Here is a 56,336-nt window from a genome sequence, read left to right as displayed (position 1 = left end):
CCCGGCGAGAAGTACTTCTTGGTACGGATGTTCTCCGCCCCGAGCATGTCCGCCAGCCGGTCGCGGTCCAGGCCGGCCGCCTCGGGGTCCACCTGCACGACGACGTACTGGTGGTTGTGGGTCTGGCCGTCCGGCGCCGCCATCAGCGTGACGCCGGGCACCGCCGCCAGGCCTTCCCGGTAGCGCAGGTAGTGCGCCCGGTAGATCTTCAGCATGTCGTCCAGGTGCTCGATGGACGCGATGCCCATCGCCGCCGACGACTCGTTCATCTTCGCGTTCGTGCCCGGGCCGACGACGTTCATCGCCTCGTCGAAGCCGAAGTTGTGCATCGACCGCACCCGGGCGTGGACGTCCGCGGAGTCCGTGGCGACGAGCCCGCCCTCGAAGCAGTTCAGGATCTTCGTGGCGTGGAAGCTGAACACCTCCGCCGTCCCGCTCGGACCCGGCAGCAGGGGCCGGCACCCGAACGACTGGGCCGAGTCGAAGACCAGCGGCACGCCCGCCTCCCGGGCGACGTCGTCGAGTCCGGCCGTGTCGCAGAGGTTGCCCCAGATGTGGACGCCCAGGATGCCGCCGGTGCGCGGCGACACCGCCTTGGCGACCGAACGGGGGTCCAGCGTGCCCGTTTCGGGGTCGACGTCGGCGAACACCGGGGTGAGACCGATCCAGTTCATCGCGTGGGCGGTCGCCACGAAGGTGAACGACGGCATGATCACCTCGCCGGTGACACCGCACGCCTTCACGGCGACCTGCAACGCGGTGGTGGCGTTGTTCGTCGCGGTGTTGTGCGCGCGCAGCGTCCGCTGTGCCGCGAGCCCCTCGAACTGCCGGACCAGCGGGCCGAGGTTGCTCAGCCACCGGCGGTCGATGGCCTCGTTCACCAGTTCCAGATAGCGCTCCTTGGCGGGGACGTTCGGCGTCCCCACCCTGATGTCCTCGGCGAAACCCGGCGTACCCCCGTAGTACGCCAGGTCGCTCCGAGACCGCTTGGCCCTCATGTCGTCGGCCAGACGGCATAGCTGCGCAACCCGTAGATCAGCGGTTGCGGGGCCGGCGTCCAGGTCACCGACCGCTCGACCTCGCCGAAGACGACCGTGTGGTCGCCGACCGGCTCGGTCCTCAGCACCCGGCAGTCGGCCACCGCGTGCGCCACGTCCGGCAGATGCGGGCCGCCGCAGCCGGGCGCGTCCTCCCACTGCACCTGGTCGAACCGGTCGGACGCCCCGGACGCGAACAGCTCGGCGACCGGGCGCCCGGCATCGCTCAGCAGGTTGACCGAGAAGCGGCCTCCGTCGAGCACGGCGGCGAGGGTCGGGCTGCCGTTCCTGATGCACACCAGGAGGGTCGGCGGCCGCAGCGTGACACTGCACAGGGACGAGCACGTCATCCCCCAGGGCCGCCGCGCCCCGTCGAAGGCCGTGACCACCGTGACGCCGGTGGGAAATCCGGCCATCAGCTCGCGAAACTCACCGGGTGCGAGAGTGGCCGCCGAAGGGGTGTTGGGTGCGATCATCCCCGCATCACCAGGTTTCCTTCCGTAGCAGGCATGGCCGTGTCCCGCGTCAGTGCATCTGGGCGAGGTACTCGTACTGACTGGGCAGGGTGCGGACCAGCTCACTGCTGGTGGACCGGACCCGCGCGAACTCCTCGGCGGCGGCGCTGCCGTCCATCAGGTCCAGCGCGCCGGGCGCGCGCAGCGGGATGCCCTTCAGGCCCATCAGCATCGCCACGTAGGAGTACGCCTCGAAGCCGTGGTAGTGCGGGAAGATGTTCTCCGCGTCCGGCAGCTTGGTCTGCCACTGCTCCAGCCGCCCCTGCAGGGCGTCGGGCACCTTGCGAGTCTTGGCGTCCTTCCAGTACGCGTTGTCGCTGCGCGCCGCGCCCCGGTAGTGCAGCACCAGGAACTCCCGTACGCCGTCCATGCAGTTGTTGACCGCGCGGTTGTAGGAGTCGCGCAGCTGCTCCGACCAGTCGGCCTGCGGGAAGTGCTTGACCAGCTGCTCGATGCCGTGCTGGATGAAGAAGATGCCGGTCGACTCCAGCGGCTCGACGAATCCGCTGGACAGGCCGATGGCGATGCAGTTCTTCGCCCAGGAGTTGCGGCTGCGGCCGATCCGCATCCGGATGTGGTTGGCCTCCAGGCCCTCCGCTTCCGGACCCACGAACTCGCGCAGCGTGCGCTCGGCCTCCTCGGGCGTGGTGTATTCACTGGCGTACACGTAGCCGGTGCCGATCCGGTCGAAGAGCGGAATCGTCCAGATCCAGCCGGCCTCCATGGCGGAGGCCTTGGTGTACGGGGCGATGCCCTTCTCGGCCGTGTCCACCGGGACGCGCAGCGCCACGGCACGGTCGTTGGGCAGCGTGTCCTGGTAGGAGACGAACGGCTCCTCCAGGGCGCCGTTCAGCAGCATGCCCTTGAACCCGGTGCAGTCGATGTAGAGGTCGCCCTCCAGGTCACCGTGGCCACGGGTGGCGACCGCGGAGATCCAGCCGCGGTCGTCGAGCTTGACGTCCACCACGTCGTCGGTCACATGCCGGACCCCGCGGCTGACGCCGTACTCGGTGAGGAACTTCGCGAGCAGGGCCGCGTCGAAGTGGTAGGCGTACGGGAACTGCGTGTCCTGTTCGGTCAGGGTGGACCGGAAGGCGGCTCCCCCGGGGCCGAGTTCGCTGCTGCCGCGTTCGAAGAGCGTGCCGTCCAGGAAGCGCGGGGAGCGCAGGGTGTCGCCCAGCTGCGCCATCACGAAGTTGTCCACGTCGAACCGGTCCGAGGGCCGCTGCTTGAGCCACCAGTCCGTCAGCGGGAAGCCGTCGACCACCCGCAGCCGCTCGAAGGGGTGGTAGAAGTGCTTCCCGACCTCCGACCAGTTCTCGAACCGGATGCCCAGCTTGTACGTGGCGTTGCAGGCCGGCATCCAGTCGGTCTCCTTGAGACCCAGGTACTCGAAGAAGTGCCGCACGGTGCTGAACGTGGCCTCGCCCACGCCGATCGTCGGAACCCGGTCGGATTCCACGACGGTCACCGATATCCGGTCCCCGAAGGCGGCCTTGAGGTAACTGGCGCTCATCCAGCCGGACGTGCCGCCGCCCACGATCACTACCTTGTCGACCATTTTCTCTCCATCACCTTCCGGTTGTTTTTTCCTGACGGGTTTCAAGAACGGGGCAGGCCGCGCAGTGAATCGGGCAGACGGTCGAGATTCACCATGTTGCACCAGGTGCTGGCGGGCTCTTCCATGCCGTGCAGGACGCCGTACTCCTCGCCGGCCTTGGTCAGCATGAAATGCAGATCGCTGGCCAGTCCGAGGAAGGTGAAACCGTCGTCGATACGGTCCCGTACGGAAGCGGCGTCCCGGCACAGGGTGCCGAAGGGAATGCCGTTCTCGCGGCAGGCGTCGGTGACCGTGCGCACGGCGTCCTGGAACGCCGGCTCCTGGCTCCAGAACTTGGCCGGCAGGCCCAGCGAGAGGTGCAGGTCGTTGGGGCCGATGAAGACCAGGTCGATGCCCTCGACGGCGAGGATCTCCTTGATGTTCGCCACGCCCTGGGCGGTCTCGATCTGGACGCCGACGAGAATCTCGTCGTTGGCCTCGGCAAGGTAGGTCGGGGTGTTCACACCGAAGCCCACCTGTGGCGTCATGCCACCGCCGCCGCGCTCGCCGCGCGGGGGGAACCGGGCGAAGCGGACCGCGTCCGCGGCCTCCTCGGCCGTGTTCACCATGGGCACGATGACGCCCTGGGCGCCCGCGTCCAGGGCGTGCTTGATGTGGTCGATGGTGCCCGCGGCGACCCGGGCGACCGGGGTGGTCTCACCGCCGCTGAGGTCGGAGATCGTGCCGAAGATGTGGCTGGCCGTGGTGTGGTCGACGGGCGTGTGCTCGAAGTCCACCAGCATCCAGCGGAACGCGCCCTGCGCGACCAGGAGCCTGGTCGCCGGAACGCTGTGCAGCTGGAGCCAGGTGCCGACCGCCGGGCTCTCCTGACGGATCAGTTCAAGCGTTTTGTTGCTGCGCAGCATGAGCCTGTGTCCTCTTCCGGTTGTCCACGTGCAGTCCGTGGGCGAGCAGGAATTCTTCGATTCGTTCGGTGATCGCCGCGAAGATCGACTGGATGGTCTCCCGATCGGACCGTTCCGTCTTCAGCAGTTCGGCGAACAGAATGGCCGCGCCCGAATTGGAGACCCATTCGGGAATGATGGTCACGCCCTGCTCGGTCCAGTGCGCCTTCACCTCCGGGCCGGAAAAGGCGTTGTTGGCACCGCAGACCACCACCCGGCCGGAGCCGCGCACGAACTCCCGCATGACCCCGTCCGTCACCGCGTAGCGGGTCGCGCAGGGCGTGAGCACGTCCGGTCCGGTCACGGCGACGAACTCGGTGAGGAGTTCCTCGTCCGCCTGGCCGGCGCTGCGCGGCACCCATTTCCAGCCCCGGTGCGGGTTGTCCCGTACGAGCTCGCCGAAGGCCGGCCTGTCCTGACGGGCGGCCCGGCGGCGCAGCAGCTCCGCGATGTCGATGCCGTCGGGGTCGACCAGGTAGCCGTCCTTCTCGCAGATGCCGGTGACGACGCCGATGCCGCGGGAGGTGAGCGAGTCGGCCGCGTTGGAGCCGACGCTGCCGAAGCCCTGGATCCCGACGCGGGGCGTGCCGCCGGCGGACAGGCGGATCGCCTCGGCGACCGAGTGGCCGGTGGCCGCGTCGTCGACGGTGGCGTGGTCGTTCCAGGGCTGCGCCAGCCGCTGCGGCATGGCGGGGGCCTGGGAGGGGATGCCGGCATGCCGGGCCAGGGTCGCGGCCATCGCGACGAAGGCGGTGGGCAGGGCGAGATCCTCCCGCGCGATGCGCTCGATGACCTCCCTGCTGGTGTAGAGGTCGGCGCCGGTGCTCCACTCCCGCGCGATGACCTCCCGGTGCGCGATCATGAACCGGCGCAGGACGCCCTCGGCCTCCGGGGAGGTGGGGTCGAACCGGATGCCTCCCTTGCCGCCGCCGAACTGCGGGCGCTGCAGGGTGTTCTTCAGCGACATGGTGGCGGCGAGGTCGGCCACCTCGGACAGCGTGACCCGCGGATGCATGAAGAGGCCGCCGCCCGAGACGCCGCCGGTCAGGCTGTGGATGACCAGCCAGCCCTCGGCCTCGGTCCGGTCGTCCCGCCAGTGGAACACCTTGGCGAGTTGAGTCGTGCTCACGTGGTGGTCACCCTCCGATCGGCCGCTGCGCCGTCAGCCGCCGCGGGGGTGCGGCGGTCGCGTGAGTAGATGTCGAGTGCTTCCCGGTAGCTGGAGCTGACGAAGTTGACCAGGGTGGGAAGCGGGGCGGTGCCGGAAGCGGCCGGGCGCGGCCCGGTTCCGTTCAGCTCGTCGTAGTTCGCGAGGGACAGGGCCGCGGCGGCCTCGTGTTCGGGGACGCGTTCACGCTGGAACTCGGCGAGGGCGGTGCCCTGTTCGTCCGGCCACTTCTCCAGCAGCCGCCCCAGCGCGGCGCAGTCCTCCAGGCCGAGGTTGACCCCCTGCCCCAGAAACGGCGCCACGGTGTGCGCCGCGTCGCCGAGCAGCACGACCGAGTCGCCGTGCACCACCGGCGCGCAGGTCACGACGGAGATCGGACTCACCGTCGCCCTGGAGGGGTCCCGGTCGACCGGCCGGTAACTGTCCGCCGCGTCGGGGAAGTTGCGCCGCAGGAACGCTCTCAGCTCCTCCTCCGTGGCGAGGTCGGCGAAGGTCGGACCGCCCTCCCGCGGCAGTACGAGCGTGCAGCGCAGGGAGCCGTCGCGGTTGGGCAGGCCGACCATGAAGAAGCCGTCCCGGGGCCAGACGTGGATCGCCGTCGGGGTCATGCGCTCGTTCCCGGGCTCGGGGCGGAGCGTGACCTCGCGGTACTCGACGCCGGTCTGCCGCTGCCGGGACTGCGTCAGGCCCTGCTCGGCGAGCCGGCCGCGGACCGCCGAGTGGGTTCCGTCGGCGCCGACGAGCAGGTCGTAGGCGACCTCGGACTCCTGCCCCTGCCCGTCGGCGAACGTCACCCGCCGGGCGGCGAAGTCCACGCCGGTGCACTCGGTGTCGAAGGTGAAGCGCACGTCCGGGCCGGCACTTCGCATCAGCAGCAGGTTCAGGTCGTTGCGGTCGATGGACAGGTTCTGCCAGTCGGCGCGCCCGTATCCGGCGGCGGCGATGCGACCGTCCGGCTCGTGGCGCACCCGGCTGCCGATCGGCACCACCAGGTCGTCCAGCGCGGCACGGTCGCAGTGACCGTCCAGCGCCTCGACGCCCCTGGGCGACAGGGACAGGTTGATCGTGCGGCCGTCGTACCGCAGGCCCTGCTCGACGTAGTGCGGGCGCTTCTCGTAGACCTGGACCGTGTAGCCGCGCCGGGTCAGGACCTGGGCGGCCAGACAGCCGACCGGTCCCGCTCCGACCACCACCGCCCTGGGCGCGGACATGCGGGTACTCACTTCTGAAGACATGTGGAATCAACCCAAGCCTCTGGCCGAGATCCGCCGGGTTCTCAGGCGCCGTCGATGGCGGCCAGGACCGTGCGCAGGCACTCGATCACGCGGTCCTGCCGTTCCGGGGTCAGGGAGGGGTACATGGGGAGCGAGAAGATCTCCCCGGCCAGTCGTTCGGTGACCGGCAGAGCGGTCTTGGCCGCCTCCAGGTGCGCGAATCCGGCCATGGTGTGCACGGGCCACGGGTAGCTCACGTTGAGGCGGATGTCGTGCTCGCGCAGGCGCTCGATGATGGTGTCGCGGGCCGGGTGCCGGACGACGTAGACGTAGTAGACGTGGTCGTTGCCGGGCGCGGTCTGCGGAAGGACGAGGCTGGTGTCGCTCAGGGCCTCGCGATAGCGGTCGGCCACCGCGCGGCGCGCCGCGATGTAGTCGTCCAGACGGCGCAGCTTGCGCCGCAGGATCTCCGCCTGCACCTCGTCGAGGCGGCTGTTGTGGCCCGGGAGGGCCTCGACGTAGTAGCGCTCCTCCATTCCGTAGTAGCGCAGGCGGCGCAGGTTCTTGTCGACCTCGGGGCGATGGGTGATCGTCGCGCCGCCGTCGCCGTACGCGCCCAGCACCTTCGTCGGGTAGAAGGAGAACGCGGCGGCGGCGCCCGTCGTGCCGGCCATCCGGCCGTGCTGCCGGGCGCCGTGCGCCTGGGCGCAGTCCTCCACGATGTGCAGGCCGTGCCGGTCGGCCAGTTCGACGACCGGGTCCATCGGCACGCACTGGCCGTACAGGTGCACCGGCAGGACACAGCGGGTCCGCTCGGTGACGGCGTCGGCCAGCTGTTCGGTGTCCATCAGGTACGTCACCGGGTCGATGTCCACGAACTTCGGGGTCGCCCCGGTGCCGGTGATCGCCACCACGGTCGGCGCCGCGGTGTTGGAGACGGTGATGACCTCGTCACCCGGGCCTATGCCCAGCGCCTCCAGCGCCAGCTTGACCGCGTTGGTGCCGTTGTCGACCCCGACACAGTGCTCGACACCGTGGTACGCGGCGAATTCCTTTTCAAATGCGGAAACGCTCGGACCGAGAATGAGCTGCCCCGAAGAGAACACCGAGTCGACCGCGTCCAGAATGTCATCACGCTCGGCGGCGTACTCATCCTGATAGGACCACACCAAGGTCGTCATCCGATTCTCCAACCTCGTCTTCGCCAACGGCCCGACCATATCCCGGGACCAACTTCCGCCGACATGTTCAGAATTCACGGACGGGCCGCGGACGTATCGGCGAGGGTGCCTACGAAAACCCCCGGTCCGCCGTTGCCCAGATCGACGAGTTCGGCGTCCAGGCCGGCCTCACGGAACGCCGCGAGATATTCGTCCCGGGGGAACAGCGCCATCACGTGTTCGTCGGTGAAGTGCCAGATTCCCTCCCCCGGTCTGGCCACGACGTAGTGCACCGTCATATGGCTGCTGGCGCCCTTTCTGACCGAGTGCGAGACCCTGGCGAGCGTCATTCCCTCGAACTCGACCACATCGCCGCCGACATGGCCGCTCACAAAGTTCTCGGAGAACCACCAGGGCTCCACCAGCAGCACTCCGCCGGGCCGCAGATGGCCGCGCAGACAGCGCACGGCGGCCCGCAGTTCGGAGCCGTCGCGGATATTGCCGATCGCGCTGAACAGGCTGGTCACCGCGTCGAACCGGCGGCCCAGGTCGAAGTCGCGCATGTCCGCGCGGTGGAACGGAACGCCGGGCAGCCGCTCCCGCGCGTGACGGAGCATCGGCTCGGCCAGGTCGGCGCCCTCCACCCGGTCGAAGACCGTGGCGAGGTGGTGCAGATGTGTGCCGGGCCCGCAGCCCACGTCCAGCAGGTCGCGGGCGCCCGGGTTCCGTTCCCTGATCAGCGCGGCCACCTTCGCCGCCTCGGTCGCGTAGTCCTTGCCGCGGCCGAGGTAGATCGCCTCGTAGAGCGGTGCGACGTCGTAGACGGTGCGTGCCGCGGCCAGCGCACGACCCCACTCGGTCGGCGTGGCGGTGGTCATCCGGCCCTGCCTCCGGAGCGCTCCACCAGGTCGGCGAGCCGGCCGGCGATGTCGAGCGGGGTCGGCAGGCCGCGGATCTCCTCGCGCACCTCCTGCGCCGCCGTCCTCATCTTGTCGTCCGCCAGCACCGATTCGAGCAGCTCGCGCCCGACCTCCTCGGGCGGCGCGGTCACGCCGACCCCGCGGCCCACGACGGCGTCCATGATGAGCGGCCGGCCGAGGCCACCGAACTCGGGGATGATCTGCGGCAGTCCGCTCATGATCGCACCGAACGCCGAGCCGGGGCCGCCGTGGTGGATCACCAGCGAGCTGCACGACATCAGCGAGACCAGCGGAGCCCAGCCGAGCGACGTCACGTTGTCCGGCAGCGTGCCGAGGGACTCCAGGTCCACATTGGGTGCCGCCAGGACGAACTCGGCGTCCATGTGGGGGGCCGCGGCCACGACGTTCTGCACGACGCGGGCGGTCTCCACCGGGGGCGGGCCGCTGCCGAACGTCACGGCGATCCGCGGTGTGTCCCGCCTGGCGCCGGTCAGGTAGTCGTAGGTCTCGCGCGGCAGGACGCCGCCGCCGTTGAAGGGGACGGTGCCCATCAGCCAGGAGTCCGGCTCGATGGCGCCCATGCTGGGCGGCGTGATGTCGATGGTGGCCAGCACCTCGGGCAACTCCACGCCGTGCGCCTCGAAGAGGTCGCTGTGCATCTCGCGCATGAGCTGCGGGGAGTCGTCGGTGCGGACCAGGCCGAACTCGTTGCGCACCGCGGGCACACCGAGCTTGGCGGCGGCGACGAGGGCGGGGGTGAGCAGCGGGGAGTAGACGATGACGTCCGGGCGCCACTCCTCGGCGGTGCGGATCATCGCCTCGACCATGTCGGGCTGGAGGCGCAGGGCTCCGGCGACGGCCATGCCGATGGTCTCGTGGTAGTCGGGGTCCAGGGCGTCGTTGTTCAGCCTGGCGATCACATCGGGGCGCTGCTGGGCGAGCTTGCCCTGCATCTGGGTCAGGGAGAGGCCGGGGGCCACGTCCACGCAGCGCACGCCCGCCTCGCCCATCATCAGGCCGGGGCCGCACGAGGCGACGAGCACGTCGTGGCCGGCCATCTGCAGGGCCCAGCCGAGCGGCACCATGGGGTAGGTGTGACCGGCACCGGGACTGATCATCATGAGCACGCGCAAGGCGCATCATCTCCATTCGGGCACGCGGGGGGGGTGGGGTGTTGGGGTGGGTCAACAGGTGTTGGGGCCAACAGGCGTTGGCTCAACAGGCGTTGGCTCAACGGGCATTGGCTCAACGGGCATTGGCTCAACGGGCGTTGGGGCAACGCCTGTAGGTCAACGCGCGTGGGTCAACAGCCGTGGGCCTACGGCGGCCCGTACGGCTCAGCGAAGTTCCGGAATCGGGCTCTCCGGTCGCAGTCCGATGCCGATCGTGCGGGCCGGGCCGGCCTGGAGCAGGGGAAGCCGCTTGAGGATCCGCAGTACCACCGGCGTCGCGGACTTGCCCTCGCCCCGCACCCACGGCTCCAGGAACCGCGTCTGCAGAAACCGCTGGAGCCGCTGCGTCGCCACCGTCGGCGGCGTGCGCCGCTTCTGGACGCGCGCCAGGTGCTCCTCGGTGACCGTGCCGGACGCCAGCGGCCCGGCCAGGATGTTGGCGGCGGCCACGGCGTCCTGGACCGCGAGATTGATCCCCACGCCCATGATCGGCGACATGGTGTGGGCCGCGTCCCCGATGCACAGCAGCCCGGGGCGCCACCAGCGCGGGAGCCGGTCGATCTGGATGTCCAGCACCTTGACGTCGTCCCAGCTGCGCACCTCGTGGACCCGGTCGGCGAGGAAGGGGGTGAGTTCGCTCAGGGTCTGCCGGAACCAGTCCAGGCCACGCTCCTTGACCTCCTCGTATCCGCCCTTGCGGACGGTGTAGGCGGTCTGCCAGTGGGTCTGCCGCTCGATCCGGACGAGCAGCTTGCCGTCGGAGAGCCGGCCCACCATCCCGCCCGGGTCGCCCTCCTTCTTGGAGAGCTGGAACCAGAGGATGTCCATGCCCGAGCCGAGGACCTGCGGCCGCAGCCCCGCGGACCGGCGCAGCGCCGAGCGGCGGCCGTCGGCGGCCACGGTGAGGTCGGCCCGCAGCTCGTGCTCACCGCTCGCGTCGCGGTAGCGCAGCCCGGTGATCCGGCCGTTCTCGGCGACGGCCTCGGTGACCTCGCAGTTGCGCCGGAGCTGGAAATTGGGGAAGCGGTTCGCCTCCTCCACCAGGAAGTTGAGGAAATCCCACTGCGGCAGGAACGTGATGTGCTTGAACTTCCCCGGCAGCCGCCGGAAATCAGCGAGCGTGAAGGTTCCTTCGTCGGTGACCACCTGCAGTTGGTGAATGTGCTGGTGGGCCAGTTTCAGGAATTTCTCCTGCAGGCCCAGTTCTCCCATGAGCCGGAGTGTCGAGGCGTGTACGGTGTCGCCGCGGAAGTCGCGCAAGAAGTCGTCGTGTTTCTCCAGGACCACGGTATTGACCCCGGCCCTGGCCAACAGCATGCCGAGCATGAGTCCGGCGGGCCCCGCCCCGGCAATGGCACACGTCGTGCTACTCGTTCCCACGTTCCCCCACATTCTGTGTTCATCTCTCGCCGAACACCGTCGTCCCAACGAAACACACGACCGGAAGACGGGTGAGAATCTACCTCCGCGGAATGGACACCGGAATGTTCAAGCTCGCACAAAATCATTCGTCGGTTCCGGTCCGGCTCACCGCCTCCTGTTCCAGTTGTTCGGCGAACTGCGTCCACTTGAGCGCGCTTTGCCGGGCCAGCATCGCGACGACGTCCGTGCAGTGCGTGGGCAGGTTCATCACGATGCTCGTCCATGCCGAGGTGTCGAGGTCGTGCATCGCGAGCAGTCGCAGCACCACCCGCCCGGAATCCGTGGAGCGCAGTGCCGGATCCCTGCGCAGCCGCTTGAGGAGTTCCGCGGTGGGCTGCGGAAGGGCTTCGCGCGCGACCCGCGGGGCGTTCTGCCGGGGCCGCTGCTCCGCGGCCACCGGCCGGCTGCCGCTGGGGATGGGATCCTCCCCGCGCAGCAGCCGCATCTTGACGTCGTGGGCCGTGCCCAGCGAGATGCCCGCGGCCCTCGCGACCTCGCGCAGGCTCGCGTCCGGCCGTTCGGTGAGCAGCCGGCCGGCCTCTTCCCGCCCCTGTGCCACACCCCGGGGACGGACCTTGCCGTCCATGCCGATCCGGGCGTTCAGGTGCGGATCCTCCGCGGTTGAACGCCGGATCCGGGCGACCGTCCGGGCGGACAGACCGGCCACCAACGCCGCATAACGGTCCGACATCTCGGGGTTCTCGCGCAGTAATCGCCCCGCAGCGGCCACTCGCTCGGCATACGACAGCGGCATGCCGTGCGCCGTGTTCAACCGCACCGAGATCGCGAACAGCTCCCGCTCCGGTACGTCGAGCAGGTAGGCGTCGATGGTGGTGTCACCGCGGCGCCGGGCGGCGTCCAGCCGGTGCATCCCGTCCACGACGCGCCACGTGGGCCGGTGGACGACTATGGGCGGAAGCCGCGCCTCGACCTCGTTGAGGACATCGACATGGTTCTGGTCGATCCCTTTCATCCGCGGCGAGTCCGCAGGGATCAGAGAATCTATCGCAACCGATCGGCGTTCAAGGGCGGCAAACCCCAGCCGCGCACCATCGGTGGTCAGCTCAGGAAGTATCTCGGACAGATTTGGCCGAAAACGCTCAACTGTTTGTGTATTCATCAACCTTCAGCTCTCAAGGCGCTGGTCAGCGCTTGTTCGTCGGGTTGTGCAGCGGTTGGTCGAATCAGGTACCGCAGTGCGCACACGGAAGTGCTCCGATCCGGGAACCGGGCGCGGGCATGACGGAGCAACGCTCACCACTGACGCGCACCGCCGATACGACGGGAAGCCGGATACGGAGTCTCAGATGCCGGTCATCGCACACGATGCCGGGAGGAACATTCCGACGAGCAGAACAAGCAGGACAGGGAGCCGGAGTACGGCTCTGCCGACGACGACGCAGAAAAATGCCGGAAGCCGAAGACCCGCGGCCCTGCGTCATGCACCGGTTCAGCGCCCTGAGACACCCCGTGCCCGACGGGCAGGCGGAGTGCGGGCGGGAAGATCCCTTTACGCCCCGTTGGTTGCCACTTTTCGACGACTTGACCGTCGTCCATCTCAGGCTCGGTGGTCAGGTGACTCATCGCACCTCGAGCACAATCGCGTCCATCTTGCGTCAGACAGCACATGGCTCCCCCTGTCTGCAATTCCCCGTAACGCAGCTCGAAATCTAACCGACACACCGAGCGTGGGCAGCGTCGTTCAGCGGTTCCGGTTCGCTTTCCGGCCAGCCCCGGGGGCGGGGGCGGCGCAACCGTGCGCAGCAGAAGGTCGTGTTTCTCAGTACCACCCCGTCCTGCGTGCGAGGCCCGGAAAACGGGTTCCGCACCGGCCGTTGAACGGCACGCTCCGGATGGCGGGGCGCACGTCAACTCCCCGGCGTCCGCGGGTGGATGGCACCATGGCCACCATGGCCTCCCTGGCAACGGCACCCGCCGTCCGTCTCACGCGCTCCGCGGTCTTCGCGGCGGTCTGTGTGACGACGACGGCGGCCGGGCACGCCCTGACGACCGGGCACACGCTTGCCGTCCGGGTCGTGGCGGGGGCCTTCGCCGCGGTGCTCGCCCTCGCCTGGTGGCTGTCGGACCGCGCACGCGGATCCGCCGTGGTGGTCGGCGCGACGGTGGTCACCCAGTTCGCCCTGCACGCGGCCTTCACCGCCTCCCGACTGCCCGCCGGCCACCGGCATGCGCACGGCACACCGCACCCTCCGGCCCACGCGGCGCACTCCGACGAGGCGATGGACCGGCGCCACCACGCCATGGAGGCCGCCTCCCTGCTGGGCGACCGGACGGTCACGGCAGCCACCCACGGCGCCTCCACCGCGGCGTTGCTGGCGCATGTCGCGGCCGGGCTGCTGTGCGGGCTGTGGATGTGGCGGGGAGACGCCACCGTGGTCCGTCTCGGGCGTCTGCTGCTGCTCGTCCTCTGCGCTCCGCTGGAGCTGGCCGGGCGCCTCACCGCGGCCGCCGTCCCGAAGCGGCGCCCGGCCGCCGCGCCACCGGCGCACGACGAGGTTCCGGCACTGGGCCGGATGCTCCTCCATCACGTCGTCTCCCGCAGAGGCCCGCCGGCCGGGCTCCGCCTCCTCTGACACCGTCCGTCACGGCCAAGCCGCTCCACAGGTGCGGGCCTTGGTGACGGGCGCGGAAACGGCACGCCTCACCAGCTGCGGGACCACCTGTCTCCTTCCTTCTCCCGTCCTGTCGACGGCATCACCGCCTTCCCTGGTCCGCGTCATGAACCGGGCTCCTCACATGGCGAGTTCCGGCTTGTGGTGGTCCAGCCACAGCGCCAGGTCGACGACCCGCTCGAGGCGCAGCCGGTGGCCCCACTCCAGCCGGTCCGCCGGGGTGTCCAGACAGGGCTTGATCCGGGTCTCGTCGGCGATGGCGCGGACCTGGTCGTCGGCGAGCGCGTCGCGGGCCATCATCTGCAGTCCGCGGTTGTAGTCGGGGTGGTGCGTGGCCGGATAGTGGTTCTTGGGCCGGTACAGCACCGAGTCCGGCGCGAGGCCCGCACCCGCCGCGCGCAGCAGGCTCTTCTCCCGGCCGTCGAAGCTCTTCAGGTCCCAGGGGGTGGTGAAGGCGTACTCGACCAGGCGGTGGTCGCAGTACGGGACGCGCACCTCCAGCCCCTGCGCCATGCTCAGCCGGTCCTTGCGGTGCAGCAGTTGGCGCAGCCAGCGGGTCAGGGACAGGTACTGCATCTCGCGCTGCCGGTGCTCGGCCGGTGACTCGTCGTCGAGGTGGGGGACCTCGGCCAGGGCGCTGCGGTAGGTGTCGGCGCAGAACTCCCCGATCCGCAGACCGAGTTCCGGGTTGAGCGGCATGGCGGCCTCGTCCCCGGTGACCAGCAGCCAGGGGAAGGTACCGGCGTTCAGCGCCTTGGGGTTGTGGAACCACGGGTAGCCGCCGAACACCTCGTCGGCGGCCTCGCCGGACAGGGCGACGGTGGAGTGCCGGCGGATCTCGCCGAAGAGCAGGTACAGCGAGGTGTCCATGTCGCCGACGCCGATCGGCGAGTCCCGGGCCACGACGACCGCCCGCCGGTGCTCGAGGTCGAGCAGGGAGCGCGGGTCGAGGACGACCGTGGAGTGGTCGGTGCCGATGAAGGCGCCCGCTTCCGTGGCGTACGGGGTGTCGTGACCGGTGCGCAGCACGTCGCCGGTGAACTGCTCGGCCTGGTCGCTGTAGTCGACGGCGTACGACCGGATACGGGCGTCCGGGCCCTCGCGCAGCCGGAGCTCGTCGGCGAGCAGCGCGGTCAGCACGGTGGAGTCGATCCCGCCGGACATCAGGCTGCACAGCGGGACGTCGGCCTCCAGCTGGCTGCGTGCGGCGGCGCCGACCAGCTGCCCGACGCGTTCGACGGTGGCCTCCCGGTCGTCGGCGTGACGGCCGATCTCCAGCTGCCAGTAGCGGCGTTCACGGATGCCGTCCCGGTCCAGCACGAGCAGGCCGCCCGGCTCGACCTCGCGGACGCCCGACCACACCGTGGGGCCGGTGTTGAACAGCAGGCTGTACGCCTCCCGGAGTCCGTCCGCGTCCACCCGGGGCCGTAACTCCGGATGGGCGAACAGCGCCTTGGGCTCGGAGGCGAAGGCCAGTCCGCCGTCGACCGCGGCCCAGAACAGCGGCTTGACGCCGAGCCGGTCGCGCACCAGCAGCAGCCGCTGCGCCCGTTCGTCCCAGACGGCGAAGGCGAACATGCCGTCCAGGTGCTCGGCGAGGTCCTCGCCCCATTCGGCGTACGCGCGCAGCACCACCTCGGTGTCGCTGCGGGTACGGAACTCATGGCCGCGCCCGCGGAGTTCGGCCCGCAGTTCGTGGTGGTTGTACACCTCGCCGCTGTAACTGAGCACGGCGGTCGGCGCGCCGGGCCGGTCGGGCATCGGCTGGGCGCCGCCCTCGAGGTCGATGACGGCCAGCCGCCGGTGGCCGATCGCGGCGTGCTCGCCGAGCCAGACGCCGCCCGCGTCGGGGCCGCGCGGGGCGAGGGTGGCGGTCATGGCTTCGATGACCCGTGTCTGCGGGCGGGCGTCGTGGTGGAAGGACGCCCAGCCGGTGATTCCACACATGGGGCTACTCCTGGGTGAGGGGTACGTCGACGGACTTCTCGGGCACCCGGACGGCCGGGGCGCGGGCGGGCAGGGCGAGCAGGGGTACGGCGAGACAGGCGGCGCCCGCGGCCAGCGCCAGCCCGGCCCGCGCCCCGCCCGCCGCTCCGGCCAGGCCCCAGGCCGCCGTCGCCAAAGCCGGTCCGAGGGTGAAACCGAGGCTGCGGGCGAGCTGCAGGGCCGACCCGACCGTGGCGGCCCGGCCGGGCGGGGCGGCACCCATGACGAGGGCCTGGGTGGGGCCGCCGTTCAGTCCCATGCCGACGCCCGCCAGCGCCAGCCGCCAGGCCACGTCGGGCGGGGACCAGCCGTCGCCCAGCGGAACGAGCAGGAGCAGGCCGAGGGCGGTGAGGCAGGCGCCGAGGACGGCGACGCGCCGGGGGCTGTACCGGTCGGCGAGCCGTCCGCCCAGTGGCCCGGCCAGGCCCATGCCGAGGGGGAAGGCCAGCACGGTCAGCCCGGTGGCGGTGGCGCTGACCCCGTCCTCCCGCTGAAGGTGCAGGGCGACGACGTAGTGCATGGCGGCGAACCCGGCGGCCAGCGACAGCACCGCGCCGTGCGCCCGCAGCAGCCCCGACGCCCGCAGGGCCCCGGTCACCGGGCGGCCGCCGGGTCCGCGCAGCCACCACCACAGCGGCGGTACGGCGGCGACGGCGAGCGCCAGCCAGGCGGGGCCGTCGGAGGCGAGGGTCAGGGCGAGGAGCAGGGCCGTCACCCCGGCGGCCACGAGGGAGGAGTCGGCCAGCGACCGCCGGTCGGGGGCGTGCAGCCGGCCGTCCCGCGGCATCGCCCGCCGGACCACGAGCAGCGCCAGCAGGCAGAACGGGATCTTGACCAGGAACACCCAGCGCCAGCCCAGCTGGTCGAGGAGCAGCCCGCCCACCGCCGGCCCGGTCACCGCGCCGAGCGGGCCGAGGGTCGCGGGTACGCTCATCGCCCGCCCGCGCACCTCGGGCCGTACCGACCGCATCGCCAGCACCGGCATCAGCACGAACAGCACCGCCGCGCACGCGCCCTGCCCGACCCGGGCCGCGATCAGCCAGGCCGCCCACGGCGCCAGGGCGGCCGCGGCGCTGCACAGGGCGAAGCCGGCGGTGGCGGACAGCAGCGCGGCCCGCAGGCCCACCCCGTCCAGCCACCGGCCGACGGGCAGCAGCAGGGCGACGACGGGCAGTTGGTAGCCCAGCACCGCCCACTGCGCGGTCGCGGCGGAGACGTTCAGGCCGTCGGCGATGTCCGCGAGTGCCACATTGACGATGTTCATGTCCAGCATCGCGACGAACGAGAGGACGCCCGCTACGGCCACCAGGGACCAGCGGTCCTCGTTCCCGGAGTTCCCGGGCATGTGCCCCTCCCCACAGGTGGGCTGCCGAGCAGCAGCCTCCGTTTCAGAAGTCGGGGGAGGGTGGGGGTGAGTTCCCGGGGCCGGCCAAAGATGCCGTAGCTGCGGGCAGTCGTGCCGCTGGGGCGATGGGGGTCCCCCCGCTCGAGCGAAGCCGAGAGTGGGGGAGGCACCCCGCCAGCGCTGGGCTGCGCGCCCACCCCGCACCAGCCCGGCAGCCACTCAGCTACGGCGCTAGACGGCGCCGGCGTCAACCGCTTCGGCCGGCGTCGCGTCCGCCGGGGACCGGTGGTCGAAGGCGATCAGCGGATCGCCGGTCAGCGGATGCTCCACGACGGCCGCCCGTACGCCGAACACCTCGGCCAGCAGCGCGGGCCGCAGGACCTCGCGGGGCGGGCCCGAGGCCACCACGCCGCCGTCGTGCAGCACGTGCAGCCGGTCGCAGACGGAGGCGGCGGCGTTCAGGTCGTGCAGCGACACCAGGGTCGTACGGCGCTGGGCGCGCAGCAGGGCGAGGAGTTCCACCTGGTGGCGGATGTCCAGGTGGTTGGTGGGCTCGTCCAGGACGAGGATCTCCGTCTGCTGCGCGAAGGCGCGGGCCAGCAGGACGCGTTGGCGCTCGCCGCCGGACAGTTCGGTGAAGCGGCGCCCGTCGTGCTCCGCCATGCCGGCGTCCGCGAGGGCGCGGGCGACGATGTCCCGGTCGGCGGTGTCCTCCCCGGCGAACGCCCGCTTGTAGGGCGTACGGCCCATGGCGACGACCTCGCGCACGGTCAGCTCGAAGTCGCCGCCCCGCTCCTGCGGGAGCGCCGCGACGCGCCGGGCGGTCTGGACGGGGCTCAGCTCGCGCAGGTCGGTGCCGGCCAGCAGCACCCGGCCCGCGGCGGGCTTCAGATGCCGGTAGACCGTGCGCAGGAGCGTGGACTTGCCGCTGCCGTTCGGGCCGACGAGGCCGGTGATCTCGCCCTCGTCCGCGATCAGATGGGCTCCGGCGACGACCGTACGGCCCGCGTACGCGACGTGCAGGTCCTCGACGTCGATCCTCACAGTGGGCAACCCCGATCTCTCAACTTCCGCTCCCCAGCCGCCGGTCCAGCAGATACAGCAGCGCCGGCGCGCCGATCAGCGAGGTGACGACCCCGACCGGCAGCTCCTGCGTGTCCATGGCCGTACGGCACACGATGTCGACCACGACCAGCAGCAGCGCCCCGAACAGCGCCGAGACCGGCAGCAGCCGGCGGTGGTCGCCGCCGACGACCAGCCGGCAGACGTGCGGGACCATCAGGGCGACGAAGGCGATCGCGCCGGACACCGCGACCAGGACGCCGGTCAGCAGGCTGGTCACGGTGAACAGCTCCCGGCGCAGCCGGACGACGTCGATACCGAGGCCGGCCGCGGTCTCGTCGCCCATCAGCAGGGCGTTCAGGCCGCGGGCGCGGGCCTGGAGCAGCAGCAGGACCGCCGGCACCGCGACGGCGGGCACGGCGAGCAGCTGCCAGTTGGCGCCGCCCAGGCTGCCCATGAGCCAGAACAGCACGCTGTGGGTCTGTTGCTCGTCCCCGGCCTGGAGGACGAGGTAGCTGGTGAACCCGGACAGGAACTGGCCGATCGCCACCCCGGCCAGCACCAGCCGCAGCGGTGCGAAGCCGCCGCCGCGCCGGGCCACCGCCCACACCAGGGCGAAGGTGGCCAGCGCGCCCGCGAAGGCCGCGGCGGACAGCCCGAGACCGAGCGCGCCGCCCGCACCGGCCCCGAGGACGATCGCGCCGACCGCGCCGAGCGAGGCCCCGTTGGAGATGCCCAGCAGATAGGGGTCGGCCAGCGGGTTGCGCACCAGTGCCTGCACGGCCGTACCGACGAGACCGAGCCCGGCGCCGACGAGGGCCGCCAGTACCGCGCGCGGGACGCGCAGCTGCCAGACGATGAGGTCGTTGGTGCCCGGCCGCGGCGGCTCGCCGGACAGCCGCCGCCACACCACGCCCCACACCTCGCCGGGCGGGATGGACGTGGAGCCCCAGGACACCGCCGCGGTGAGCGCGAGCAGCAGTGCCACGGCCAGGACCGCGGCGAGCGGCCCGGCGGGCACGGCGCGTGGCCGGGTGCGGGTTTCCGGGCTCTTCCGGCTCAGCAGGGCATCGGCCACGGTCAGCCGACCTTGCCCGGGTAGAGCTTACGGGCGATCTCCTGCACGGTGTCGGCGTTGGTGACGCCCGCGATGGTCGTCTGCTCGGAGCCGATGCGCAGGAAGTTGCCGTCCTCGACGGCCTTGAGGCCCTTGGTGGCCGGGTTGGTCTCCAGCCACTTCTGCGCCTCGTCGAACGCCTTGTCGTTGGCGGCCTCGCTGCCCCGGTTGCGCACTCCGAGCTGGATCCAGTCCGGGTTCTTGGCGATCACGTCCTCCCAGCCGACCTGCTGGAAGTCGCCGTCGCAGTCGGCGAAGGCGTTGCGGGCGCCGGCCAGGGTGATGACCGCGTGGGCGACCTGGCGGTTGCAGACGACGACGGGCTGCTTGGTGCCGGCGTCGAAGTCGAAGAAGAAGTACGTGGGCCGCTCGCCCTCGGGCGTGGAGCCGACCGCCTGCTGGACGGCGTCCACCTTCTGCTTCATGCCGTCGACGAGTTCCTTGGCCCTGTCGGCGGTGCCGGTGACCGCGCCGAGGGAGGTGATGTCGTCCTGAACGGCGGACAGGTCGGTCACCGGGGTCTTGTCCGTGGCCGCGCAGGCGGTGGACTTCAGGTAGACGCGTTTGATGCCGGCCGCCTTGAACTCCTCGTCGGTGGGCACGTCCGCCATCCCGCCCATGTCCATCGCCCCGAAGGTGTCGACGAAGACGTCGGCGCCGGAGCCGAGGAGCTTCTCCTTCGGGATCACGTACTCGCTCATCACCTCGATCTTCTGGGCCTGCGCGTCCAGTTCGGCGGGCAGGGTGCCCTTGCCGGGCGGGAAGCCGGTACCGATCACCTGGTCGCCGGCGCCCAGGCGGAGCAGCAGCTCCAGGCTGGAGGCGTTGCTGGTGACGATCTGCTTCGGGGCCTCGTCGAAGGTGGTCTCGGCGCCGGAGCAGTCGGTGACGGTCACCGGGTAGCCGTCGGAGACGGAGTTCCCGGCGGGAGCGTCGCCGGCCGAGTCGTCACTCCCGCCGCCGCACCCCGCCGCCAGTAAGCCGCCGAGCACCACGGCCGTCGTTCCCCACCACGCGCGTGATCGCATCACACCACTCCAGGATCCATCGGTACACGGGAGGACGAGTGCCACCCGCACACCAGTAGTCGGACCGGGCTCGGCTCAAGTTCCCGTCCGGATCCGGCCACTTGGGACGGGGCGGGTGGTCACCACCCGTCCGAGGTGGGAAGGACCACCACCGCCTGGGTCTCGATCCGTCCGCTGTCCTCGAAGTGCAGCGTGAACCGTACGAGGTCGCCCGTACGCCAGTCCGCCTTCGCCCGCACGGTGATGTCGAGGCCGTAGGGGGACATGTCGAGGCGTTCACCGGCCGGAACGATCACGGAGTCCACCGCCTTCCCGGTCGCCGCCGCGTCGCCGGTCATGTCGTGCCGGCTGAGGGTGCCCTCGCCGCCCAGGGTGTCCGAGGACGTCACCTTCGTCAGCCGGTCGCCCATGCCTCCGGAGTTGGTGATCCGGAAGAACGCCGCGGTGTCCCCGCTCTCGCTGTTCGGCAGGAAGACCCGCCCCCCGCCGACCTCGATCCGGGGTCCACTGCCCGCGTTGCCGGCAGCGGTCCACGCGGTCAGCGCCCCGAGGGCGATGCCGCAGGCGGCGACGGGGGCGACGGCGGCCCGCAGGGTGTCGGCGAGCCGCCGCCGGGTGGGCCGCCAGGTCGCTCCGCTCATGCGTCACCCCTCCCGGCCGGTATCAGGCCCTCGGCGGGCGACGGCCCGCCGTCCCCGGCAGCCGCCCCGCGGCTCTCCCCGTCGGCCCGGTCACGCTCCCGGCCGGGTGACGGCTGCCAGGCGCGCAGCCGGAGGCTGTTGGTGACCACCAGGACCGAGCTGACCGACATGGCTGCGGCGGCCAGCATCGGGTTGAGCAGGCCCACCATGGCGAGCGGCACGGTGACGACGTTGTAGCCGAAGGCCCACAGGAGGTTGGTGTGGATGGTGGACAGGGTGCGCCGGGCGAGCCGTACCGCGTCCACGAGCGCCTCGATGTCACCGCGCACGAGCGTCACGTCGGCCGCACCGATCGCCGCGTCCGTGCCGCCGCCCATGGCGATGCCGAGGTCCGCCCCGGCGAGCGCGGCCGCGTCGTTGACGCCGTCGCCGACGACCGCGACCCGGCGGCCGCTCTCGCGCAGCTCCCGTACGAGGTCGGCCTTGTCCTCCGGGGTGCAGCGGGCGTGCACCTCCTCGATGCCGAGCGCGGCGGCGACGGCGCGGGCCGGGGCCTCACGGTCGCCGGTGGCGAGCACCGGCTCGACGCCGAGCCGGCGCAGCCGGTCCACCGTCCGGTAGCTGCCGGGCCGTACGACGTCACCGATCTCGATCAGCGCCTGGGTCTGCCCGTCCACGCGGACCAGGACGGGCGTGTGCGCGGCGGCCTCCGCGGCGGGGAGGGCGTCCGTCAGCGCCTCGGGCAGTTCGTCGTCCGGTGCGACGACCTCGACCAGCCGGCCCTCGACCCGGCCGCGTACGCCCCGCCCGGCCGTGGCGGTGAAGTCGGCCACCTCCGGCAGCCGGGCCCCGGACAGGGTGCGGGTCGCATACGCGACGATCGCCCGGCCCAGCGGATGCTCGGAGCCCTGCTCCACTGCCGCGGCCAGCCGCAGCACCTCGTCCCGGCCGGGGCCGTCCGGTACGGCCGTGACGCGGGCGACGGTCATGTGCCCGGAGGTGAGGGTGCCGGTCTTGTCGAGGACGACGGTGTCGATGTGTTCGAGGCCCTCCAGGGACTGCGGGCCCCTGACCAGGACGCCGAGTTGGGCGCCCCGGCCGGTGGCGGCCATCAGCGCGGTCGGGGTCGCCAGACCCAGCGCGCACGGGCAGGCCACGACCAGGACGGCCACGCATGCGGTGATCGCCGCCTGCGGGTCGGCGCCGGCCCCGAGCCAGAAGCCGAGCACGGTCACGGCCAGCGCGAGCACCACCGGCACGAACACCCCGGCCACCGAGTCGGCCAGCCGCTGTGCCTTCGCCTTGCCGGCCTGGGCCTCGGTCACCAGCCGGGTGATCCGGGCGAGCTGGGTGTCGGCGCCGACGGCGGTGGCCCGCACCAGCAGCAGCCCGCCCGCGTTGACGGCCCCGCCGACCACGGCGGATCCGGGCGCGACCTCGACCGGCTCGCTCTCCCCGGTGACCAGTGACAGATCCACGGCGGAACTGCCCTTGGTCACCTCGCCGTCGGTGGCGACCCGCTCACCGGGCCGTACGACGAAGACCTGCCCGACCGTCAGCTCCTCGATGGGAACCAGGCGTTCGGATCCGTCGTCGCCGCGTACGGAGACCTCCTTGGCGGCGAGCTCCGCCAGCGACCGCAGGGCGGCCCCGGTGCCGTGCCGGGCCCGCGCCTCCAGGAAGCGTCCGGCCAGCACGAACAGCGGTACGGCGACCGCGGCCTCCAGGTAGACGTGGGCCATGCCGTCGTCCGAGGCGTCCGGCAGCAGACTGAACGCCATCCGCATCCCGGGATCGCCCGCGCCGCCGAGGAACAGCGCGTACGCCGACCAGGAGAAGGACGCCACGACGCCGAGCGAGACCAGGGTGTCCATGGTCGCCGTCGAGTGCCGCAGCCCGCGCAGCGCCCGCAGATGGAACGGCCATGCGCTCCACACGGCGACCGGCGCGGCCAGCGCGAAGCACAGCCACTGCCAGTTGCGGAACTGCCAGGCGGGCACCATGGACAGCACCAGCACGGGCACCGCGAGCAGCGCGGTGATCAGCAGCCGGCCCCGCTCCTGCCGCACGGCATCGGCCTCGGGGTCGGACCCGGACTCGGCTTGTGCACGCCTGCGCTCCCGGGGCGGCGCGGGCAGTGCGGCCGTGTACCCGGCCTGTTCGACCGTCGTGACGAGTTCCTCGGGGCGGATGTCCGGCGGATGACTGACCCGGGCGCTGCCGGTGGCCAGGTTGACCGTCGCGGTCACGCCCTCCAGCTTGGCCAGCTTCTTCTCGACTCGCCGCACACAGGCCGCGCAGGTCATTCCGCCCACGGTCAGGTCCGTGGTGAGCAGCGGGGGTGCCGGTTCCGTGGCCATCAGTGGCCACCCATTCCCGGCATCTCGTCGGTCTCCGGGTCCGTGCCCGTGCCCGGGGCGTCCTCGACGCCGTTGCCCGTGCCGGAGGGGCGCATGCCGGGCGCGACCGGTCCGGCTGCGGATCCGACGGCGTACGACACCGTGAAGACCAGGGTGAGGAGCAGGAGGAAACCGCACAGGGCGGGCGGTGGCGCCAGTCTTCGCAGCGCCTGGACGCCCGTTCCCGGGGAGGTTTGCTGTGCTTGTTCCATCACCGGCCTCCTGACCTGTACCGGTTACAGAGGTCGGGCCTGATGAGGGGCGGGTTCCCGGACGGTTCTGTGGCCTGCGTCACACACGAGTCCCGGGTGGTCACGGTCACATCCGGACGTAATACGGAGTCCGCCCGGGCTTCAAGGGTGAACGGGCGAGGACAAGGTCACAGCCCGGCCCTCTGCTGCTCAGGTGTCCACCTGGCCTACCATCCGAGCCATGACGGTCCTGCCCGACGACGGGCTCACCCTGGCCGCCGAGTTCTCCGACGCGACCCGTGAACAGTGGCAACGCCTCGTGGCGGGCGTCCTGCTCAAGTCGGGCAAGGAAGTCGAGGGCGCTGCGGCCGAGGACGCCCTGTCCACCACGCTCGAGGACGGACTGCGCGTCCGCCCCCTGTACACCGGCCACGACACCGCGCCCGAGCCCGGCCTGCCCGGCTTCGCGCCCTTCGTCCGCGGCAGCCGCGCCGAGGGCAACACGGTCGGCGGCTGGGACGTACGACAGCGGCACACGGCGCCCGACCCCGACGCGGTCCTCGCGGACCTGGAGAACGGCGTCACCTCGCTGTGGCTGGCCGTCGGCGAGGGCGGCATCCCGGTGGCGTCGCTCGGCCGGGTCCTCGAGGGCGTGTATCTCGACCTGGCGCCCGTCGCCCTGGACGCCGGGGCCGAGGTCGAATCCGCCGCGCGGGAGTTGCTGCGGCTGTACGAGGAGCGGGGCGTCGGCAGGGATGCGGCGCGCGGCTCCCTGGGCGCCGACCCGCTGGGGTTCGAGGCCCGGACCGGGCAGCCGTTCGACTTCGCGCCGGTGGCCGGACTTGCCCGGCGGTGCGCCGAGGAGTATCCGGGGCTGCGGACGCTGACCGTGGACGCGCTGCCGTACCACGAGGCCGGCGGCTCCGCCGCGCAGGAGCTGGGCGCTTCACTGGCGACCGGTGTCGCCTGTCTGCGGGAGCTGACCGAGGCGGGGCTGAGCGTCGGACAGGCCTGCGCGCAGCTGGAGTTCCGGTACGCGGCCACCGCCGACCAGTTCCTGACGATCGCCAAACTGCGGGCGGCGCGCCGGCTGTGGGCACGGGTGGCCGAGGTCTGCGGAGCCCCCGGGGCGCAGGTCCAGCACGTCGTGACCTCGCCGGTGATGATGACGCGCCGCGACCCGTGGGTGAACATGCTGCGCACCACCGTCGCCGCGCTGGCCGCCGGGGCGGGCGGCGCCGACGCCGTCACCGTGCTGCCCTTCGACCACGCGCTCGGTCTGCCGGACGCGTTCGCTCGGCGCATCGCCCGCAACACCTCCACGATCCTCATCGAGGAGTCGCACCTGTCCCGGGTGATCGACCCGGCGGGCGGCTCCTGGTACGTGGAACGGCTCACCGACGAACTCGCCCATGCGGGCTGGGAGTTCTTCCAGGGCATCGAGCGCAGCGGCGGGCTCGCGGCCGCCCTGCGCTCGGGTCGTCTCCGGCAGGACCTGGCCAGCACCTGGGAGGCGCGCACCGGCAAGCTCGCCGAGCGACGCGAACCCATCACCGGGGTCAGCGAGTTCCCGCACCTCGCCGAACGGCCGGTGGAGCGCACGCCCGCTCCCGCGGCTCCCTCCGGCGGGCTGCCGCGGGTGCGGCGCGACGAGGCGTACGAGGCACTGCGCGCCCGCTCCGACGCCCACCTGGCGGCGACCGGCAGCCGGCCGCGGATCTACCTCGCCGCCCTGGGCCCCGCCGCCGCCCACACCGCACGCCTCACCTTCGCCTCCAACCTGTTCCAGGCCGGCGGTATCGAGCCGGTCACCGAGGGCACGTTCGAGGACAGCGGCGCCACCGAGGCCTGCCTGTGCTCCAGCGACGCGCTGTACGAGGAGCAGGCCGCGCAGGCCGCCGAGGACCTGCGGAAGGCGGGCGCCCGCCAGGTGTTCCTGGCCGGGCGTCCCGGCCGGTACAGCGGTGTCGACGCCTACGTCTTCGCCGGCTGCGACGCCGTCGCCGTGCTCTCCGCCACCCTCGATCGCATGGGAGTGTCCTGATGGGAGGAATCCCCGACTTCGCCGGAGTCGAGCTGGGGACCCCGGCCGCCGACGGGGGCGCCGACGAGTGGCGCACGGCCGTGAAGAAGGCCACCGGCGGCGACGACCTGCTCTGGGAGACCCCGGAGGGCATCACCGTCAAGCCGCTGTACACCGGGCAGGACCTGGAGGGCCTGGACTTCCTGGACACCTACCCGGGTATCGCCCCGTACCTGCGCGGCCCGTACCCGACGATGTACGTCAACCAGCCCTGGACGATCCGCCAGTACGCGGGCTTCTCCACGGCGGAGGAGTCCAACGCCTTCTACCGGCGCAACCTGGCGGCCGGTCAGAAGGGTCTGTCGGTCGCCTTCGACCTGCCGACGCACCGCGGCTACGACAGCGACCACCCGCGGGTGACCGGTGACGTCGGCATGGCGGGCGTGGCGATCGACTCGATCTACGACATGCGGCAGCTCTTCGACGGCATCCCGCTGGACAGGATGACCGTGTCGATGACGATGAACGGCGCCGTGCTGCCGGTGCTCGCGCTGTACATCGTGGCGGCGGAGGAACAGGGCGTACCGCCCGAGAAGCTGGCCGGGACCATCCAGAACGACATCCTCAAGGAGTTCATGGTCCGCAACACGTACATCTATCCGCCGAAGCCGTCGATGCGGATCATCTCCGACATCTTCGCCTTCACCTCGCAGCGGATGCCCCGCTACAACTCCATCTCCATCTCCGGCTACCACATCCAGGAGGCCGGCGCGACGGCCGACCTGGAGCTGGCGTACACCCTCGCCGACGGCGTGGAGTACCTCCGGGCCGGGCGGGAGGCCGGGCTGGACGTGGACGCGTTCGCGCCGCGGCTGTCCTTCTTCTGGGCGATCGGCATGAACTTCTTCATGGAGATCGCCAAGCTGCGGGCGGCCCGCCTGCTGTGGGCGAAGCTGGTGAAGCAGTTCGACCCGAAGAACGCCAAGTCCCTGTCCCTGCGCACCCATTCGCAGACCTCCGGCTGGTCGCTGACCGCACAGGACGTGTTCAACAACGTGACCCGCACGTGCGTGGAGGCGATGGCCGCCACCCAGGGCCACACCCAGTCGCTGCACACCAACGCCCTCGACGAGGCCCTCGCCCTGCCCACCGACTTCTCCGCGCGGATCGCCCGCAACACCCAGCTGCTGATCCAGCAGGAGTCGGGCACGACCCGGGTGATCGACCCCTGGGGCGGCAGCGCCTACGTCGAGAAGCTGACGTACGACCTGGCCCGCCGCGCCTGGCAGCACATCCAGGAGGTCGAGCAGGCGGGCGGCATGGCGCAGGCCATCGACGCGGGCATTCCGAAGCTGCGCGTGGAGGAGGCGGCGGCGCGCACCCAGGCCCGGATCGACTCCGGGCGGCAGCCGGTGATCGGCGTGAACAAGTACCGGGTGGACACCGACGAGCAGATCGAGGTCCTCAAGGTCGACAACTCCTCCGTGCGCGCCCAGCAGATCGAGAAGCTGCGGCGGCTGCGCGAGGAGCGCGACGAGACCGCCTGCCGGGACGCGCTGGACGCGCTGACCCGGGCCGCGGGCGGTGACGGCAACCTGCTGGAACTGGCGGTGCACGCGGCCCGCGCCAAGGCGACCGTCGGGGAGATCTCCGACGCCCTGGAGAAGGTGTACGGACGGCACGCGAGCCAGATCCGTACGATCTCCGGCGTGTACCGCAACGAAACCGGCGAGTCCCCGTCCGTCGACCGCACCCGCGCGCTCGTGGACTCCTTCGAGGAGGCCGAGGGCCGTCGTCCGCGCATCCTGGTCGCCAAGATGGGCCAGGACGGCCACGACCGCGGCCAGAAGGTGATCGCCACCGGGTTCGCCGACCTCGGTTTCGACGTGGACGTCGGCCCGCTGTTCCAGACGCCCGCCGAGGTCGCCCGGCAGGCGGTGGAGGCGGACGTGCACATCGTGGGCGTCTCCTCGCTGGCCGCCGGCCACCTCACGCTCGTACCGGCGCTGCGCGAGGAGCTGGCGGCTGAGGGGCGCGAGGACATCATGATCGTGGTGGGCGGAGTGATCCCGCCGCAGGACGTGCCGACCCTGCTGGAGATGGGCGCGGCGGCCGTGTTCCCGCCGGGGACGGTGATCCCGGACGCGGCATACGACCTTCTGCAGCGGCTGGCAGCCGGCCTCGGACACGAGCTGTGATCGATCTCGACGCATATGTGAAGGGTGTGCTCGACGGGAAGCGGGCGATGGTGGCCCGGGCCATCACCCTCGTCGAGTCCACCCGTCCCCAGCACCGGGCACTGGCGCAGGAGTTGCTGACCGAGCTGCTGCCGCACAGCGGGAAGGCACGGCGGATCGGGGTCAGCGGGGTGCCCGGCGTGGGCAAGTCGACGTTCATCGACGCGTTCGGCACGCTGCTCACCTCGCTCGGCCACCGGGTCGCCGTGCTCGCCGTCGACCCGTCGTCGACCCGTACGGGCGGCTCGATCCTGGGCGACAAGACGCGGATGGAGCGCCTGGCGGTCGACCCGGCGGCGTTCGTCCGGCCCTCCCCCACCGCCGGCACGCTCGGCGGCGTCGCCAAGGCGACCCGTGAGTCGATCGTGGTGATGGAGGCCGCGGGCTACGACGTGGTGCTGGTGGAGACGGTCGGCGTCGGCCAGTCGGAGACCGCGGTGGCCGACATGGTCGACTCCTTCCTGCTGCTGACCCTGGCCCGCACCGGCGACCAGCTGCAGGGCATCAAGAAGGGCGTCCTGGAGCTGGCGGACGTGATCGCCGTGAACAAGGCGGACGGCCCGCACGAGCGCGACGCCCGCGCCGCGGCACGGGAGTTGTCGGGCGCCCTGCGTCTCATGCACGGCAAGGACGCCGCCTGGACCCCGCCCGTCCTGCACTGCAGTGCCCGTGAGTCGACCGGCCTGGACACCGTGTGGGAGCGCCTGGAGCAGCACCGCACCCTCCTGGACTCCACCGGCCGGCTCGCCGCCAAGCGCCGCGACCAGCAGGTCGACTGGACCTGGAGCATGGTCCGCGACGAACTGCTGGGCCGCCTGCACGCGGACCCGGCGGTACGGGCCCTCGCACCGGAACTCGAACAGCAGGTCAGGGACGGGCAGTTGACGGCCACGCTCGCGGCGGAACGGCTGCTCGACGCCTTCGGGGGAGCCGGCGACGGCGCGTCCCGCGGGGCGTGAGCGGGCGTCCGCCGCCCGCACGCCTCCCGGGGTGCGCTTGTCTCCACCCCTGACCGGGCACTACTGTCACCACGCCTTGGTGCACGGGAAATCCGGTGAAACACCGGTGCGGCCCTCGCCACTGTGATCGGGAAGTCCGGCTCCGGCCCTCACGGGCAGCCACTGGGTCCTTGTGACCCGGGAAGGCGGAGCACGGGCGGTGGTACCCGTCAGCCAGGAGACCGGCCAAGGCACGTCAACCATCCACGAGGTGCTGGAGAGGGTCTGCTGAGCCATGCACATAGCCGAGGGTTTTCTGCCTCCTGCGCACGCGGTCGCCTGGGGCGCCGCGTCCGCGCCGTTCGTCGTCCACGGAGTCCGGTCACTCACCCGTGAGGTCAGGGAGCACCCCGAGAGCACACTGCTCCTCGGCGCCTCCGGAGCCTTCACCTTCGTCCTGTCGGCCCTGAAACTGCCCTCGGTGACCGGGAGTTGCTCCCATCCCACCGGCACCGGGCTGGGCGCGATCCTGTTCCGGCCGCCGGTCATGGCGGTACTGGGCACCATCACCCTGCTCTTCCAGGCGCTGCTGCTCGCGCACGGCGGCCTGACCACGCTGGGCGCCAACGTCTTCTCCATGGCGATCGTCGGGCCGTGGGCCGGGTACGGGGTGTACCGGCTGCTGCGCCGGTACGACGTGCCGCTGATGGTCGCCGTCTTCTGCGGCGCGTTCGTCGCCGACCTGTCCACCTACTGCGTCACCAGCGTGCAGCTGGCGCTCGCCTTCCCCGACCCGGGCAGCGGATTCCTGGGCGCGCTCGGCAAGTTCGGCTCCATCTTCGCCGTCACCCAGATCCCGCTCGCGGTGAGCGAGGGGCTGCTCACGGTGCTGGTGATGCGTCTGCTGGTGCAGTCGAGCCGGGGTGAGCTGACCCGGCTCGGGGTGCTCCTGGCCGGCAACAAGACGGAGGCGGTGGCCCGATGAGCCGGAACGCGAAGATCAACTCCCTGCTGCTGCTCCTCGTGGCCGCGCTCGCGGTGCTGCCGCTGGCCCTCGGGCTCGGCGACGACGAGGAGGAGCCGTTCACGGGCGCCGACGGGCAGGCGGAGAAGGCCATCACCGAGATCGAGCCGGACTACGAGCCCTGGTTCTCGCCCCTGTACGAGCCGCCTTCCGGCGAGATCGAGTCGGCGTTGTTCTCGCTGCAGGCGGCCATCGGCGCGGGTGTCCTCGCCTACTACTTCGGGCTGCGGCGCGGGCGTCGGCAGGGCGAGAAGCGGGCGCTGGAGCGGCAGGGCGCCGACGGCGCCGACGAGCGGGTCTGAGTGCTGCCGATCGACGCGGCGGCGCACAGCAGTCGCTGGCGCCGCCGCCACCCCGTGGACAAGGCCGTGCTCGGGCTTGGACTCACCCTGCTCTCGATCTCGCTGCCGCCCTGGCCGGGTGCCGCCCTGGTCCTGGTGACGGCGCTCGTGGCGCTGCTCGGTCCGGCGGGCGTGCCCCGGCGCCGCCTGTGGCGGGCGTACCGGGTGCCGCTGGGCTTCTGCGTGACCGGAGCGGCCACCCTGCTCGTGCAGGTCGGCGGCCCGGGCGGGTTCGTGTCCCTGGCCGACGAGGGCCCGGTGCGCGCCGGGGAACTGCTGCTGCGCACCTCGGCCGCCTCGCTCGGCGTGCTGCTGTTCGCGTTCACCACCCCGATGTCCGATCTGCTGCCGCGGCTGGTGAAGGCCGGGGTGCCGGCGCCGGTCGTCGACGTGGCGCTGGTGACGTACCGCATGAGCTTCCTGCTGCTCGACTCCGTGCGCCGGATCCGGGACGCGCAGGCCGCCCGGCTCGGCCACACCACGCGGGCCGCGACCTGGCGTTCCCTGGCCGGGCTCGGCGCGACCGCCTTCGTCCGGGCCTTCGACCGGGCGGCGCGGCTGCAGACCGGGCTGGCCGGACGCGGCTACGACGGCACCCTGCGCGTCCTGGTGCCCGAGGCCCGCATCTCCGTCCGCTTCACGGCCGCGAGCACCGCCCTGCTGGCGGCGCTGGCCGCCCTCACCTTCGTACTGGAAAGGCCGCTGTCATGAGCGAGCCCGCGCTCGTCGCCCTGCGGGGCGCCTCCTTCGCCTACGAGGAGGGCCCCGTCGTGCTCGACGGCCTCGACTTCGCGATCCCCGAGGGGCGGGCGCTGGCCCTGCTCGGGCGCAACGGCAGCGGCAAGACCACGCTGATGCGGCTGCTCAGCGGCGGACTGCGGCCGCACACCGGGCAGTTGACGGTTCAGGGCCGGCCGGTGTCGTACGACCGGAAGGGCCTGACCCGGTTGCGGACCACCGTCCAGCTGGTGGTGCAGGACCCGGACGACCAGCTGTTCGCCGCGTCCGTCGCGCAGGACGTGTCCTTCGGGCCGCTGAACCTGGGGCTGCCCGACGCCGAGGTGCGCTCCCGCGTCGCCGAGGCGCTCGACGCCCTGGACATCGCCGGGCTGGCCGACCGGCCCACGCACCTGCTCTCGTACGGGCAGCGCAAACGGACCGCGATCGCCGGTGCCGTCGCCATGCGCCCGCGGGTGCTGATCCTCGACGAGCCGACCGCCGGGCTCGACCCGGACGGCCAGGAACGGCTGCTCGCCACCCTCGACGCCCTCCGCGAGAGCGGCACGACCGTGGTGATGGCGACCCATGACGTGGACCTGGCCCTGCGCTGGGCGGACGACGCGGCCCTGCTCACCCCGTCCGGCGTCCGCACCGGACCCGCGCCCGCGACCCTGGCCCGCACGGACCTCCTCCGGCAGGCCGGGCTGCGGCTGCCGTGGGGCGTCGCGGCAGCGGAACTGCTGCGGGCGCAGGGGCTGTTGGGCGAGAGTGCGGCCGGTCCGCGGACGGCGGAGGAGCTGGCCGCCGTGACGGCGACCGCCTTGTGATGCATGCCATACCGCGCACAGCAGTTTTTTACCCGGCTCGATGATTGCCGGGCGCCTGAGATCCGTACCTCTTGGCGTCCGGAGCCGTTCGCACCAGGAGGCAGAATGCGCCTGACGCGCAGCATGGTCGGAACCGTCTTCGTGGGCGGCGCGCTGACCCTGACCATCGCCGCCCTCGCCTACCCCGCCATGCTCGGGATCGAGAACACGTCGAGTGCCCAGGACCGCATCATCGCCAACACCCCGTACGGGCCGCTCACCGAGGCCGACCGCGACTTCGTCGTCAAGGTGCGGGCGGCCGGGCTGTGGGAGTACCCGCTCGGGATGATGGCGATGGAGCGCGGCACCACGCCGGAGATGAAGGAGGCCGGCGAGCACCTGGTCGCCGGGCACGCCCGGCTCGACGCGACCTGCCGCAAGATCGCTCCCGAACTCGGCATCACGCTGCCCAACCAGCCCTCCCCGCAGCAGGAACAGTTCGTGGCGACCGCGGACGCGGAGCGCGGCAAGCAGTTCGACACCACCGCGGTGAACATCATGCGCACCGCGCACGGGGGGATCTTCCCGGTCGTCGCCAAGATCCGCGCCAGCACCAAGAACACGCTGGTCCGGGCGCTCGCCGACCAAACCAACGACACCGTGCTCGACCACATCACGGTTCTGGAGAAGACCGAGATGGTCAACTTCGACCAGGTGAACTTCCAGCAGACCAACCCGCCGAAGATGCCCAGGGAACAGGTCACCCCGCCCCCGCCACAGCCCGGCGCCCCCGTCGTGGCCCTCACCGAACCCCCCGGCCTGGACGTGAACACCAGTTCCCCGACGCCCACGCCCACGGCCAACTCGACGGCCCGCTGACGGGGCGTCCGCTCAGGCCGAGCGCTTGCGGGACGTGGTCTTCTTCGCGGCGGTCTTCTTCGTCGTGCTTTTCGCGGTGCTCTTCGTGGACGCCGTCTTCTTTCCCGTCTGCGCCGACCTGGCGGTCGGCTTCTTCGCCGTGGACTTCCTGCCCGCGGGCTCCTTGGGCGCGCTGCGGCTCGTCCTGCGCCGGGGGAGCTCGCGGACCTCGGCCGGCTGTTCGCCGCGGGACTCCTTCGCCGCCCTGACGCTGCTCTCCAGGGCGGCCATCAGGTCGATGACCTTGCCGCCCTTCGCCGGCTCGGGCGCCTCGGGGGGTGCCTCGCCGGCGGCCTTCGCGGCGATGACCTCCTCGACGGCCTCGCGGTACTCGTCGTGCAGATCCTCGAGGTCGACCTCGCCGAGGGTGTCCATCAGGGCGTCCGCGAGATCGAGTTCCTTGTCGCGGACGGTGACGTCGGTCTCGGGGGCGACGCCCTCGGGGGCGCGGACCTCGTCCGGCCACAGCAGCCCGTGCATGACGATGGCGTCGCCGACCACCCGCAGCATGCCCAGCCGCTCCCGGCCGCGCAGCGCGAACTTGGCGATGGCGACCTTGTTGCTGCGTTTCAGTGCCTCCCGCAGCAGCGCGTACGGCTTGGCGGCCGGGGCGCCGCTCGCCGCGAGGTAGTACGCCGCGTCCATCTGGAGCGGATCGATCCGTTCGCCCGGCACGAAGGCCACGATCTCGATCGTCTTCGCGGTCGGGAGGGGCAGATGAGCCAGATCCTCGTCCGTGACCGGAATGATCGACCCGTCCTCGTCCTCGTAGCCCTTGCCGATCTCCGACCCGCTGACCTCGCGGTCCTCCAGTTCGCAGAACTTGCGGTACCGGATCCGCCCGCCGTCCTCCGTGTGGATCTGGCGGAACGAGATCGAGTGGCTCTCCGTGGCGTTCACCAGCTTGACCGGGATGCTGACGAGGCCGAACGAGATGGCGCCGTTCCATATGGATCGCACATCCAGCACCTTTCGTGACGGCATCAAGAGGTATCAAGCGGCATCAAGCCATATCAGCCGGTTTCGTGTGATTCTCATCGTATGACGCCGATCACAGAGGTGGAGGGGCGGCGGGTCGCGCTGAGCAACCTCGAGAAGGTGCTGCACCCGGCGACCGGGTTCACCAAGGGCGAGTTGCTGCACTACTACGCGACGACCGCCGACGTGCTGCTGCCGCATCTGCGGGATCGGCCGGTGTCCTTCCTGCGCTACCCGGACGGGCCCGACGGACAGGTCTTCTTCACCAAGAACGTGCCGCCGGGCACGCCCGAGTGGGTCACCATCGCCGAGGTGCCCCGTTCGGAGGGTCCGGCCCGGATGGTGCTCGTGCAGGACCTGCCGAGCCTGATGTGGGCCGCGAACCTGGTGACCGAGTTCCACACGCACCAGTGGGTGGTCCAGGAGCCGGCGATGGCCGACCGGCTGGTCTTCGACCTGGACCCCGGGGCACCGGCGACCGTCGTCCAGGCCTGCGAGGTCGCGCTGTGGCTGCGGGAGCGGCTGGCGGCGGACGGTATCGACGCGTACGCGAAGACATCCGGGTCGAAGGGGCTTCATCTGCTGGCCGGCATCCGGCCGGCCCCCTCCGACCAGGTGGCGGAGTACGCCAAGGAGCTCGCCATGGAGGCGGAGAAGGCGATGCCCCGGCTGGTCCTGCACCAGATGACGCGCAGCCTCAGACCGGGCAAGGTGTTCGTCGACTGGAGCCAGAACGCCGCCCGGAAGACGACGGCGACGCCGTACACCCTGCGGGCACGGGCCACGCCGACGGTGTCGGCGCCGGTGACCTGGGAGGAGGTCGAGGCGTGCGGGGACGTCGGCCAGCTGACCTTCCAGGCCGGCGACATCGCCCCGCGCGTGCAGGACTACGGCGATGTACTGGCCCCGCTGCTCGACCCGGAACAGGCCGGCCCACTGCCCTGACCGGCACCGCGGTCCCGGGGGTGCGCCGCACGCACCGATCTCACACCCGGGCCCATGTGTTCCGGTCCCGGGCCATGGCGTGCAGGGCCTCCACGTCCGCCGGTTTCAGGACTCCGCCGAGCCGCGCCAGCCCGGCGAGGTCGGTGTCCTGCAGGACGCGGACCTCGCGCACCGGCCCGTCGAGGGACACGCGGCCCGGGCCGACCAGGGCCAGCACGGGGTGGACCTCGGCCGTCAGGGCGTACGAGGCACGGTCGGCGTCCGCACGCACCCGGCGCAGCAGCGGCCGCGGCTCCCGCCGCCCCGGCGTGACCATGGGGTCGGCGACCAGGATCCGCTGCTTGCGGGCGTACAGCGTGTGGATCGCGAAGAGTCCGCCGGGGCCGATCAGCAGGTGGTGGATGCAGTCGCCGCCGGGCAGCGGAACGGAGTGCAGGGTGTGCCAGCCCGCGCCGTCCAGCCGGTCCAGCGCCTCCCCCACCGTCTGCTCGGCCTCCAGCGCCCGGCGCCGGGGATCGGTGCGCAACCGGGGCACCGGGCCGCCCGGATTCCGGTCCAGGGCGATCAGGAGGGCCTCGCCGGGGCGGTTGGGCGCCAGGTCGTCGTCCGGGTGCAGGGAGAGACGGGCCAGCTCGGCCGGGGTGGGCACCGGTGGCGGGCCCACCGTGACCGGGCCGGCCAGGAAGGGGCGCAGGGCCTGAAGGACGTCCTCTCTGCGGTCCTCGCCGATCAGGTTGACCCGGGCCGCCTCACGGTCGTACCAGGCGATGTTCCTGCCGTCCGTGAGGCAGACGTACAGCCGTTCCCGACCGTGTTGCCAGGTCGGTACGACGCGCAGTCCGCTCATGCACATCACCCCATGACCATGGGAACAGGCGGGGTGCTGCCGGGGCAAGAACCCGGTTACCTTTGAGAGGAGTTGGGCAGGCCCTCGGGAGGAGCCGTTGCGTACCCGCAGGAAGCAACCCGACGTACCGGCTCCGGACAGCCCGTGGGACGAGATCGTGCCCGGTCTGTGGATGGGCGGGCACGAGTTCACGGGCCGTTCGGGCGAGGTGGAGTTCGCCGTCGTGCGGGACGAGTTCGATCTCGTCCAGACTCTTCTGCGGCTGCCCGGCCACGGCCCCGACCCGGGCGTCGAGCACCAGGTGTGGCCCATCCCGGACGGGCCCCTGGACGGCACTCAGCTCGCGGGCGTGATCCGGCTGGCCGAGGCCGTCTGCGACGCGCTGGACCAGGGCCGCCGGGTCCTCGTCCGCTGCTACCACGGCTACAACCGCTCCGGCCTGGTCATCGCCCACGCCCTGGTGCACGGCGGCAGCTCCGCGGAGGCCGCGATCCGGCTGATCCGCACCCGCCGCTCGCCCTGGGCGCTGCACAACGACCTGTTCGTGGAGTATCTGCGGGCGGGGCTGCCGACGGTGCGGTTACTGGAGGAGCTCGCCGAGTAGCCGTGGGCCGTCCGTACACCGAACGGATACGCAAAAAGGAATTCCCCACGAATAAGGTGTACGCGGCCCGACCACCGTGAACCATGAGCCACAGGAGCGCAGTGCCCCTCCGTCTTCCCCCGCGCACCACCCCTGTGCACGTCCTCGCCGTCCTCACGGCCGTCCTCCTGGCGGCGACCGCCACGGCCTGCGGTGACGCGGGCGGGCTGCGTGGCGCGGGGGCGACACCGACCGCGGTCGGCCCGGCCCGGCTGTGGCCCGAGCTGCCGCCGGCGTCCAGCCCCGCCTTCGAGATCGGCGAGGTGGACCGGAAGGTCATGAAGGGTGTCGACGTCCCCGGCGACGACATCCGCACGGTGGACCCGGTCGCGGTGGTCCGCACCGAGATCGCCGCGAACCCGGGCGACTACCGGGGAAGCAAGGCCCGGTACCGGGAGACGGCCCGCCGGATGGAGGAGTGCGGCAGGGCCGGGGACCGGACCCGGTGCCCCGTCCTCGAGCCGTACTACCGGGACTTGACCGGCGACGGGCGCCACGAGCTGACGCTGGGCTTCCGGCTGCTGCCCGGCGAGCTGACCGCCGTCCGCGTCTACACCGTCGACAGGCACCGGCTGATGCAGGTCATGGCGTACGACGACGCCCTGAGCGGGGTGGAGATCGCCGGGCGGTCGGTGATCCTGCGCGCGCCGTCCGAGGTCACGGGCTACGAGTACCGCCTGCAGTGGACCTGGGACCCGGAGCAGCGCGCGATGCTGCTCACGCATGACGAGATGCTGCGCACCGGCAAGCGGGAGGACTCCCCCCGCCCGTCCGCGACGCCCTCGGCGAGCCCTCGATGAGGCTCACGCTGCCCCGCTGGGCCGGCCCCCTGGCCGTGAAGTCCGCCCTCTTCATCACGGCGATGTGCTGCGCCCTCGCCGCGCTGCTCGGCGTCCTGGTGCATGTCTCGGTGACGCACCGGACGGTCGGCGAGGCCCGCGACCTCGCACTGTCCCGGCTGGCGGACGCCACGGCGGCGTACGAGGCCGGGGACCCGCTGTTGCCGGGCGCCGGCCTCGACCCCGACGGGCTGCCCGCGCCGCTGCGTGAGCTCGCGGCGGCCGGGAACCGCGGCACGATGGTCGCCGACCGGCAGGGCCGCCCCACGATGTGGGCGGCGGGCCCCGCCGACCGCGGCCGGGTCCTCGCGGTGGCCGTCGACTACGCGCAGCAGGCACGCACCATCGACGGACTGGACCAGGCGATCGTCTGGTCGTCGGCGCTCGCGACCGGGGCGACGGTGCTGGTGGGGGCGTTCGCGGTGACCCGGGTGACCCGGCGGCTGCACGCCACGGCGCAGGTCGCGCGGCGGATCAGCGCGGGCGACCTGGACGCCCGCGTGCACGACGCCCGTACCCGCGATCCGAGCCGGCCGCAGGACGAGGTGGCCGCGGTGGCCGCCGCGCTGGACTCCATGGCCGCCTCGCTCCAGGGCAAGCTGCAGGCCGAGCAGCGGTTCACCGCGGACGTGGCGCACGAGCTGCGCACCCCGCTGACCGGCCTGCACGCGGCGGCGGAGCTGCTGCCGCCGGGCCGCCCGACCGAGCTGGTGCGGGACCGGGTGGCGGCGCTGCGCACCCTCACCGAGGACCTGCTGGAGATCTCCCGGCTGGACACCGGGCGGGAGCGGCTGGACCTGGCCGTCGAGGAACTGGGCGTGCTGGCCGGCCGGGTCGTGCGGGCCTCCGGGACCGAGACCCGGGTGCAGGTCGTGCGGGACGCACGCGTGGAGACCGACCGGCGGCGGCTGGAACGCGTGCTGGGCAACCTGGTCGCGAACGCGCACAAGCACGGGCGGCCGCCGGTGGTGCTGACGGTGGACGGGCCCGTGGTGACCGTGCGGGACCACGGGGACGGCTATCCGGAGTACCTCCTGGCGCACGGGCCGCAGCGGTTCCGCACGGAGGGCGGCTCGAAAGGGCACGGACTCGGCCTGACGATCGCTCTCGGGCAGGCGGAGGTGCTGGGCGCGCGCCTGGAGTTCGGCAACGCACCGGACGGCGGGGCGGTGGCGCGGCTGACGCTTCCGCTGACTCCGCCGAACGGGGGCCCCGCGGTCCCCGATGGCGCAGTATGACGGGAGAACAACTCTCCTCATTTGGGTAAGTTCCGGGCATGACGAAGGCCGGAACCGGAACCACCGTGGCAGCGGACACACCCGCTCCCGCACTCCGCATCCCCCGGCGCCGTGGCATCGAACTCGCCCTCATCGTCCTGGCGGTGCTCCTCTCGGTGTACGGCTACTGCGCTGTCGGCCTCGCCCGGCACGACGCCGTTCCGCCCGGCGCCATGGGCTACGGTGCCGGGCTCGGCGTCCTCGCGCTGCTCACCCACCTGACGGTCCGTCTGCGCGCCCCGTACGCCGATCCGCTGCTCCTGCCCATCGGTGTCCTGCTCAACGGCCTCGGCCTGGTGCTGATCTACCGGCTGGACCTGCAGACGCCGGGTGACCGGGCGGCCCCGGCCCAGCTCGTCTGGTCGACCCTCGGGGTGGCCCTGTTCATCGTGGTCGTCGCCGCGCTGCGCGACCACCGGGTCCTGCAGCGCTACGCGTACGTCTGTGTCGCCGCCGCCCTGGTCCTGCTCACCCTGCCGATCCTGTTCCCGGCCGTGAACGGCGCCCGGATCTGGATCCGGATCGCCGGATTCTCCATCCAGCCGGGCGAGTTCGCGAAGGTGCTGCTGGCGGTGTTCTTCGCCGCGTACCTGGCCGCGAACCGCAGCGCGCTGGCGTACGCGGGCCGCCGCATCTGGCGGTTGCAGTTTCCCACCGGCCGGGTCCTCGGGCCGGTCGTCGCCATCTGGCTGCTGAGCGTCTGCGTCCTGATCCTCGAACGCGACCTGGGCACCTCGCTGCTCTTCTTCGGCCTGTTCGTGGTCATGCTGTACGTCGCGACCGGCCGCACCGGCTGGATCGCGGTCGGTCTGCTGCTCGCGACGCTGGGCGCGGTCGCCGTCGGCCGGATGGAACCCCATGTGGCCGCCCGGATCCACGACTGGCTGCACCCGTTCGCCTCGATCGACGCCGGCCAGGGCCCGGGCCAGCTCGCGCAGTCCCTGTTCGCCTTCGCGGCGGGCGGGATGCTCGGCACGGGTCTCGGGCTCGGTCACTCCCCCCTGATCGGCTTCGCCGTCAAGTCCGACTTCATCCTGGCCACGGCGGGCGAGGAACTCGGCCTGCTGGGCCTGACCGCGATCTTCCTGCTGTACGCCCTGCTCGTCGAGCGCGGCTACCGGGCCGGCCTCGCCCTGCGCGACCCCTTCGGCCGGCTGCTCGCGGTGGGGCTCGCGTCGATCGTGGCGCTCCAGGTGTTCGTCATCGCGGGCGGGGTGACGGGCCTGATCCCGCTGACCGGCATGGCGATGCCGTTCCTGGCGCAGGGCGGCTCCTCGGTGGTCACCAACTGGGCGATCGTGGCGCTGCTGATCCGGGTGAGCGACTCGGCCCGCAGACAGTACGACGGGCGGGTCGCCCCGTGACCCGGCACATCAGACACGCCGCCGCCTTCTGCGCCCTGCTGCTCGTCGCCCTGCTGCTCAACGCGTCCCGCATCCAGGTCGTCCGGGCCCCGGCGTACGACGACAACCCCGCCAACCGCCGTCAGAGCATCGCCCGTTACGGCCAGCCGCGCGGCGACATCCTGGTCGGCGGCCGGCCGGTCACCGGCTCCGAGGACACCGGCGAGCAGCTCCGCTACGAACGCACCTACGCGAACGGCCCGTTGTACGCCCCCGTCACCGGCTTCGCCTCACAGGAGTACGGCACGTCGTTCCTGGAGCACGCCGAGGACGGCACCCTGTCCGGCACCGACCCGATGCTCTCGCCGTTCCCCCTGTGGTCCGACCTCACCCGGGCGCAGAACCCGGGCGGTGACGTCGTCACCACGCTCGACGCGGCGGCGCAGCAGGCGGCGTACAAGGGGCTGGGCACACGCACGGGTGCGGTGGCGGCGCTGGAACCGGCGACGGGACGGATCCTGGCGCTGGTCTCCACTCCCTCGTACGACCCGGAGTCGCTGTCGGGGAACGGCCCGTCGGTGACCCGTTCCTGGCGCGGTCTCAACGAGGACCCTGCCAGGCCGATGCTGAACCGGGCGGCGCGGCAGACGTATCCGCCGGGCTCGACCTTCAAGGTGGTCACCGCGGCGGCGGCCCTGGACGCCGGCGTGATCAGGCATGTCGACCGGCCCACCCGCTCGCCCGACCCGTATGTCCTGCCCGGCACCACGACGCCCCTGCGCAACGCGGCCGAGGGCTGCCGGAACGCCTCACTGCGGGTGGCCTTCGAGCGGTCCTGCAACACGGTGTTCGCGAAGCTGGGCGTGGACGTGGGCGTGACCGGCATGGCGGCGACCGCCCAGGCGTTCGGCTTCAACGACACGGGACTGCGGATCCCGTATCCGGTCTCCCCGAGCAGCTTCGACACCAGGGTCGACCGGGCGCAGCTGGCCCTGTCGTCCATCGGGCAGTACAACACGCGGGCCACGCCGCTGCAGATGGCGATGGTCTCGGCGGCCGTCGCCAACCGCGGGCAGTTGCGGGAGCCGTACCTCGTGGAGCGCACGACCACGAACCGGGGTGCGACGGTGTTCACGGCCGGCGCCCGCCCGGTCCGCCAGGCGATGCTCCCGTCCACCGCGGCCCGGCTGCGTGAGCTGATGCGGGGCGTGGTGGAGGACGGCACCGGCACCAACGCCGCGATCCCCGGCGCGACGGTCGGCGGCAAGACCGGCACCGCCCAGCACGGCATCGGCAACACGGGTGTGCCGTACGCCTGGTTCGTGTCCTGGGCGCAGGCCGAGGACGAACTGGAGCCGAGGGTCGCGGTCGCCGTGGTGGTGGAGGACGCGGCGGCGCACCGGGGGCACATCAGCGGGGCCGAGGCGGCGGCGCCGATCGCCCGGGCGGTGATGGCGGCGGTGCTCAGGTCGTGAGAAGCCGTCAGTCGGGGGAGGCGCCCGCTTCGATCGCCTCCGTCACCTCCGCGACCCGCTCCTGTTCCTCGGCCGCGAAGCGCTCGGCGTCGAGCCGGTCCGCGATCTCCTCGTCCTGGGACATCAGCAGGTCGAGGTTGGAGTCACCCATCTCGAGGACGCCCATGTCGACATAGGCCTGCTGGAGACGCTTGCCCCACAGACCGATGTCCCTGACGCAGGGGACGATGCGGCTGAAGAGCAGCTTGCGGAAGAGGGCGAGGAACTCGGACCGCTCGGTGTACTCCTCGGCCTCCGCCTTCGGGATGCCGAAGTTCTCCAGCACCTCCACGCCCCGCAGCCGGTCGCGCATCAGATAGCAGCCCTCGATGACGAACTCCTCGCGTTCGCGCAGTTCGGCGTCGCTGAGCTGCCGGTAGTAGTCCCGCAGGGCCATCCGGCCGAAGGCCACATGCCGGGCCTCGTCCTGCATGACGTACGCCAGGATCTGCTTCGGCAGCGGCTTGTTCGTGGTGTCCCTGATCATGCCGAAGGCGGCCAGGGCGAGGCCCTCGATCAGCACCTGCATGCCGAGGTAGGGCATGTCCCAGCGGCTGTCGCGCAGGGTGTCGCCGAGCAGGGACTGGAGGTTGTCGTTGATCGGGTAGAGCATCCCGATCTTCTCGTGCAGGAAGCGCCCGTAGATCTCCGCGTGCCGGGCCTCGTCCATGGTCTGCGTCGCCGAGTAGAACTTGGCGTCCAGGTCGGGAACGGACTCGACGATCCGCGCCGCGCAGATCATCGCGCCCTGCTCGCCGTGCAGGAACTGGCTGAACTGCCAGGCGGAGTAGTGCCGCCGCAGTTCACCCCGGTCCTTCTCGGTGAGCTTCGCCCAGTGCTTCGTGCCGTACAGCGAGAGCGCCTCGTCGGGGGTGCCGAGCGGGTCGTGGGGATCGACCTCCAGAGCCCAGTCGATCCGCTTCTGCCCGTCCCACTGCTTGTCCTTGCCCTTCTGATACAGGGCCAGGAGACGGTCGCGGCCGTCGTCGTACTCCCAGCTGAACCGGGCCGCACCGGTCGCGGGCACCGGCCAGAGGGAGGCTCCGGGGTCCATGGCGTACTGGTCGAAGGTCGGCATGGTGCGCAGGTTCACACGTAGTAGACGCGGGGTCAACAAGTCACGCACAGGGGATTGACGGGCTTGCTGACAGGCAGTCTCATAGCGGCATGACATCCCTCACCGAAACCGAGGCGCTCGAAGGGCTGCGCGACGCGCTCGGCCTGCTCAAGGACCGCGAGCAGGTGGCCGAGCGGCTGCTCGACTCCTCGGCCAAGCACTCCTTCGACCCGGACAAGGAACTCGACTGGGACGCGCCCTTCGAGGAGGGCAAGTGGTTCTGGCCGCCGGAACTGGTGTCGCTGTACGGCACGCCGATGTGGAAGCGGATGAGCGAGGAGCAGCGGATTCTGCTCTCCCAGCACGAGGCCGCCGCGCTCGCCTCGCTCGGCATCTGGTTCGAGCTCATCCTGATGCAGCTGCTGGTCCGGCACATCTACGACAAGGCGGCGACGAGCGCCCATGTCCGCTACGCCCTCACCGAGATCGAGGACGAGTGCCGGCACTCCAAGATGTTCGCCCGGCTCATAGCGCACGGTGAGACGCCCTGGTACCCGGTGAGCCGCACCCACCAGCAGCTCGGCCGTCTCTTCAAGACCATCTCCACCACGCCCGGTTCCTTCACCGCGACCCTGCTCGGCGAGGAGGTCCTCGACTGGATGCAGCGGCTGACCTTCCCCGACGAGCGTGTGCAGCCACTGATCCGGGGCGTGACCCGCATCCACGTCGTCGAGGAGGCCCGCCATGTCCGCTACGCCCGCGAGGAACTGCGCCGCCAGATGGTGACCGCCCCCAAGTGGTCCCAGGAGTTCACCCGCATCACCTCCGGCGAGTTCGCCCGCGTCTTCTCGGTCGCCTTCGTCAACCCCGAGGTCTACACGAACGTGGGCCTGGACAAACGCGAGGCAATGGCCCAGGTCAAGGCAAGCGCCCACCGCCGCGAAATCATGCAGACGGGCGCAAAGCGCCTGACGGACTTCCTGGACGACATCGGAGTACTGCGGGGAGTCGGCCGCCGCCTGTGGAAGTCATCGGGCCTGCTGGCGTAGCCCGTCCAGCCGCGGGCAGTCGTGCCGCCTGGGGCGGCACGGGTGGGCGCGGGCGGCACCCCGCAAGCGCCGGGCTGCGCACCCACCCCCACGCCAGCCCCCACACACGGACACAGCTCACCGCACGCCCCGGTTACGCTGCGGTCATGACCCCCGCCCCCGCCTACCGCCGCCTGAGCGTAGAGGAACGCCGCACCCAACTCCTGACCGCCGCCCTCACCCTCTTCGCCCACCGCGCCCCCGAGGACGTCTCCCTCGACGACGTGGCGGAGGCAGCCGGGGTCTCCCGCCCCCTGGTCTACCGCTACTTCCCGGGCGGCAAGCAACAGCTGTACGAGGCCGCCCTGCGCTCCGCCGCAGAGGAACTCGAGCAGTGCTTCGACGAGCCGAGACAGGGCCCGCTCCTCCCCCGTCTGCACCGCGCCCTGGACCGCTATCTCGCCTTCGTCGACCAGCACGACGCCGGCTTCAGCGCCCTCCTCCAGGGCGGCAGCGTCGTCGAGACGTCCCGCACGACCGCCATCGTGGACGGCGTACGACGGGCTGCGGCCGATCACATCCTGCGCCACCTGGACATCACCGAACCAACCCCCCGGCTGCGGATGACCGTGCGCATGTGGATCACCGCCGTGGAGGCGGCCTCGCTGATCTGGCTCGACGAGAACAAGCAGCCGCCCGTCGACGAGCTGCGGGACTGGCTGGTGGAGCAGTTCGTCGCGGTGCTCTCGGTGACCGCCGCCCGCGACCCCCAGACCGCCTCGGTCGTACAGGCCCTCGCCTCGGCGGACACCTGAAGCGGACACGTGAAGCAGGCACCTGCAGCAGACACCCGAGGCGGACACGTGAAGCGGACACCTGCAGCAGACACCCGAGGCGGATACCTGAGACTGGTCCCGTGAAGAGCGAAGACACCCCCTTCGAGGGCGGGCCCCTGGACGGCCGCGTCCTGCCCGTGCTCCTCGGGCTCACCGGGCACCCGCCCAAGACGTACCGCATCCCCGTGCCGGACCCGCACGGCGGCCCGCCCACCGTGCTGGTCTACCGCCGCGTGCCACGGGGACACGGCCGGCTCACACAGCGCTGGAAGTACGTCCACGACCCCAGCGGCGACCAGGGCGGCCGCCGCCTCAGATGGCCGTGGTCCAAACCGGACGCCAAGCCCGACGCCACGCCGGGCGGCAAGCCGGACGACGCCGACGGGTGACCTGGTTACGCCATCCCCCGCACACCCGGCGAGCGCCCCGCGCGGACCCGGGGATGCTCGCGGTGCGGAGCGCAGACGCTGCCCGCACCGGAGGTGATGAAGTGTCAGGAAGACTCCTGCGTCTGGTGTGTACGGCGACCGTGGCGGCCCACGCCGTGCTCGCCGCCGTACCCGCGGCCGCCGCACCGCAGCCGCCCGCACCCGGAAAGCGAACCGTGGCCGAGCTGCTGACGGACCTTCGGCGGCTGTACCGGGAGGCCGAGCGGGCCACCGAGGCCCACAACGCCACCGAGGAGAAGCTGAGGAAACAGCGCGCCGAGGTCCGCCGCCTTGACACCGCGCTGGCCCGCGCCCGGCTCGCCCTGCAGGACAGCCGGAGCTCCGCCGGACGGCTGGCCCGGCAGCAGTACCAGGGCAGCACCGACATCTCCCCGTACGTACGGCTGCTGCTCGCCCGCGATCCGCAGCACGCGCTCGAGCAGGGGCATGTGATCGGCCAGCTGGCCCGGGAGCGGGCCAAGACGGTGGCCGAGCTGACCGGCGGCGAGCGCCGGGCCGACGAGCTGGCTCGCAGGGCCCGCACGGCCCTCGACCGCCAACTCACCCTCGCCGCACGGCAGAAGAAGCAGCGGGACGAGGTGCGCAGGCGGCTGGACGCGGTGGAGGAGATGCTCGCCTCGCTCAGTGCCGAGCAGCTGGCGGCGCTCGCCGAGTTCGAGAAGAACGGGATCGCGAAGGCCCAGCAGGAGTTCCTGGCGTCCGGCGCCCTCAGCAGTGCACAGAAGCCGACCCAGGAGGGCGACCGGGCCCTGCGCTACGCCGTGCGTCAGCTGGGGAAGCCCTACGAGTGGGGTGCGGAGGGGCCGAAGTCGTTCGACTGCTCGGGGCTGACCTCGCAGGCGTGGGCGAAGGCCGGGACGACGATCCCGCGGACCAGCCAGGAGCAGTGGGCGCGTCTGAAGCGCATCCCGATGAGCGCGCTGCGGCCCGGGGACCTGGTGGTGTACTTCCCTCAGGCCACGCACGTGGCGATGTACCTCGGCGACGGGATGGTGGTCCAGGCACCGCGGCCGGGCGCGAAGGTCAAGGTCTCGCCGATCGCGGCCAACCCGATCCTGGGGGCCGTCCGGCCCGACCCCGGCGGGGAGCCCCTGCGGCGGTACGCGCCGCCGAAGCTCCCCAAGGGCGCCATGGACGGGTCGGACGAGGGCTACGCCTCGGCCGCGCCGCCGACCTCGGCGAGGTAGGCGGCCGTCTTCTCCGGCTCGTAGAAGAAGTTCTCGAAGTCCGCCGGGTCGTTGAAGCCGTTGGCGAAGCGGTCGGCGACGGGCTGGAGCTGTCCGGCGGCGCCGATGAGGTTCAGGATGTGCTCCGGCGGCGGGGCCAGCATGGCGTTCGTCCACTTGGTGACGTGCTGGGCGGTGTCCCAGTAGCGGTCGAAGGTCTGCCGCATCCACGCCTCGTCGAACTCCTTCTCACCGTGTTCGAGGATCGAGGCGAGGTAGGAGGCGGCGCACTTGGACGCCGAGTTGGAGCCCTGGCCGGTGATCGGGTCGTTGGCGACGACCACGTCGGCGACGCCGAGCACCAGACCACCGCCAGGGAGGCGGCCGACGGGGTTGCGCACGGTGGGGGCGTAGCGGCCGGAGAGGGTGCCGTTCGCGTCGGTGAGTTCCACCTTGGTGGCCCGCGCGTACTCCCAGGGGACGAACTTCTCCATGAGTTCCAGGGTCAGGGATAGGTGCTCCGCCGGGTCCTTGACGCCGTTGAAGACGTCCAGCGGGCCGCCGGGGATGCCCTCCCAGAACAGGATGTCGGCGCGGCCGGAGTTGGTGAGGGTCGGCATGACGAACAGCTCGCCGACGCCGGGCACCAGGTTGCAGCGGACCGCGTCGAACTCCGGGTGCTCCGGGCGCGGGCCCAGGCCGTGCACATAGGCGACGGCGAGGGCGCGCTGCGGCTCGCTGTACGGGGACCTCTCCGGGTCGCGGCCGAACATGGACACCAGCTCGCCCTTGCCCGCGGAGACGAGGACCAGGTCGTACGTACGGGAGAAGTAGTCGAGGTCGCCGACCGCCGCCCCGTGGATGACCAGCTGGCCGCCGCGCTGGGCGAAGGTCTCCATCCAGCCGGCCATCTTCACCCGCTGGTCGACCGACTGCGCATACCCGTCGAGGGTGCCCACCCAGTCGATCGCCCGCTGTGTCGGGCCCGGGTCGTGCGAGCCGGGGGCCGCGACCGAGACGCCGAGTCCTTCGATCTTCGGGGCCTGGGACTCCCAGAAGTTCAGCTGGAGATCGCGCTCGTGCTGGAGGGCCGTGTGGAACATGCACTGCGTCGACATGACCCGGCCGGTGCGGATCTCGTCCGCCGTCCGGTTGGACATCAGGGTGACTTCGTACCCGTGGGACTGCAGGCCGAGAGCGAGCTGGAGTCCGGACTGGCCGGCTCCGACGACGAGTATCTTCCGCATGCGGGGGTGTCTCCTCCGACTACTGGGCTGCTCAGGACTACGCGGGGACAACTCGGGGACTGCTCGGGGATTACTCGGGCGTTTCCTCGAGCGTGTGGGCCACCAGGGCCAGAAGGGTCTCGATCACCGAGATCCGGCGCCGCGCGTCCATGATCATGACAGGTATGTGGGGCGGGATCGTCAGCGCCTCCCGCACGTCCTCCGGCTCGAACAGCTCCGTGCCGTCGAAGTGGTTGACCGCGACGACGTACGGCAGTCCGCAGCTCTCGAAGTAGTCCAGTGCCGGGAAGCAGTCCTTCAGCCGGCGGGTGTCGGCCAGCACGACCGCACCGATCGCGCCGCGCACCAGGTCGTCCCACATGAACCAGAACCGCTGCTGGCCCGGCGTGCCGAACAGGTAGAGCACCAGGTCGTCGTCGAGCGTGATACGGCCGAAGTCCATGGCCACGGTGGTGGTCAGCTTGCCGGGCGTGGCGGTGAGGTCGTCGGTCTCCTCACTGGCCTCGGTCATCAGCGCCTCCGTCTGGAGCGGCGTGATCTCCGAGACCGAGGTGACCAGCGTGGTCTTGCCCACGCCGAAACCGCCCGCTACGACGATCTTCGTGGCGATGGGGGCCCGGGTGCGGTCCGTCTGCCAGGTCTTGAGGTTGTCGTCGGGCTCGACGAGGGGGGAGACGCCACGGGCGGCGTCAGAGACGACGGAGTCCACTCAGCACCCTTTCCAGCAGAGCGCGGTCCGGCCGGCCCGTGCCGTGACCGGTTCCGGTTCCGTACACACGGATCTTTCCCTGGTCCGCGAGATCGCTCAACAGGACGCGGACCACGCCGAGCGGCATCTTCAGCAGCGCGGCGATCTCGGCCACCGTGCGCATCCGGCGGCACAGTTCGACGATGGCCCGCATCTCCGGCATCACCCGGGTGGTGAGGGAACCATTCGTCAGTTCCTTGCGTTCCTCGGGCGCTTCGAGGGCGGCGGTGCTGGCCACGAACGTCTCGACCAGCAGCACATGCCCGAAGCGGGTACGGCCGCCGGTCAGCGAGTAGGGGCGCACACGGGCGGGCTTGCGGTCCCCGCCGCGCACGGGAAGCTTCTTGGACGTACTGCTCATTGGGCACTCCCCGTAGGTTCGGACTCCAGGGATTTTCGGAGCTCGCTGCGGAGTTCGGGCGTCAGGACGTGACCGGCACGGCCGACGAACAGCGCCATGTGGTACGCCACGACGCTCATGTCGCAGTCCGCGGAGCCGTGCACGCCGAGCAGCGAACCGTCGCTGATCGACATCACGAACAGGCTGCCCTCGTCCATCGCGACCATCGTGTGCTTCACGCCGCCGAAGTCCAGCAGCCGGGCTGCGCCGATGGTGAGGCTGCCGATGCCGGAGACGACGGTGGCGAGGTCGGCGGAGGAGCCGCGCGGACCGGTGGGCCGGCCCTCGCGGGGCCGGCGCGCCGCCTCGTTCCGGCCGGGGTCGGAGGAGAGCAGCAGCAGACCGTCGGAGGAGACCACCGCGACCGACAGGATGCCGGGCACCTCCTCGACGAGGTTGGTCAGCAGCCAGTGCAGATTGCGGGCTTCACTGCTCAGTCCGAAGGTACTGGGAGCGGTCAACTGCTTGCCTCCTCGACGGTGCCCCCCGTGGCTTCTTCGGCATGTGCGTGTGCGCTGGGCGTCCGGGACGTTGCGTCCGGCGTCGTCGTCTCGGCCGTGCGTTCGGCGATTTCCGCCTCGACGTCCCGGCGACCGGCCTCCGCTCCCCGGCGGAAGCCGCCCAGCCGGCGGCGCAGTGCCTCGGCGTCGACGGATCCGCTGCGCGGCCGGGGCGCCGAAACGGGCGCGGTGATCTTCGGGGTGCGCTTGGGCAACCCCTTGTCGGTGACGGGCTCGTCCCCCTCGTCGGGGGCGCGCTCGTGGGTGTCGGGGCCGATGGAATAGGGGTCGGCGGGGGGCGCGTCCGCGGGCCGGGGCTCGGTGGGGCGGGCCTCGGGAGCGTAGGGGTCGCCGGGGTTCGCGTCCGCGGGGTGTACTGCCGTGGCCGGTTCCGCGGGCGTGGGCTCCGGGATGAGGAGCTCCATCGTGGTCTCGGCGGGGGTGTCGGGCGCGGACGCGTTCTCGTACGGCTCCGCGCTCTCCCGTACGGCCTCGTCCGTCTCCTCGGCCACCCGTACGGCCTCGTCGGCCTCCACGGTCTCCCGTACGGCCTCGTCGGCCTCGGTGGACTCGTCGGTCGCCGCGGTCTCCTCGGGCTCGGCGGCCTGCTCCCGTACCGGCTCCTCCGGCTCCGCGTCCCGCGCATGTACGGCCTTCTCCGCCAGCGCGACCAGCGGGTCGCCGCTGTCCGAGCGACCGTGCAGGACGTTGGAGTTGGCCTCCGCGTCGGCGCCCGGCAGGGAGAACGTGTGCGTACCGGCGGCCGTCGGTGTGACCGTCGGGACCGCGGACTGCGGGGCCTCGGCGAGCAGCCCCTGGGGCAGTACGACGACGGCTGCGACCCCGCCCTGCTTCTGCGCGCGCACCTGCACCCGCACCCCGTGCCGCTGGGCGAGCCGGGCGACGACGTACAGACCGAGCCCGAGCCCGTCCTCGCCCTCCTGGTCGTACGTGGCCTCGGGGTCGAAGTCGGCAAGACGGGCGTTGAGGCGGCTCATCCGCTCGTCGGTCATGCCGATGCCCTCGTCCTGGACGGAGAGCATGACCTCGCCGTTCTCCAGGAGCCAGCCGGAGACCTCGACGGGCAGGTCGGGCGGGGAGAACGCGGTGGCGTTCTCCATGAGTTCGGCCAGCAGGTGCGACAGGTCGTCCGCGGCGAACCCGGCGATGTGCGCGTGCGGCGGCAGCGCGGCGATCCGGACCCGCTCGTACCGCTCGATCTCGCTGACCGCGGCACGCACCACGTCGACCATCGGGACGGACCCGGCGTGCTGCTGGATGTGCTCGGCGCCGGCCAGGACGAGCAGGTTCTCGCTGTGCCGGCGCATGACGGTGGCGAAGTGGTCGAGCTTGAACAGGGTGGCGAGCCGGTCGGGGTCCTGCTCACGCTCCTCCAGGCCCTCGATGACGCCGAGCTGCCGCTCGACCAGGCCGAGGGTGCGCAGCGCGAGGTTGACGAAGGTGCCGCCGATGCTCTCGCGCAGCCGCTGCAGCCGGCCGGCGGCCTCGTCGAGTTCGGCGCGCAGCTCCTCGCGGGCGTCGGCCATCTTCTGCCGCTGGCCGATGAGGTGCTTGCGGTCGGACTCGAGGGTGGTGACACGCTCGTGCAGGGCCACGGCCTGGGCGTGCAGGGCGTTGACGGAGCGGACGACCTGGGCGAACTCGTCGTTGCGGCCGGTGAACTTCACGGGCTCTGCGGCGGCCGGGTCCTCGGCGCCGGCCAGCCGGGCCGAGCCGATCCGCAGGACGGCGAGCGGGCGGGTGAGGCTGCGGGCCAGGCCGGTGGCGACACCGACGGCGAGGAGTATCAGGGCGCCGAGGATCGCGATGCGGATCTCCAGCTCGGTGACATCGTCGTCGCGCAGCGTCTCGAGGTCCTTGATGCGACGCTCGTAGAGGGCGGACTCGACGCCGCGCATGGTGTCGACGCGGGCGGAGAGGGCGGCGTCCAGCTTGCCTGCGTCGGTGGCGAGTTCGCGGTCGGAGAGGGTGGGCTGGTCGGTGAGGGCGGCGAGGTACTGGTCGGCGGCGTTGACCTCGGGGCCGGTGACCGTGGAGTCGTACGAGGAGCGGGCGGCCTTGGTCGCGGTGTCGTGGAAGTCGGCGAGGGCGGCGTCGGAGCGCAGCCGGGCCTGCAGGGCGGCGGCGGTGAGGGCGGCGCGCTGCTTGGTGTCGGCGTCGGAGGAGACGACGGTCTCCGTCGGCAGGCCGGTGACGGGATCGATGACCGTCTGGGTGGTACGCGGCACGTTGAGGGCGGCGAGGAGCAGTCCGCGGGTGACGGCGGCCTGCTGGACGGCGGTGTCGAGCTCGGCGAGGGCGTGCGCTCCGGAGCCTGCGCGGGGCGGGAACTGTTCGGCCAGTTCCTCGGCGAGCCGGTGGAGTTCGCCGATGGCGTCGGAGTAGGCCTCGTGCGCTTCGAGAGCGGTGCTCTTTCCGGTGAGCGCCGCTCTGCGTACGGTCGCGATGTCATCGAGGTCCGCCCGCAGCGAGGCGGGGGTGTCGGTGTTCGCGCGCAGCTCCTCGACCTGCCGGTCGACCCGGGCGCTGCGCTGCTCGGAGGGCGCCTTGGACTTGGGGCGGCCGGCCGCGACGTAGGAGGTGACCTCGTCGCGTTCGTCGGCAAGGGAGTGGGCCAGGACGAGGGCGTCCCGGGTCTGCCCGGCCAGCGTCACCAGGTCCTGGCTGTCGCTCAGCTGCCCGGAGGCGGCGATGACCGAGGGGGCGCCGGCCCCGGCGATGGCGGCGGCCACCACGGCCACGGCCACGATCAGCCGGTTGCGTACGTGGGTCGGGCGGCCCCTGCCGACAGGGGTGCGCTCCGCGCCCCCCTCGGAGGCCGTCTGCTTGCCTGTGCGCCGAGGCCTCTTCTTCTGCACCGGTGCTCGCATTCCTGACTCGTGTACCCATGGGCCCGGGCGACGCTCCGTCAACTGGTGTGCACACCCGGTGCGGTTCCGGTCCCCGACCCTCCCAGTGCCGGTGGTCAGTGGTCGCCCATCACCTGACCCGCCACCCGAAGGAGTGAACATCGGAGGGGAGTTGGCGGGCAAGTTCCTCCGGCGTGTGCGACAGCCCCGCGCGGCGGGCCGGTTGGACGTGGGCGGCGGGCTTTGGCACTATTCGCCGCCACGCCTTCCCGGAGTCCGCCATTCCATCCCAAACCCGGCGCCTGACCTGCGACGGTACGACGATCCGGCGAGCGATGGCACCCTTTCGCGGACCTTGTGAAGGGCTCGTGCAGACTGGCCGGATGCGCACAGAACTGGTTTCGGAGCCGGCTGATCCGGCCCGCCCCAACGAGGACTTCGCCGGTGTCGGACTTCCCGCCTGCGGACAGGGCGGTTCGCTCGTGGTGCTGGACGGAGTGACCCCGCCGAGGGGCGGGACAGGCTGTCTGCATTCCGTTCACTGGTACACCGCCCGGCTCGGCGGGGCGCTGACCGAACTGACCGTTTCACTCCCGGATGTTCCCCTGTCCGACGCCCTGGCCCGCGCCATAGCGCGTACGGCCGAGTCCCATGCCGAAACCTGTGAGCTTTCTCACCCGCGCACCCCGCAGGCGACCGTGGTCCTCGCCCGCTGGTCCCCGGCGACCGTCGAGTATCTGGTCCTCGCCGACTCGGCCCTTCTCGTCGAGTCCCCCGACGGCACGGTCACGCCGTACCTCGACGACCGCCTGTCCCGCCTCCCCCGCGCGAGCCTGGCCACCGACGCCCTGGTGGACGCCACCGTCCGCAACAAGGAGGGCGGCTTCTTCACGGCCGCCGCGGATCCCTCGGTGGCCGCACGGGCGGTGACCGGGGTCCTGCCGCGCAGCGAGGTCCGCGCCCTGGCGGCACTGACGGACGGGGCGACCCGGTGGACGGAGAAGTTCCGGGAGGGCGACTGGACGGACCTCTTCACCTTCGTACGCAAGAAGGGGGCGCAGGCGCTGATCGACCGCGTCCGCACCCTCGAGGCCGCCGACCGCGAGGAGCGGACGTATCTGGGCCGCAGCAAGACCCACGACGACGCGACGGCCGTCTACGCGGAGCTCTGACCGGCTACTTCTCCATCCCGGTGTTCAACTGGTGCAACAGCCGGGCGAGTTCGGCCACCTCGCGGCGGTCCCAGTGGGCGAGCTTGCGGACGTACCGCGCCCGGCGGGCCTCCCGGACCCGCTGCACCCGCGTCCGCCCCTCGTCGGTGAGGTGCACCAGCCAGGCGCGGCCGTCCGCCGGATCGGGTTCGCGGGCCACCAGCCCCAGCTCGTCGAGGGCGCGGAGCTGGCGGGACATGGTGGCCTTGCCGACGCCGATGTAGGCCGCGAGCTCGGTGGCCCGCTGCGCGCCGCACTCGTCCAGCCGCACGAGGAGTCCGTACGCGGCCGACTCCAGGTCCGGATGGACCTCGCGGGCCATCTCGCCCTGGTTGGCGCGGGCCCGCCGCAGGAACACGGTCAGCTCGCGTTCCAGGGCCAGGAACTCCTGGTCCACACCAGTCGGCGACGCGCCGCTTCCGCCGCGATGTCCGTCGCCGTTTCCGTCCACGTGCACGTCAGTCCCCTGATCCGGTTTCCCGATCCTGAAAGTTCCCGCCAGCCACCGGCCATTGCCGCAGCTCTCTCAGTATTTCGCAGGCGTAGACCAACGGCAGCGTCCGGAGCCCTTCCCTCCCCCGGTCAGGCCGACGACGCACTGCCGCTGCCCCGCCGGTGGAGGGCCGGCGGGGCAGCGAGTCGGTGCGGTTCGGTTCGCGGCGTGGCTCTGTCGGGATCAGCCGACGTCGCCGCCGTTACCAGTCGTAATCGTGCCTGTCCTTCCAGTCGTGATCGTGCCTGTCCTTCCAGTCATGATCGTCGTCGTCGTTCCACCAGCGGTGGTCGCGGTCGTCGTTCCACCAGCGGTGGTCACGGTCGTCGTTCCACCAGCGGTGGTCGCGGTCGTCGTTCCACCAGTCGTGGTCGTGGTGCTTGTACCACTTGCAGTGCTTGTGCCACTGCCCGAACTTGTGGTGCTTGTGCCACGTGCAGTGCCAGTACTTGTGCCCGTGGTCGCCTTGCGTGGCGACCGTGCTCACGGTCGGCGATCCGGGCATCGAGGATGCCGAGGCCGCACTCGCCGGGAGGATGATCCCTCCGGCGGCCACCACACCCGAAGCCGCGACGGCCGCGACACGGATTCCGCGCTTCTGGCGGATTTCCTGTTTGCTTCCCTTGGTGCGAGTCATGAGTTTCTCCTGCTTCCGAGGAGCCTTCTCGTTCTCCGGTGTTTCCGGTGAAACCGCACTTCAAGTAGGCCGGAACCGCATAAAAGGGTCACGTTACGAAAATTCGTGACTTGACAGCACAAGGGGTAAAGGTGGTTAATACGCACTCATGGCGAAGGCCCGGGCCTCCCTCACGGGACCCGGGCCTTGCCCATCCGGTCACGTCCGTCACGCCGCGACCGGAACCTCCGACTCCGCGCCGTTCGTGGCCGGCGACAGGGCCAGTTCGAGGACCTGGCGGACGTCGGTGACGGCGTGGACGTCGAGCTTGTCCAGCACCTCGGCCGGGACGTCGTCCAGGTCGGGCTCGTTGCGCTTGGGGATGATCACGGTGGTGACACCCGCACGGTGCGCGGCGAGCAGCTTCTGCTTCACACCGCCGATCGGCAGGACGCGGCCGGTCAGCGAGACCTCGCCGGTCATCGCCACGTCCGTACGGACCAGGCGGCCGGACAGCAGTGACGCCAGTGCCGTCGTCATCGTGATGCCCGCGCTCGGGCCGTCCTTCGGCACCGCACCCGCCGGGAAGTGGATGTGCACGCCCCGGTCCTTCAGGTCGGCGACCGGGAGTTCCAGCTCGGCACCGCGGCTGCGCAGGAAGCTCAGCGCGATCTGCGCCGACTCCTTCATCACGTCACCCAGCTGTCCGGTCAGCGTCAGGCCCGCCGCCCCCGTCTCCGGGTCGGACAGCGACGCCTCGACGTACAGCACGTCACCGCCCGCCCCCGTGACCGCGAGGCCTGTCGCCACGCCCGGTACCGCCGTGCGCCGTTCGGCCGGGTCCTGGGCCGACTCGGGTACGTGGTGCGGTCGTCCGATCAGACCCCGCAGGTCACCGTCCCCGATCGTGAACGGCAGCTCCCGCTCACCCAGTTCGTGCTGTGCCGCGACCTTGCGCAGCAGCCGTGCGATGGACCGCTCGAGGTTGCGGACGCCCGCCTCGCGCGTGTACTCGCCGGCGAGCTTGCGCAGCGCGCCCTCGTCGATGACGACCTCGTCCTTGTCCAGGCCGGCCCGCTCCAGCTGGCGCGGGAGCAGGTGGTCACGGGCGATGACGATCTTCTCGTCCTCGGTGTAGCCGTCGAGCCGGACCAGCTCCATACGGTCGAGCAGGGCCTCCGGGATGGCCTCCAGGACGTTGGCGGTGGCGAGGAAGACGACGTCGGACAGGTCGAGTTCGACTTCCAGGTAGTGGTCGCGGAAGGTGTGGTTCTGCGCCGGGTCGAGCACTTCGAGGAGCGCCGCGGCCGGGTCGCCGCGGAAGTCGGAGCCGACCTTGTCGATCTCGTCCAGGAGCACGACCGGGTTCATCGACCCGGCCTCCTTGATGGCGCGGACGATACGGCCGGGCAGCGCACCGACGTACGTACGCCGGTGACCGCGGATCTCGGCCTCGTCGCGGACACCGCCGAGGGCGACGCGGACGAACTTGCGGCCCATGGCGTGGGCGACGGACTCGCCGAGACTCGTCTTGCCGACGCCGGGCGGCCCGACGAGGGCGAGCACGGCACCTCCGCGCCGCCCGCCGACGACACCCAGGCCCCGGTCCGTACGGCGCTTGCGCACCGCCAGGTATTCGGTGATCCGCTCCTTCACGTCCTCCAGGCCCGCGTGCTCGGCGTCCAGGACCGTCTTGGCGCCCTGGATGTCGTACGCGTCCTCGGTCCGCTCGTTCCACGGCAGTTCGAGCACCGTGTCGAGCCAGGTCCGGATCCACGAGCCCTCCGGCGACTGGTCGCTGGACCGCTCCAGCTTGTCGACCTCCTTGAGGGCGGCCTCGCGGACCGTCTCGGGCAGGTCGGCGGCCTCTACGCGGGCGCGGTAGTCGTCGGACTCCTCGCCGTCCTTCTCGCCGTTCAGCTCGCGCAGTTCCTTGCGTACGGCCTCCAGCTGCCGTCGCAGCAGGAACTCGCGCTGCTGCTTGTCGACGCCCTCCTGGACGTCCTTGGCGATGGTTTCGGCGACGTCCTGCTCGGCGAGGTGGTCGCGCAGCTGCTGGGTGGCGAGCTTCAGCCGGTCGACGGGGTCGCCGGTCTCCAGCAGCTCGATCTTCTGATCGAGGGTCAGGAAGGGCGAGTACCCCGAGTTGTCGGCCAGGGCGGACACGTCGTCGATGGCCTGCACACGGTCGACGACCTGCCATGCGCCGCGCTTCTTCAGCCAGTCGGTCGCGAGGGCCTTGTACTCCTTGACCAGTTCGGTGACGTGCCCGGGCAGCGGCTCCGGGAGACTCTCGTCGGCCCTGGTCCCCTCGACCCACAGCGCGGCACCCGGCCCGGTCGTCCCGGCGCCGATCCGCACCCTGTTCCGCCCCCGGATCAGGGCGCCGGGGTCGCCGTCGGCGAGCCGCCCGACCTGCTCGACGGTGCCGAGCACACCGGTGCTCGCGTACGTCCCGTCGATCCGGGGCACCAGCAGGACCTTGGGCTTTCCGAGCTCGGACCGGGCAGCGGCCTGCGCCGCCTCCACCGCGGCCCGCACTTCGGCATCGCTCAGGTCCAGGGGGACCACCATCCCGGGCAGCACGACCTCACTGTCGAGCGGCAGCACGGGCAGGGTGAGCGAAGTGAACGGCGTGGACTCAGCAGCCATGATCTCCCCTTAGGCAGTCAAGTTGAGCTATGCCGACTCAATGCGTGGGAGCCGCCGAATGTTCCCCCGGCCCGTTCGCTCTGAGCGATCACTCCCGGGCCGCTGTGCCGCCCCTGTGTCAACACCGCCGGGGGCCGGGCTACTCCCCTCCGTCA

At 71.6% G+C, this 56,336-nt stretch carries 50 protein-coding genes and 1 riboswitch (1 of these 51 only partly in view); of the genes, 20 read left to right on the top strand and 30 right to left on the bottom strand.

Going from position 1 to position 56,336, the window contains the following annotated elements; all coding sequences use genetic code 11:
* The 11 genes from ACFV7R_RS20685 to ACFV7R_RS20635 all read right to left on the bottom strand — a co-directional run.
* Positions 1–998 carry the 5' portion of a DegT/DnrJ/EryC1/StrS family aminotransferase gene (locus tag ACFV7R_RS20685; RefSeq protein WP_129800643.1) on the bottom strand. 172 nt of this gene lie to the left of the window's left edge, so only the first 998 of its 1,170 coding nucleotides appear in the window; its start codon is at positions 996–998; its stop codon lies off the left edge, out of view.
* Positions 995–1,513: a flavin reductase family protein gene (locus ACFV7R_RS20680; protein WP_385265294.1), complete on the bottom strand. Its 519-nt coding sequence runs from the start codon at positions 1,511–1,513 to the stop codon at positions 995–997. The genes ACFV7R_RS20685 and ACFV7R_RS20680 overlap by 4 nt, the downstream gene beginning before the upstream one ends.
* 49 nt (positions 1,514–1,562) lie before the next feature.
* Positions 1,563–3,113 carry a tryptophan halogenase family protein gene (locus ACFV7R_RS20675; protein WP_385265291.1) on the bottom strand — a complete coding sequence of 517 codons (1,551 nt, stop codon included), beginning with the start codon at positions 3,111–3,113 and terminating at the stop codon, positions 1,563–1,565.
* A gap of 41 nt (positions 3,114–3,154) precedes the next feature.
* Complete coding sequence (locus ACFV7R_RS20670; protein ID WP_129800646.1) at positions 3,155–4,018, bottom strand: HpcH/HpaI aldolase/citrate lyase family protein; 864 nt, start codon at positions 4,016–4,018, stop codon at positions 3,155–3,157.
* Positions 3,993–5,186: a Glu/Leu/Phe/Val dehydrogenase dimerization domain-containing protein gene (locus ACFV7R_RS20665; RefSeq protein WP_385265287.1), complete on the bottom strand. Its 1,194-nt coding sequence runs from the start codon at positions 5,184–5,186 to the stop codon at positions 3,993–3,995. Before ACFV7R_RS20665 ends, ACFV7R_RS20670 begins: the two co-directional genes overlap by 26 nt.
* Positions 5,183–6,436, bottom strand: a complete 1,254-nt coding sequence (locus ACFV7R_RS20660) for an FAD-dependent oxidoreductase (RefSeq protein ID WP_385265284.1) — start codon at positions 6,434–6,436, stop codon at positions 5,183–5,185. The genes ACFV7R_RS20665 and ACFV7R_RS20660 overlap by 4 nt, the downstream gene beginning before the upstream one ends.
* Positions 6,437–6,501: 65 nt before the next feature.
* A complete protein-coding gene (locus tag ACFV7R_RS20655; protein WP_385265281.1) occupies positions 6,502–7,620 on the bottom strand; it encodes a DegT/DnrJ/EryC1/StrS family aminotransferase in 1,119 nt (372 codons plus the stop codon).
* Between the two features lie 74 nt (positions 7,621–7,694).
* The gene (locus ACFV7R_RS20650; protein WP_385265279.1) at positions 7,695–8,477 is read right to left on the bottom strand and encodes a class I SAM-dependent methyltransferase; all 783 of its coding nucleotides are present in this window, start codon (positions 8,475–8,477) and stop codon (positions 7,695–7,697) included.
* A complete protein-coding gene (locus tag ACFV7R_RS20645) occupies positions 8,474–9,646 on the bottom strand; it encodes a glycosyltransferase (protein WP_385265328.1) in 1,173 nt (390 codons plus the stop codon). The genes ACFV7R_RS20650 and ACFV7R_RS20645 overlap by 4 nt, the downstream gene beginning before the upstream one ends.
* Positions 9,647–9,856: 210 nt before the next feature.
* Positions 9,857–11,071, bottom strand: a complete 1,215-nt coding sequence (locus tag ACFV7R_RS20640) for an FAD-dependent oxidoreductase (protein WP_385265276.1) — start codon at positions 11,069–11,071, stop codon at positions 9,857–9,859.
* Between the two features lie 124 nt (positions 11,072–11,195).
* Positions 11,196–12,086, bottom strand: a complete 891-nt coding sequence (locus ACFV7R_RS20635; RefSeq protein ID WP_385265273.1) for a ParB/RepB/Spo0J family partition protein — start codon at positions 12,084–12,086, stop codon at positions 11,196–11,198.
* 937 nt (positions 12,087–13,023) lie between these two features.
* Here ACFV7R_RS20635 and ACFV7R_RS20630 point away from each other — a divergent pair.
* Positions 13,024–13,707: a hypothetical protein gene (locus tag ACFV7R_RS20630; protein WP_385265270.1), complete on the top strand. Its 684-nt coding sequence runs from the start codon at positions 13,024–13,026 to the stop codon at positions 13,705–13,707.
* Positions 13,708–13,866: 159 nt separating this feature from the next.
* Here ACFV7R_RS20630 and asnB read toward each other — a convergent pair whose 3' ends face one another.
* From asnB to ACFV7R_RS20590, 8 genes are all read right to left on the bottom strand, one after another.
* Entirely contained in the window at positions 13,867–15,693 is a 1,827-nt protein-coding gene (gene asnB / locus ACFV7R_RS20625; RefSeq protein ID WP_385265267.1) for an asparagine synthase (glutamine-hydrolyzing), read from the bottom strand.
* Positions 15,694–15,697: 4 nt separating this feature from the next.
* Positions 15,698–17,077: an MFS transporter gene (locus ACFV7R_RS20620; RefSeq protein ID WP_385265265.1), complete on the bottom strand. Its 1,380-nt coding sequence runs from the start codon at positions 17,075–17,077 to the stop codon at positions 15,698–15,700.
* A 231-nt stretch (positions 17,078–17,308) separates the two neighbouring features.
* Positions 17,309–18,121 carry an ABC transporter ATP-binding protein gene (locus ACFV7R_RS20615; RefSeq protein ID WP_385265325.1) on the bottom strand — a complete coding sequence of 271 codons (813 nt, stop codon included), beginning with the start codon at positions 18,119–18,121 and terminating at the stop codon, positions 17,309–17,311.
* Between the two features lie 19 nt (positions 18,122–18,140).
* Positions 18,141–19,217, bottom strand: coding sequence for a FecCD family ABC transporter permease (locus ACFV7R_RS20610; RefSeq protein ID WP_385265262.1), 1,077 nt, complete (start codon positions 19,215–19,217; stop codon positions 18,141–18,143).
* A gap of 2 nt (positions 19,218–19,219) precedes the next feature.
* Positions 19,220–20,284 (bottom strand): ABC transporter substrate-binding protein, encoded by a 1,065-nt coding sequence (locus tag ACFV7R_RS20605; RefSeq protein WP_385265259.1) that lies wholly within the window; start codon positions 20,282–20,284, stop codon positions 19,220–19,222.
* A gap of 119 nt (positions 20,285–20,403) precedes the next feature.
* Positions 20,404–20,925, bottom strand: a complete 522-nt coding sequence (locus tag ACFV7R_RS20600) for a copper chaperone PCu(A)C (RefSeq protein ID WP_385265256.1) — start codon at positions 20,923–20,925, stop codon at positions 20,404–20,406.
* Positions 20,922–23,285, bottom strand: a complete 2,364-nt coding sequence (locus ACFV7R_RS20595; RefSeq protein WP_385265253.1) for a heavy metal translocating P-type ATPase — start codon at positions 23,283–23,285, stop codon at positions 20,922–20,924. The genes ACFV7R_RS20600 and ACFV7R_RS20595 overlap by 4 nt, the downstream gene beginning before the upstream one ends.
* Complete coding sequence (locus tag ACFV7R_RS20590) at positions 23,285–23,536, bottom strand: hypothetical protein (RefSeq protein ID WP_385265250.1); 252 nt, start codon at positions 23,534–23,536, stop codon at positions 23,285–23,287. The genes ACFV7R_RS20595 and ACFV7R_RS20590 overlap by 1 nt, the downstream gene beginning before the upstream one ends.
* Positions 23,537–23,756: 220 nt before the next feature.
* Here ACFV7R_RS20590 and ACFV7R_RS20585 point away from each other — a divergent pair, with 220 nt between their 5' ends.
* The 8 genes from ACFV7R_RS20585 to ACFV7R_RS20550 all read left to right on the top strand — a co-directional run bounded on the left by ACFV7R_RS20585 (position 23,757) and on the right by ACFV7R_RS20550 (position 32,483).
* Positions 23,757–25,559 carry a methylmalonyl-CoA mutase family protein gene (locus ACFV7R_RS20585; protein WP_385265248.1) on the top strand — a complete coding sequence of 601 codons (1,803 nt, stop codon included), beginning with the start codon at positions 23,757–23,759 and terminating at the stop codon, positions 25,557–25,559.
* Positions 25,559–27,736 (top strand): methylmalonyl-CoA mutase, encoded by a 2,178-nt coding sequence (scpA, locus tag ACFV7R_RS20580; RefSeq protein ID WP_385265246.1) that lies wholly within the window; start codon positions 25,559–25,561, stop codon positions 27,734–27,736. The genes ACFV7R_RS20585 and scpA overlap by 1 nt, the downstream gene beginning before the upstream one ends.
* Positions 27,733–28,734 (top strand): methylmalonyl Co-A mutase-associated GTPase MeaB, encoded by a 1,002-nt coding sequence (meaB, locus tag ACFV7R_RS20575; RefSeq protein ID WP_385265243.1) that lies wholly within the window; start codon positions 27,733–27,735, stop codon positions 28,732–28,734. Before scpA ends, meaB begins: the two co-directional genes overlap by 4 nt.
* Before the next feature lie 60 nt (positions 28,735–28,794).
* A riboswitch (cobalamin riboswitch) is annotated at positions 28,795–28,979 on the top strand.
* A 29-nt stretch (positions 28,980–29,008) separates the two neighbouring features.
* Positions 29,009–29,698 (top strand): energy-coupling factor ABC transporter permease, encoded by a 690-nt coding sequence (locus ACFV7R_RS20570; RefSeq protein ID WP_385265240.1) that lies wholly within the window; start codon positions 29,009–29,011, stop codon positions 29,696–29,698.
* Entirely contained in the window at positions 29,695–30,039 is a 345-nt protein-coding gene (locus ACFV7R_RS20565) for an energy-coupling factor ABC transporter substrate-binding protein (RefSeq protein ID WP_385265237.1), read from the top strand. Before ACFV7R_RS20570 ends, ACFV7R_RS20565 begins: the two co-directional genes overlap by 4 nt.
* On the top strand, positions 30,040–30,789 hold the full coding sequence (cbiQ, locus tag ACFV7R_RS20560; RefSeq protein ID WP_385265234.1) for a cobalt ECF transporter T component CbiQ: 750 nt from the start codon (positions 30,040–30,042) through the stop codon (positions 30,787–30,789).
* Entirely contained in the window at positions 30,786–31,625 is an 840-nt protein-coding gene (locus ACFV7R_RS20555; protein ID WP_385265231.1) for an energy-coupling factor ABC transporter ATP-binding protein, read from the top strand. The genes cbiQ and ACFV7R_RS20555 overlap by 4 nt, the downstream gene beginning before the upstream one ends.
* A 105-nt stretch (positions 31,626–31,730) precedes the next feature.
* Positions 31,731–32,483, top strand: a complete 753-nt coding sequence (locus ACFV7R_RS20550) for a DUF4142 domain-containing protein (protein ID WP_385265228.1) — start codon at positions 31,731–31,733, stop codon at positions 32,481–32,483.
* A gap of 12 nt (positions 32,484–32,495) precedes the next feature.
* Here ACFV7R_RS20550 and ACFV7R_RS20545 read toward each other — a convergent pair whose 3' ends face one another.
* Complete coding sequence (locus tag ACFV7R_RS20545) at positions 32,496–33,491, bottom strand: Ku protein (protein ID WP_385265225.1); 996 nt, start codon at positions 33,489–33,491, stop codon at positions 32,496–32,498.
* Positions 33,492–33,563: 72 nt separating this feature from the next.
* Between ACFV7R_RS20545 and ligD the strand changes: the two genes are divergently transcribed.
* Positions 33,564–34,445 (top strand): non-homologous end-joining DNA ligase, encoded by an 882-nt coding sequence (gene ligD / locus ACFV7R_RS20540; RefSeq protein ID WP_385265223.1) that lies wholly within the window; start codon positions 33,564–33,566, stop codon positions 34,443–34,445.
* Between the two features lie 40 nt (positions 34,446–34,485).
* On the opposite strand, the gene ACFV7R_RS20535 is transcribed toward ligD, so the two are convergent.
* Positions 34,486–35,292 (bottom strand): nuclease-related domain-containing protein, encoded by an 807-nt coding sequence (locus ACFV7R_RS20535; RefSeq protein WP_385265220.1) that lies wholly within the window; start codon positions 35,290–35,292, stop codon positions 34,486–34,488.
* Positions 35,293–35,389: 97 nt separating this feature from the next.
* Between ACFV7R_RS20535 and ACFV7R_RS20530 the strand changes: the two genes are divergently transcribed.
* From ACFV7R_RS20530 to ACFV7R_RS20510, 5 genes are all read left to right on the top strand, one after another.
* Entirely contained in the window at positions 35,390–35,896 is a 507-nt protein-coding gene (locus tag ACFV7R_RS20530) for a dual specificity protein phosphatase family protein (protein WP_385265217.1), read from the top strand.
* Between the two features lie 101 nt (positions 35,897–35,997).
* Entirely contained in the window at positions 35,998–36,735 is a 738-nt protein-coding gene (locus ACFV7R_RS20525) for a hypothetical protein (RefSeq protein ID WP_385265214.1), read from the top strand.
* The gene (locus tag ACFV7R_RS20520; protein ID WP_385265212.1) at positions 36,732–38,012 is read left to right on the top strand and encodes an ATP-binding protein; all 1,281 of its coding nucleotides are present in this window, start codon (positions 36,732–36,734) and stop codon (positions 38,010–38,012) included. The genes ACFV7R_RS20525 and ACFV7R_RS20520 overlap by 4 nt, the downstream gene beginning before the upstream one ends.
* 38 nt (positions 38,013–38,050) lie before the next feature.
* Positions 38,051–39,415, top strand: a complete 1,365-nt coding sequence (locus tag ACFV7R_RS20515; RefSeq protein WP_385265210.1) for an FtsW/RodA/SpoVE family cell cycle protein — start codon at positions 38,051–38,053, stop codon at positions 39,413–39,415.
* Complete coding sequence (locus tag ACFV7R_RS20510) at positions 39,412–40,869, top strand: penicillin-binding transpeptidase domain-containing protein (RefSeq protein WP_385265208.1); 1,458 nt, start codon at positions 39,412–39,414, stop codon at positions 40,867–40,869. Before ACFV7R_RS20515 ends, ACFV7R_RS20510 begins: the two co-directional genes overlap by 4 nt.
* A gap of 7 nt (positions 40,870–40,876) precedes the next feature.
* On the opposite strand, the gene ACFV7R_RS20505 is transcribed toward ACFV7R_RS20510, so the two are convergent.
* On the bottom strand, positions 40,877–41,986 hold the full coding sequence (locus ACFV7R_RS20505) for a ferritin-like domain-containing protein (RefSeq protein WP_385265206.1): 1,110 nt from the start codon (positions 41,984–41,986) through the stop codon (positions 40,877–40,879).
* An 89-nt stretch (positions 41,987–42,075) separates the two neighbouring features.
* Here ACFV7R_RS20505 and ACFV7R_RS20500 point away from each other — a divergent pair, with 89 nt between their 5' ends.
* The 4 genes from ACFV7R_RS20500 to ACFV7R_RS20485 all read left to right on the top strand — a co-directional run bounded on the left by ACFV7R_RS20500 (position 42,076) and on the right by ACFV7R_RS20485 (position 45,465).
* The gene (locus ACFV7R_RS20500) at positions 42,076–43,014 is read left to right on the top strand and encodes a diiron oxygenase (protein ID WP_385265203.1); all 939 of its coding nucleotides are present in this window, start codon (positions 42,076–42,078) and stop codon (positions 43,012–43,014) included.
* 146 nt (positions 43,015–43,160) lie between these two features.
* Entirely contained in the window at positions 43,161–43,808 is a 648-nt protein-coding gene (locus ACFV7R_RS20495; protein ID WP_385265200.1) for a TetR/AcrR family transcriptional regulator, read from the top strand.
* A gap of 101 nt (positions 43,809–43,909) precedes the next feature.
* The gene (locus ACFV7R_RS20490; RefSeq protein ID WP_385265198.1) at positions 43,910–44,218 is read left to right on the top strand and encodes a hypothetical protein; all 309 of its coding nucleotides are present in this window, start codon (positions 43,910–43,912) and stop codon (positions 44,216–44,218) included.
* 101 nt (positions 44,219–44,319) lie between these two features.
* Positions 44,320–45,465 (top strand): NlpC/P60 family protein, encoded by a 1,146-nt coding sequence (locus tag ACFV7R_RS20485; protein ID WP_385265195.1) that lies wholly within the window; start codon positions 44,320–44,322, stop codon positions 45,463–45,465.
* Here ACFV7R_RS20485 and ACFV7R_RS20480 read toward each other — a convergent pair.
* The 5 genes from ACFV7R_RS20480 to ACFV7R_RS20460 all read right to left on the bottom strand — a co-directional run bounded on the left by ACFV7R_RS20480 (position 45,429) and on the right by ACFV7R_RS20460 (position 51,230).
* Entirely contained in the window at positions 45,429–46,691 is a 1,263-nt protein-coding gene (locus ACFV7R_RS20480; protein WP_385265193.1) for a styrene monooxygenase/indole monooxygenase family protein, read from the bottom strand. The two genes, ACFV7R_RS20485 and ACFV7R_RS20480, sit on opposite strands and share 37 nt — an antisense overlap.
* Positions 46,692–46,761: 70 nt before the next feature.
* The gene (locus ACFV7R_RS20475; protein ID WP_385265190.1) at positions 46,762–47,400 is read right to left on the bottom strand and encodes an ATP/GTP-binding protein; all 639 of its coding nucleotides are present in this window, start codon (positions 47,398–47,400) and stop codon (positions 46,762–46,764) included.
* Entirely contained in the window at positions 47,381–47,800 is a 420-nt protein-coding gene (locus tag ACFV7R_RS20470; protein WP_129800680.1) for a DUF742 domain-containing protein, read from the bottom strand. Before ACFV7R_RS20470 ends, ACFV7R_RS20475 begins: the two co-directional genes overlap by 20 nt.
* Positions 47,797–48,300, bottom strand: coding sequence for a roadblock/LC7 domain-containing protein (locus ACFV7R_RS20465; RefSeq protein ID WP_385265188.1), 504 nt, complete (start codon positions 48,298–48,300; stop codon positions 47,797–47,799). The genes ACFV7R_RS20470 and ACFV7R_RS20465 overlap by 4 nt, the downstream gene beginning before the upstream one ends.
* Complete coding sequence (locus ACFV7R_RS20460) at positions 48,297–51,230, bottom strand: nitrate- and nitrite sensing domain-containing protein (protein ID WP_385265186.1); 2,934 nt, start codon at positions 51,228–51,230, stop codon at positions 48,297–48,299. Before ACFV7R_RS20460 ends, ACFV7R_RS20465 begins: the two co-directional genes overlap by 4 nt.
* Before the next feature lie 362 nt (positions 51,231–51,592).
* Between ACFV7R_RS20460 and ACFV7R_RS20455 the strand changes: the two genes are divergently transcribed.
* Positions 51,593–52,381: a protein phosphatase 2C domain-containing protein gene (locus ACFV7R_RS20455; protein WP_385265184.1), complete on the top strand. Its 789-nt coding sequence runs from the start codon at positions 51,593–51,595 to the stop codon at positions 52,379–52,381.
* A 4-nt stretch (positions 52,382–52,385) separates the two neighbouring features.
* Here ACFV7R_RS20455 and ACFV7R_RS20450 read toward each other — a convergent pair whose 3' ends face one another.
* From ACFV7R_RS20450 to lon, 3 genes are all read right to left on the bottom strand, one after another.
* Entirely contained in the window at positions 52,386–52,877 is a 492-nt protein-coding gene (locus tag ACFV7R_RS20450) for a MarR family winged helix-turn-helix transcriptional regulator (RefSeq protein WP_129800683.1), read from the bottom strand.
* Between the two features lie 238 nt (positions 52,878–53,115).
* Positions 53,116–53,550: a hypothetical protein gene (locus ACFV7R_RS20445; RefSeq protein ID WP_385265180.1), complete on the bottom strand. Its 435-nt coding sequence runs from the start codon at positions 53,548–53,550 to the stop codon at positions 53,116–53,118.
* A gap of 207 nt (positions 53,551–53,757) precedes the next feature.
* The gene (gene lon, locus ACFV7R_RS20440; protein WP_385265178.1) at positions 53,758–56,181 is read right to left on the bottom strand and encodes an endopeptidase La; all 2,424 of its coding nucleotides are present in this window, start codon (positions 56,179–56,181) and stop codon (positions 53,758–53,760) included.
* Between the last annotated feature and the right edge of the window lie 155 nt (positions 56,182–56,336).

The sequence above is a fragment of the Streptomyces sp. NPDC059866 genome (assembly GCF_042731325.1).
Classification (GTDB): Bacteria; Actinomycetota; Actinomycetes; order Streptomycetales; family Streptomycetaceae; genus Streptomyces; species Streptomyces flavusporus.
This window is presented reverse-complemented; position numbering and strand designations above follow the sequence as displayed.

What these genes read in the sequence shown, in the direction of transcription:
- ACFV7R_RS20660 (WP_385265284.1), bottom strand. Translation starts at nt 6,436, where the DNA reads ATGTCCGCGCCCAGGGCGGTGGTGGTCGGAGCGGGACCGGTCGGCTGT.
- ACFV7R_RS20585 (WP_385265248.1), top strand. Translation starts at nt 23,757, where the DNA reads ATGACGGTCCTGCCCGACGACGGGCTCACCCTGGCCGCCGAGTTCTCC.
- ACFV7R_RS20480 (WP_385265193.1), bottom strand. Translation starts at nt 46,691, where the DNA reads ATGCGGAAGATACTCGTCGTCGGAGCCGGCCAGTCCGGACTCCAGCTC.
- ACFV7R_RS20515 (WP_385265210.1), top strand. Translation starts at nt 38,051, where the DNA reads ATGACGAAGGCCGGAACCGGAACCACCGTGGCAGCGGACACACCCGCT.
- ACFV7R_RS20565 (WP_385265237.1), top strand. Translation starts at nt 29,695, where the DNA reads ATGAGCCGGAACGCGAAGATCAACTCCCTGCTGCTGCTCCTCGTGGCC.
- ACFV7R_RS20670 (WP_129800646.1), bottom strand. Translation starts at nt 4,018, where the DNA reads ATGCTGCGCAGCAACAAAACGCTTGAACTGATCCGTCAGGAGAGCCCG.
- ACFV7R_RS20460 (WP_385265186.1), bottom strand. Translation starts at nt 51,230, where the DNA reads ATGCGAGCACCGGTGCAGAAGAAGAGGCCTCGGCGCACAGGCAAGCAG.
- ACFV7R_RS20595 (WP_385265253.1), bottom strand. Translation starts at nt 23,285, where the DNA reads ATGGCCACGGAACCGGCACCCCCGCTGCTCACCACGGACCTGACCGTG.
- ACFV7R_RS20635 (WP_385265273.1), bottom strand. Translation starts at nt 12,086, where the DNA reads ATGAAAGGGATCGACCAGAACCATGTCGATGTCCTCAACGAGGTCGAG.
- ligD (WP_385265223.1), top strand. Translation starts at nt 33,564, where the DNA reads ATGACGCCGATCACAGAGGTGGAGGGGCGGCGGGTCGCGCTGAGCAAC.
- lon (WP_385265178.1), bottom strand. Translation starts at nt 56,181, where the DNA reads ATGGCTGCTGAGTCCACGCCGTTCACTTCGCTCACCCTGCCCGTGCTG.
- ACFV7R_RS20620 (WP_385265265.1), bottom strand. Translation starts at nt 17,077, where the DNA reads ATGCCCGGGAACTCCGGGAACGAGGACCGCTGGTCCCTGGTGGCCGTA.
- ACFV7R_RS20495 (WP_385265200.1), top strand. Translation starts at nt 43,161, where the DNA reads ATGACCCCCGCCCCCGCCTACCGCCGCCTGAGCGTAGAGGAACGCCGC.
- ACFV7R_RS20600 (WP_385265256.1), bottom strand. Translation starts at nt 20,925, where the DNA reads ATGAGCGGAGCGACCTGGCGGCCCACCCGGCGGCGGCTCGCCGACACC.
- ACFV7R_RS20630 (WP_385265270.1), top strand. Translation starts at nt 13,024, where the DNA reads ATGGCCTCCCTGGCAACGGCACCCGCCGTCCGTCTCACGCGCTCCGCG.
- ACFV7R_RS20605 (WP_385265259.1), bottom strand. Translation starts at nt 20,284, where the DNA reads ATGCGATCACGCGCGTGGTGGGGAACGACGGCCGTGGTGCTCGGCGGC.
- ACFV7R_RS20555 (WP_385265231.1), top strand. Translation starts at nt 30,786, where the DNA reads ATGAGCGAGCCCGCGCTCGTCGCCCTGCGGGGCGCCTCCTTCGCCTAC.
- ACFV7R_RS20500 (WP_385265203.1), top strand. Translation starts at nt 42,076, where the DNA reads ATGACATCCCTCACCGAAACCGAGGCGCTCGAAGGGCTGCGCGACGCG.
- ACFV7R_RS20470 (WP_129800680.1), bottom strand. Translation starts at nt 47,800, where the DNA reads ATGAGCAGTACGTCCAAGAAGCTTCCCGTGCGCGGCGGGGACCGCAAG.
- ACFV7R_RS20505 (WP_385265206.1), bottom strand. Translation starts at nt 41,986, where the DNA reads ATGCCGACCTTCGACCAGTACGCCATGGACCCCGGAGCCTCCCTCTGG.
- ACFV7R_RS20550 (WP_385265228.1), top strand. Translation starts at nt 31,731, where the DNA reads ATGCGCCTGACGCGCAGCATGGTCGGAACCGTCTTCGTGGGCGGCGCG.
- ACFV7R_RS20680 (WP_385265294.1), bottom strand. Translation starts at nt 1,513, where the DNA reads ATGATCGCACCCAACACCCCTTCGGCGGCCACTCTCGCACCCGGTGAG.
- ACFV7R_RS20590 (WP_385265250.1), bottom strand. Translation starts at nt 23,536, where the DNA reads ATGGAACAAGCACAGCAAACCTCCCCGGGAACGGGCGTCCAGGCGCTG.
- scpA (WP_385265246.1), top strand. Translation starts at nt 25,559, where the DNA reads ATGGGAGGAATCCCCGACTTCGCCGGAGTCGAGCTGGGGACCCCGGCC.
- ACFV7R_RS20535 (WP_385265220.1), bottom strand. Translation starts at nt 35,292, where the DNA reads ATGAGCGGACTGCGCGTCGTACCGACCTGGCAACACGGTCGGGAACGG.
- ACFV7R_RS20570 (WP_385265240.1), top strand. Translation starts at nt 29,009, where the DNA reads ATGCACATAGCCGAGGGTTTTCTGCCTCCTGCGCACGCGGTCGCCTGG.
- ACFV7R_RS20655 (WP_385265281.1), bottom strand. Translation starts at nt 7,620, where the DNA reads ATGACGACCTTGGTGTGGTCCTATCAGGATGAGTACGCCGCCGAGCGT.
- ACFV7R_RS20445 (WP_385265180.1), bottom strand. Translation starts at nt 53,550, where the DNA reads ATGACTCGCACCAAGGGAAGCAAACAGGAAATCCGCCAGAAGCGCGGA.
- ACFV7R_RS20455 (WP_385265184.1), top strand. Translation starts at nt 51,593, where the DNA reads ATGCGCACAGAACTGGTTTCGGAGCCGGCTGATCCGGCCCGCCCCAAC.
- ACFV7R_RS20520 (WP_385265212.1), top strand. Translation starts at nt 36,732, where the DNA reads ATGAGGCTCACGCTGCCCCGCTGGGCCGGCCCCCTGGCCGTGAAGTCC.
- asnB (WP_385265267.1), bottom strand. Translation starts at nt 15,693, where the DNA reads ATGTGTGGAATCACCGGCTGGGCGTCCTTCCACCACGACGCCCGCCCG.
- ACFV7R_RS20675 (WP_385265291.1), bottom strand. Translation starts at nt 3,113, where the DNA reads ATGGTCGACAAGGTAGTGATCGTGGGCGGCGGCACGTCCGGCTGGATG.
- ACFV7R_RS20650 (WP_385265279.1), bottom strand. Translation starts at nt 8,477, where the DNA reads ATGACCACCGCCACGCCGACCGAGTGGGGTCGTGCGCTGGCCGCGGCA.